Source organism: Citrobacter sp. A316 (assembly GCF_002042945.1).
In the GTDB taxonomy this organism is placed as follows: domain Bacteria; phylum Pseudomonadota; class Gammaproteobacteria; order Enterobacterales; family Enterobacteriaceae; genus Citrobacter; species Citrobacter portucalensis.
In genome coordinates, this window is sequence record NZ_MVFZ01000003.1 from 115344 (window position 1) to 171655 (window position 56312).

The following is a 56312-nucleotide window of genomic DNA, read 5'->3' on the forward strand; positions in this document are numbered from 1 at the left end:
AGTGGTGGCTGAAGGAATAGAGACCCAGGAGCAGGAAATACTCCTGACCCAGATGGGATGTGGCGTGCTGCAAGGTTTCTTGTTTGCAAAACCGTTGCCTGCACATCAGATCCATGAATTGATTCCAACGGAAAGCAATATTAAGCAACAGCGAATCGTACAGTCTTTGTCTCCTCAACAATCAATAACTTTATGAGACTGTAATATAAAAAAACAGATGCCATTAAACGGGCAACACAGCAGATAAAGATAACGGGATTATCGATGAGCACAACCGAGCTGCATTCACTGGATTTATTAACCCTGCCGGTGTGGATTGTTTCGCCGCATACCGAAGAACTGGTGTTCGCTAATACCGTTGCACGGGAACTGATGCAGGCCCCCTGCTTTTCTCTACTCCGCAAGGGCATATTTTCAACACATGCCCAGAATGATTTAACCATGTATCTCAGCGATTTGAGAAATCATCACGATATTGTGGAAATCCTTACGGTTTACCGCGAAGGTGAGGACGTCGCAATGGCCAGCCGCCTGTCCATCCGCTCTCTGCCGGAATCAGGTGACGTTATTCTTTTCGAAGGCATTGAAACACCGACTTCGCATGGTCTGAAAGCGAGCCGTTCAGCAAATTATCAGCGAAAAAAACAGGGATTTTACGCGCGTTTTTTCCAGACCAACTCGGCCCCTATGTTACTTATCGATCCGTCGCGTGATGGGCTGATCGTTGATGCAAATCTCAGTGCGCTAAATTTTTATGGCTATAGCCATGATACGATGTGTCAGAAACATACATGGGAAATCAATACGCTGGGTCGCCATATACTCCCGGTGATGCATGAAATCGCCCATCTTCCCGGTGGCCATAAACCTTTGCATTTTGTGCATAAACTGGCAGACGGCACATCACGTCACGTACAAACCTACGCCGGGCCAATCGAAATCTACGGTAATAAGCTCATGCTGTGCATTATTCATGATATTACCGAGCAAAAGCGGCTGGAACAGGAGCTTGAGCGTGCGGCCCTGCGTGACGCCTTAACCGGATTGCTTAACCGCCGACATTTTTATCAGGTAACCGAGCCGGAGCAGACCCACGCGATGTCATTGACACAGGATTACAGCCTGCTGTTGATCGACACCGATCGCTTTAAAAGCATTAATGATCTTTTTGGTCATTTAAAAGGTGATGAGGTACTTTGCGCTCTGGCACGCACACTGGAATCCTGTGCAAGAAAGGACGATCTGATTTTTCGCTGGGGAGGTGAAGAATTTGTGCTGCTACTGCCGCGAACCTCGTTGGACATTGCCCTCAATCTTGCAGAAGTGATACGGGCGACGGTGGCCAAAGTGACTCTCCCAGGCCTTCCCCGCTTTACCGTCAGCATTGGCGTAGCACGGCACGAAACAAATGAAAGCATCGATGAGTTATTCAAACGCGTTGACGACGCGTTGTACAAAGCCAAGAACGAAGGCAGGAACAGAGTGCTGGCCGCCTGATGTTTACGTCGTTCAGCGACTACGTTTAGCGTGACGCTCCCAGTTGTCCTGTTTTGCCTGTGCGGTTTTACGCAATGCCACATAACATGCCCCGCTGCCGCCGTGATGCGGCAGTGCGGCGCAGTATGCTTGCACATCGTCAAATTCCGTCAACCAGCGCGCTACGTAGCTGCGAATAATATTGGCATGGGAGTTATCGTCACGCCCCTTGCCGTGTATCACCAGCACGTTACGCAATCCTTCCTGCTGCGCCTGCAGAATAAAGCTAAAAAGCATCTGACGACATGTTTCAACAGGCTGGCGAATAAGATTAAGACTCGCCTGCTGCGGGTATTTTCCGTTTCGCAGCTTGTCAATCACGCCGTTCTGTAAACCTTCGCGACGAAACTCGAGCGGCACACTTAACGGGACAATATCGAGAAATCCCGTTGAGAGAAAATTATCCAGTTGAAGCGTATCGATACGCGCCGGAGTGCGAAGATTGCGCATGGGCTGCCAGTGTACATCGGCATGGCTTTTCAGCGGTTGAACATCCCCCATTGCGTCAAGAAACAGCGAAGCATCATCAAGGTTCATGTTTCATCCTCCAGCGTATTGCGACGGGCATTATCATAACCGCGCACTATTATACCGACAACTATACCGATACCGGTTTACAGTTATTTCCAATAATTAACCGGATCCACCGTGCTGAACCGATCTACTCACGACAAGTTGATATCCATTTTTAGAGGTATAGCTGCGATGGTCACTGGCGTGATAATGTGTAGCCTCGTCTGAATGCTGTAATGAGAGAAACGGATGCTTAACTTACTGGAAGACACTATCGACACGCCGCTGGGCCCGCTGTGGATTATTTGTGATGAGCAATTTCGCCTGCGCGCAGTGGAATGGGATCAGTACAGCGATCGCATGGAACAATTGCTGGATATTCATTACCGTACAGAAGGTTATCAGCGCATTACCGCCAAAAACCCAGGTGGATTAAGCGACAAACTCTCTGAGTATTTTGCCGGAAACCTCAGCATCATTGACACGCTGGAAACGGCAACCGCTGGGACGCCTTTCCAGCGTGAAGTCTGGCAAGCATTACGCGCTATTCCCTGCGGGCAGGTCATGCATTATGGTCAGTTGGCCGAACAGTTGGGACGCCCCGGTGCTGCAAGAGCCGTCGGCGCTGCTAATGGCTCCAATCCAGTAAGCATTGTGGTCCCCTGTCATCGCGTCATTGGACGTAACGGCACCATGACCGGATATGCCGGCGGTATACAACGAAAAGAGTGGTTATTGCGCCATGAAGGTTATTTGCTACTCTAGATTCCAGGCAATTAATGCCTTATTCATCACACTTCCGCATAATGCGACCACAAATTAAGTGTGGTTAATCAAGCAGATACAAACATTCACTCCAGTTATGCCTGAATTATTCTCTATTGGGAGTAGCTCAGGCTTACGTGCTCACCAAAAAGATGTTAAAATTGACAAATATCAATTACGGCTTGAGCAGACCTATGATCCCGGAAAAGCGAATTATACGGCGCATTCAGTCTGGCGGTTGTGCTATCCATTGCCAGGATTGCAGCATCAGCCAGCTTTGCATCCCGTTCACACTTAACGAGCATGAGCTTGACCAGCTCGATAACATCATCGAGCGCAAAAAGCCTATCCAAAAAGGGCAGACGCTCTTTAAAGCAGGTGATGAGCTTAAATCACTCTATGCTATCCGCTCCGGAACGATAAAAAGCTATACCATTACCGAACAAGGCGATGAGCAAATTACCGGTTTCCATCTGGCGGGTGACCTGGTAGGTTTTGACGCCATTGGCAGCGGCCATCACCCGAGCTTTGCTCAGGCGCTGGAAACCTCAATGGTATGCGAAATTCCTTTTGAAACACTGGATGACCTGTCCGGTAAGATGCCGAACCTGCGTCAGCAGATGATGCGTCTGATGAGTGGCGAAATCAAAGGCGACCAGGATATGATCCTGTTGTTGTCGAAGAAAAACGCTGAAGAGCGTCTGGCGGCCTTTATCTACAATCTGTCTCGTCGCTTCGCCCAGCGTGGATTTTCGCCTCGCGAATTCCGCCTGACCATGACCCGTGGCGATATCGGTAACTACCTCGGTCTGACGGTTGAAACCATCAGCCGCCTGCTGGGTCGTTTCCAGAAAAGCGGCATGCTGGCGGTGAAAGGCAAATACATCACTATTGAGAACAGCGACGCGCTGGCGGTTCTTGCCGGCCACACGCGTAACGTTGCGTAATCTTTCCGCAAACCTCTCTGTTATCCTTCTGTCAAATCACTAAATTTTCCCGATTTATTGATCTGGCAGGAGGTTATTCCCTGTTTCAATCTACATTATTGGGTTACTCTTTTAATTACAAACTGCAGTGACAGTTGTAAGGAGACCCTGTATGGCTATGTATAAAAATATGCTGGTCGTCATCGACCCAAACCAGGACGACCAACCAGCATTACGACGAGCTGTTTATTTGCATCAACGGATTGGTGGCAAAATTAAAGCCTTTTTGCCGATCTATGACTTTTCCTATGAGATGACTACCCTGCTGTCGCCAGATGAGCGTACGGCAATGCGTCAGGGGGTCATCAGCCAGCGAACTGCATGGATACGTGAACAAGCGAAATACTACATCGAAGCAGGGATCCCTTTGGATATTAAAGTGGTCTGGCATAACCGACCCTTTGAAGCCATCATCCAGGAAGTCATCAGCGCCAGGCATGATCTGGTCCTCAAGATGGCGCACCAACACGACCGCCTCGAAGCCGTGATATTTACGCCAACCGACTGGCATTTATTGCGTAAATGCCCAAGTCCGGTATGGATGGTGAAAGACCAGCCATGGCCTGAAGGGGGTAAAGCACTGGTTGCCGTAAACCTCGCCAGTGAAGAGGCTTATCACAACGCGCTCAATGAAAAACTGGTCAAAGAGACGCTACAGCTTGCAGAACAGGTTAACCATACCGAAGTGCATCTGGTAGGCGCCTACCCTGTTACGCCAATCAACATCGCGATTGAACTGCCTGAATTTGATCCCAGCGTTTATAACGACGCAATCCGTGGACAGCATCTGCTGGCCATGAAGGCGCTACGCCAGAAATTCAGTATTGATGAGAAAGTGACGCATGTTGAAAAAGGCTTACCTGAAGAGGTCATTCCTGATTTAGCCGAGCACTTGCAGGCAGGTATTGTAGTATTGGGGACCGTCGGACGTACCGGTATTTCTGCTGCGTTCCTTGGTAATACCGCGGAACAGGTTATCGATCATCTACGCTGTGACCTGCTGGTCATCAAGCCAGATGAATATCAGACGCCAGTTGAACTGGACGACGAAGAAGACGATTAACCACACAATAAAATGCCGGATGGCGATATCATCCGGCATTTTAAACGCTTAGTGTTGCTCTTCGCCGCCGAGGAAATAGATACCAAGCGGGATAGCCAACAGAATCGTAAACACCATGCTGTAGACACAAATCATTGCAGATTGAATGGCGTACATTGAAGCGGTCCAGTCGGATAGCGGAATGTCATACTGTTCAATAACGCCACCAATCGTTGCTCGCGTCACCACCGACGCTGCGATAATAAACACTCCAAGCAGGCACAACAGAAACTTCCGTCCCTTCGCTGTTTTCAGCTTAGCCATGATCATAGTACTGTCCTTTTGCAGATGAAAGCCTTGTTACTTTGCGCTAACAATACCATGACATCAACTGACTGTCTGCTACATAAACCGCATACAGGGTTGACGTCAGCGCTATTTCGCTGAAAATAGCGCTGATTGCATTATTTATCTCTCCTTTTAATTAATGATCTGACCTCCTGAACTGAGTAAAATATCCGGAGATTAGGATGTCAGATGATATTTAGCTAACACGGAGTTGCCAGGAAGAATCATGATCGCTGAACTGTTTATGAATAATGCGTTTAATTTGACGGTAATTCTCAGCTGCTGTGCCGCGCTGGTCCTGATGAGCGTCTGGTATCATCGTGGAGAGCGTCGCTGCAAAGGATTCATATTTCATGCCGCACAATTTTTTGTCTATGCCATTATCATTGGGACGTTTGGCAGCATTGCTAATAACGTTATCGAAAGTTACAGCCTGAAATTTATCTCCCCCAGCGTAGTCGACTTTATCTGCACCTCGTTGATTGCGCTGATCCTGACCATCAAACTTTTTCTGGTGATTAATCAGTTTGAAAAGACGCAGATTAATAAAGGCAGAGATATCACCAGTGCGAGGATCCTGTCGCGTATCATCAAGATTACCATCGTGGTTGCCATCATTTTATTGTATGGCGAACACTTCGGTATGAGCTTATCCGGCCTGTTAACCTTTGGCGGTATTGGCGGTATCGCTGTGGGTATGGCGGGTAAAGATATTCTGAGCAACTTTTTCTCAGGCATTATGCTCTATTTCGACAGACCGTTTAGCATAGGCGATTGGATCCGCTCCCCGGACCGCAATATTGAAGGCACGGTAGCAGAAATTGGCTGGCGAATGACTAAGATAAACACCTTCGACCATCGTCCGTTGTATGTGCCAAACTCGATTTTCTCCTCCATCAGCGTAGAAAACCCAGGACGCATGACCAACCGGCGTATTAAAACGGTGATCGGGTTACGATATGAGGATGCTGATAAAGTCGGTGCCGTTGTCGAGTCGGTCAGAGAAATGCTGCAAAACCATCCAGGAATAGACCAGAAACAAACTCTGTTGGTTTATTTTAATGAATTTGCCGATTCATCGTTGAATATCATGGTGTATTGCTTCACGAAAACCACCGTCTGGAAGGAATGGCTCGCGGTACAGCAAGACGTTTATTTAAAGATTATCACTATAGTCCAGGCAAACGGCGCCGACTTTGCATTCCCCAGCCAGACGCTGTATATGGATAATCCTGAAGCATCGCCGTCGACACACTAACAAAAGAAAAGACGCGGAAATCCGCGTCTTTTTTGTACTTATTTCAATGAGGCAATATCAATTACAAAGCGGTATTTCACATCACTTTTCAACATCCGTTGCCAGGCATGGTTTATATCCTGAATATTGATCACTTCGACATCGGCGGTGATACCATGCTGACCGCAGAAATCCATCATCTCCTGCGTTTCGGCAATGCCACCGATAACGGACCCCGCCACAGACCTACGCCCAAGGATCAGGGGAACCGTATTCAGCAACGGCTCCAACGCACCGAGATAACCAACCAGCACCAGCGTACCGCTTAGCGCCAGGGTTGGGATATACGGGTTCAGGTCATGAACGTAGGGCACAGTATCAATAATCAAATCAAACTGATTCGCTGTCGCTTTCATCTGCTCACTGTCAGTGGAAAGCACAACGTGGCTGGCACCCAAACGTCTGGCATCAGCTTCTTTGCCCGGTGAACGCGTAAACAGCGTAACTTCCGCGCCCAGCGCATTGGCCAGTTTGATTGCCATATGCCCGAGCCCACCCAGACCGACAACCGCGACTTTACTGCCCTCGCCTACCTGCCAGTGCCGCAGAGGCGACCATGTCGTGATCCCGGCGCAAAGCAGCGGCGCCGCACCGCGTAAATCGATCCCTTCAGGGACCTTCACCACAAACTTTTCGGTAACGACAATTTTGTCAGAATAGCCGCCAAAAGTGGGCAGACCGTCATGACGGTCGATATCGTTATACGTCAGCGTGTTGCCTTCTTCGCAATACTGCTCTAGCCCCTGTTCACAGGCGCTACAGTGTTGGCATGAATCAACCATGCAGCCTACCCCTGCGAGATCGCCCACTTTGAATTTTGTTACCGACTTACCAACATGCACCACGCGGCCAATGATTTCATGCCCTGGTACCATCGGATATGTAGCACCACCCCAATCGTTGTAGGCGTTGTGGATATCCGAGTGACATACACCGCTGTATAAAATATCGATAACCACATCATCTTCACGCGGATCACGACGAACAAAATTATGGGGGACTAAATCTTCTTTCACCGCCAGAGCAGCATAACCCTTCACATTCATGACCATTGAGATCTCCTCAGGGATTAGGTGTTACCAGAACCAGCATAGTTCAGGGCAGGAGGTTGTACTCAGCGTCGCTAACCGGTTCCAGCCATTCGTTCGACGCACCAGGGGCCGGAATTTCCACGGCTATGTGGGCAAACCAACTATCACGCGCAGCGCCGTGCCAATGTTTCATTCCCGCCGGAATGTGCACGACATCACCGGTTTTCAGCTCGCGTGCCGGTTGGTTCCACTCCTGATACCAGCCTCTGCCACCGGTCACCAGCAATATTTGTCCGCCTTCATGATGAACATGCCAGAAGTTACGACAACCCGGCTCAAATGCGACATTGCCAATTACCACGCCTTCCATGGAAAGCATGGTCAGATAGCTGTCGCCAGTGAAATACTTCGCATACGCTTCATTCTTCTCTCCACGCGGAAAGACGCTGTTACCATCAAATTGTTGATTCATAATCTCCGCGTCAGCGCTGGGCACGGTATTCAGTTGATTTTGCATTTCGACTCTCCAAAACGGTGGCGGCATGCGCCACCGGATGCTGAAAACTATAAAAATTATAGAGACTCGACAGGCTGGTGATTAGAGGTAGAAAGAAGGACAAACTTATGAATCATGTTCATTAATAATAAGCGTACGATTTATCTCATGGCGCTTGCGTTAAGCCCTACGCCACAATTTCAATCAGGTTACCGTCCGGATCGCGTATCACCGCTTCGTAATAGCCATCACCCGTAGTGCGTGGGCCAGAAACTAATACACCCCGTTCTTTTGCACGCATCGCCATGGCATCAACATTTTCGCTACCGCCAACGGAAATAGCGAGATGCACCCACCCTGAAGTGTCATTGTCCGGAGTATGTTTTGTCAGCCCAGGCTTAGTCATTAACTCAATCGCGATATCTTCACCCATTCTGACAAAATAGGATTCAAATCCAGGATTGGTTTTACTGCAGTATTTTTCGTTGATTCTTGCGTCAAAAAACGAGACCCAAAAGTGAGCTTGCTGCTCAAGATCTTGCGTCCATAACGCCATATGCGCAATCTTCATAGCGAACCTCTTCCCGTTGTATCCAGAATAGTACGGCCCAGTAAGGGATGTTGACATCGTTAATCATAATGCACGATCATGCACTTTATTGCTCGATGTTTATTTATCTGGAGTATCTATGCTCGATTACGCCGCATTCCCGGAACAGCGCCAGGCACTTATCTATCAGATCCTGCAAGAAAACGGCAGGGTCATTTGTTCTGAACTCGCTAACCGATTAGGCGTTTCTGAACACACAATTCGTCGTGATTTGCATGAATTGAGCAAAGATGGCGTGTGTAAAAAAGTTTATGGTGGCGCGGTCATTGCACTCCCTGAATCCGAAGACATCGCCGTGCGCAAGAGTATTAATGTAGCCAAAAAGAGCAACATCGCGCAGAGATGTGCCAGACTGGTCAAATCTGGAAGCTGTATTTTTATCGACACGGGTAGCACCAATCTGGCAATGGCGGAGGCTCTGCCCGCCGAATTGGCGTTAACCGTGGTGACAAATTCACCGGAGATTGCCGCGGTTTTGCTAAAAAAACCGCTGTTTGAGGTCATTATGCTGGGTGGCGTGGTGCAGAGATCTTCAGGTGGGTGTGTGGGAGCTTCCGCCATCGCACAAGTGCAGGACATTTTATTCGATCAGGGATTTATTGGCGGCTGCGCGATGTCGCCTGAATCCGGCTTAACGGGGTTCGATTACGCGGATTGTGAGTTCAAAAAAGCGGTGATCAAACAATGTAATGAAACTATCGTCGCGCTAACGGCTGAAAAAATCCCAGCCGTCGCCCGATATGTCGTCACCGAAAGCAGCAATATCGATGTGATTGTCGTAGAGGACAACATCAGCAAAGAGTACGCCACAGCGTTCCAGGCGCACGACATTCGGATTTATACCGTTTAACCACGGTAAGCTCGCTGAAAACTTACTGCGCTAAACGTCGCTCCTGGCGTCAGCGCGGTGATCGCTGACAGACAATCCAGACGGATTTTTTGCTGGTTTTCAGGTTGCCCCACTACCAGAAACTCTTCTTTTTCCACGGTGGTACACGTCGTCAGCGCTTTAGCATCAAAACATGTGCCATCCGTTAGTTCAATGCGCAACCAATAGTGGTACATGCAGGCGATTTCCAGATAATCATGAAGATCGCAATCTATCGGGTGATACTCTTCGGTCGTTTTCATCACGCTACCTTCCCCAACGTCTTGTATATTCGGGAAATCGCCAACGCAACTTCCCGAACTATCCTGCTATTTCAACGCTTCCATGGGAGCGCCAAAATTAATATGCAGCACATTGCCGTCAATCACCAGCGCCGGAACAGATTTCACGCCAGCCACTTCAGCCTCAGCAACCCGATCAGGTTGCTCTCCCAGATGAACCACATCGATTTCAACATCCGCAGACAAGTGCTGCAGAAGTGTCTGCTCTGCGGAAACACAAACCGGGCAACCTGCATGATAGAAACGAGCTTTAGTCATGATACATCTCCTTTAAATTATAGTATCGAATCGATACTATAATTTATGCTACGCTGCTTTTATTCTTTGTCAATATAGTTTTTAATCGATACTATATGCAGAGGAGGATTTGTTATGCCCGACATATCACTTTTCGACGTACTTGACCGGCTTTCCAGCCTGACAAGGATGTGGTTTCGCCAGCATCCTTTACTGGCGGAGCTCCAGCCAGTACAACTTAGCGCGTTAATGTATCTGGCCCGTTGTAATCGTTATTCCAATACGCCACTTGGCGTGACAGACTATCTTGGTCTCACCAAAGGTACCGTGTCGCAATCGCTGAAGCTGTTGGAAAACAAAGGGTTGATTGTTCGTAAACCGGATGACCGTGATAAACGTAGCGTCCATCTACACCTAAGTGAGTCGGCCAATACCTTACTGGACGCCCTGCTGCCCCCCACGTTTTTAGTGGAAGGTGAATCGGCAATGGGTGAACGGGCGAGCGTGCTCAGGGAACTGCTGTTAGAACTATTGCGCGGGATCCAGAGGACCAACAATGTGCCTGGCTTTGGTCTTTGCCATAGCTGTCGGTTCCACCAAAAAATTGATAGTCAGGGATTTTGTAATCTGACGAAAGAGTCATTGAATGAAGATGATTCGCTGCTGATTTGTCGGGAGCATCAGCCGCCGGAAATATAAAATGGCTGGTGTAAAATCACACCAGCCATTATTTCTGTTAGTGCTTAACGATATACATTGTGCGGCTATAGGCCACATCTTCAGGGTTAGTAATCGGATAACCTTTCAGCCACGGTTTAATTAAACGCCCGTTGGTATACTGATAAATCGGCGCAATAGGTGCCTGTTCCATCAGAATTTTCTCCGCGGCGTTATAATCGGCATTGCGCGCTTTCTCCGTATTCTCCAGAGTAGCCTGGGTCAACACTTTGTCGTACGCCGGATCATTAAAGCGGGAGATATTGCCCGTATGGGTCGATGTTAATAGCGACAAGAACGTAGAAGGCTCATTGTAGTCACCCACCCATGAGGCGCGGATCACATCAAAATTACCGGTATTACGGCTGTCGATATACGTTTTCCATTCCTGGTTCTGCAGTTTTACGTCAACACCGAGGTTCTTCTTCCACATAGAAGCCACTGCGATAGCAATCTTCTGATGATTTTCTGAGGTGTTGTACAGCAGCGTCAGTTTAAGCGGTTTCTGTGGGCCATAGCCCGCCGCGCGCAGCAGCGTTTTCGCCTGCGCGTTCAGCTCTTCCTGACTCATTTGCTCAAACGGTGAAGGTTCCGGCACAAATCCTGCCGTTACATCCGGCGTAAAATGCCATGCCGGTTTCTCACCGGTACCCAAAACTTTTTCCGCCATCAGACGACGATCGATAGTCATGCTGAGTGCCAGGCGCACGCGTGAGTCGGCAGTCGGTCCCTTCTGGGTATTGAAGGCATAATAATAAGTACCAAGCTGCGGCGGGGTGTAAACCTGACCCGGGATATCCTTCAACAGTTTCTGGTACATATTTTTCGGGAAGGACTCGGTAATATCGATATCACCAGCAAGATAGCGCTTGGTCGCAGCTGATTCCTGGTTGATCGGCAGGAAGGTGACTTTTTGCAGCACTGTTTTGGCGTTGTCCCAATAATGCGTGTTCGGCACCACTTCCAGTTTTTCGTTGACGACGCGATCTTTGAGCACATAGGCGCCGTTACCAATCAGGTTGCCTGGTTTGGTCCACTCTTTGCCGCTCTCAACGTTGGCTTTTTGTACCGGATAGAATGCAAAACTCGCCGTCAGATTGGCAAACCAGGGCAGCGGTTTATCCAGTTGAACTTTCAATGTCCGTGCATCGACAGCACTAACGCCAAGTTTATCAGGTGTGGCTTTGCCATCGATAATAGCCTGAGCATTATTAATACCCGCCAGCGCAGCAAACCAGGCAAACGGCGACAGCGTTTTTGGATCAACCAGACGCTGCCAGCTATAGACAAAATCCTGCGCCGTTACCGGCGTACCATCCGCCCATCGCGCATTGTCGCGCAACGTAAACGTCCAGATGCGGTTATCGTTACTCTTCCACTGGGTAGCGACGCCAGGCACGATCTCACCCTTCTCATTCTGGTTGACCAGCCCTTCAAATAAATCACGAATAACCTGAATTTCAGGCAGCCCGACGGCTTTTGCCGGATCAAGCGACGCCGGTTCGTCTTTTATATGACGCACCAGTTCTTGTTTCTCTGCCAGTACCGTTCCGCTGGGAACATCAGCAGCCCAGGATAAAGAAATGCTGCTAACCAACAACGCACAACAGGTTACTGAAACAGAATGCTGCATAAGATACCCTCAATTCCGGCTACTAAGTGAATGTGTAATTATTTGTATCGCCAGCAGGAAATGCAATTAACTTCCGACAAGAAAGTGATATTACACCTGAAAAGATAAGTGTGTGAAAACGATTTGATTATCCATACATTTTGCACAACACTGCGAGTAACAATCCAAGTATTCAGAGATGACTATGACCGTAACCCGTCCCCGTGCCGAGCGCGGCGCATTCCCACCTGGAACCGAACATTACGGACGTTCATTGTTAGGCGCGCCGTTAATCTGGTTTCCCGCACTGGCAGCCGATCGTGAAAGCGGTCTGATACTGGCGGGAACGCACGGCGACGAAAACTCCTCGGTCGTTACCCTTTCCTGCGCATTGCGTACGCTTAACCCTTCCCTGCGTCGCCACCATGTGGTGCTGGCCGTAAACCCTGACGGTTGCCAGCTTGGGCTGCGCGCAAATGCGAACGGCGTCGATCTGAACCGTAATTTTCCCGCCGCAAACTGGAAAGCGGGCGAAACGGTGTATCGCTGGAACAGTAGCGCAGAAGAGCGTGATGTGGTGTTGTTGACTGGCGATAGTCCTGGCTCGGAACCAGAAACCCAGGCGTTGTGTCAGCTTATTCACCGAATTCATCCCGCCTGGGTAGTCTCTTTCCACGATCCACTGGCCTGTATTGAAGATCCCAGAAGCAGCGAACTGGGCGCGTGGCTGGCACAGTCGTTTGAATTGCCTCTGGTCACCAGCGTAGGTTATGAAACGCCCGGCTCTTTTGGTAGCTGGTGCGCAGACCTAGATTTACACTGCATAACCGCCGAATTTCCGCCCATTTCATCGGATGAAGCGAGCGAAAAATACCTGCTGGCCATGTCCAATCTCCTGCGCTGGCACCCTAAAGATGGAGCTGCCCGGTCGTAAAATGCAGGGCTGGCTCCGCATCGCTGGCAAGCCAGGTAGGGCCATCAAGATCGGCAAAGTTAACCTGCGGCGTAAGCGGTAACGCCGCACCGATCGCCCGGGAGGTACACAGCATGCAACCCAGCATCAGCGCAAATCCCTGCTCGCGGGCTTCCGTTGCGAGCGCCAGTGCTTCCGTCAGACCGCCTGTTTTATCCAGTTTGATATTGACCATTTCATAGCGTCCGTGCAGCGCTTTCAGGCTACTGCGAGTATGGCAACTTTCATCTGCGCAGATGGGTAGCGGGTGCACAAAATTCTCCAGCGCGGCATCGTCCTGAGCCGGCAGCGGCTGCTCCAGCATCGCCACCCCTAAATCAGCCAGCAGCTGACAGCGTGCCGCAAGGCCTTCTGCCCGCCAGGATTCGTTGGCGTCGACAATAATCGTGGCGTCAGGAACAGCCGCACGAATGGCAACCATCCGCTCACTAATCAAGCGAGCATCCAGTTTAACTTTCAGCAGTTTCGCGCCATTTTCCCACAGCGCAGCCGCGCTCGCGGCCATTTGTTCCGGTGAGCCAATCACCACGGTTTGCGCCGTCGTCACCACTTCTGCCAGCTCACTTCCCACCAATTCCGCCAACGGCTGCTGCTGTTGACGCGCACTTAGATCCCACAACGCGCAGTCCACGGCATTACGCGCAGCTCCCGCTGGCAGCAGCTTTTGCAGCTCTTCACGGGTCAGTCCGTTTTCCAGTTGTGGCGCAATGCTCATAATTTGCGCCAGGACAGAGGCATCGCTTTCACCGTAGCGCGGGTACGGTGTGCACTCGCCGATACCGGTGACGCCGTTTTCTGTCAATTCGACGACAACCACATGCGCTTCGGTCCTGCTCCCGCGGGCTATGACAAAGGGAGTGTGCAGCGGCCAGGCTTCCTCATATACCTTAACTGTTCTCATTTGTTTTCCTTAATGCAGTCCCTGAAACGGATATCCGCAAATAGCGTTTGCCGTGTTAACTGTTGATGGCATAAACTAGCCTCGACGTTAACTATATGTAAACAGGAAGATAACCATGTCACAAACCGTTCATTTCCAGGGCAACCCGGTTGCAGTTGCCGGCTCCATTCCTCAGGCTGGAAGCAAAGCTCAGGCTTTTACCCTTGTGGCTAAAGACCTGTCTGACGTTACGCTGGGCCAGTTCGCAGGCAAGCGCAAAGTGCTGAATATTTTCCCAAGCATCGATACTGGCGTTTGCGCGGCATCGGTACGTAAGTTTAACCAACTGGCGACAGAAATCGACAATACCGTCGTACTGTGTATTTCGGCCGACCTGCCATTCGCCCACTCTCGTTTTTGTGGCGCGGAAGGTCTGAGCAACGTTATCACGCTGTCCACCCTGCGCAACGCAGAATTCCTGAAAAACTACGGTGTTGAAATCGCTGAAGGCCCGCTGAAAGGTCTGGCCGCACGTGCCGTGGTTGTTATCGATGAAAATGACAACGTCGTCTTCAGCCAACTGGTCAATGAAATCACCAACGAACCAGACTACACTGCTGCGCTGGACGTACTGAAAGCTTAAGCTGCGTCTGCATACAAAAATGCCTCCGGATGGAGGCATTTTCATTTTCGGCATTACTCTTCGCTTTTTTTCTGTTGGCTCAGACCGTACTCGCGTAATTTATTGGCAATCGCAGTATGCGAAACACCCAGGCGCTTGGCCAGCTTGCGCGTGCTGGGATAATTCATATACAGCTGCGTCAGCACGGAGCGTTCAAAGCGGCTGGTAATTTCATCCAGCGACCCTTCCATCACCTCTTCTCCGACCGCAACCGTTGCCGCATCGTAATCCGGCAGCAAAATATCCTGTGGCCGCAGCTCATAGCCTTCTAGCTGGGTCAGCGCCCGGTAGATAGCATTTTTAAGCTGACGCACGTTGCCTGGCCAACCGTAACGAGTTAGTACCGTGCTGAGATCGGCGGACAGTTTCGGACGCGGCACGCCCTGCTCGTCGGCAAAACGCGCCACAAACAGTTCGGTAAGCGGCATAATATCTTGTGGGCAATCGCGCAGCGGCGGCAGGTTTAGCGTTAGTACATTCAGACGATAATAGAGGTCTTCACGGAAAAGTCCTTTCTGCACCAGCTCCACAAGGTTCTTTTGCGTGGCGCAAATCACGCGCACATCAACATGAACTTCGTGATCTTCCCCCACACGACGGAACGTGCCGTCATTGAGAAAACGCAGTAATTTGGTCTGCATGCTCGGCGACATTTCGCCAATCTCATCCAACAGTACCGAGCCGCCGTTCGCCTGCTCAAAGAACCCTTTTTTACCTTCGCCTGCGTGACCAAACAGCTCGCTTTCAACCGCATCTTCAGGAATTGACGCACAGTTCAGCGCCAGATACGGTTTCGACGCGCGCGGACTTGCCAGGTGGCAGGCATGAGCAAAGAGATCTTTGCCGGTGCCGGTATTACCAGTAATCAGCAGCGGCGCGCTCAGCGTCGCCAGCTTGCGCGCCTGTTCTACCACGTGTTTCATTTTGGCGCTGACGGCAATAATCTGGCTAAACGCGCTGAGATCCTGCGTAGTCATATTTTGCAGCTGACGCCCCATTCGGATGGTGGAGCGCAACATCACCACCGCGCCGGTCAGCATCTGCTCCTGATTTTCACCCTGCAAATGGACAGGCGTAATTTCCATCAGGAAATTCTGTCCGTTAATCACGACATGTTCGCTATGGGAATCCTGCGGATTGCTTTCCAGCCAGCGCTGGAAGTTAAACCCATTGATTAACTGGGCTGCGGTATGGTTGCGCATCCGATCCAAAGTATGCGCAAAAAGCTGACAGCTCGCAGGGTTCGCCATCTCGACTTTGCTTTTCATATCCAGAGAAAGGACCGGTTCTGGCAACGCTTCAAGCAGCGCACTCAGCGCCAGATGTTCACGTTCGGAAGGCATCCAGGGTACGGTACGCACATCCGTAACCCCTGCAATACGGCGGATTTCAGCCATCAGACTGCTGAAGTTGGTGAACTCCAGCTCCGCAAAATTAAGGTAAATTCGCCCGATGGGGTCAATCTCGATACCGCGTAAATCAATGCTTCTCAGCACCAGTAAATCGAGCAGTTCGCGGGTCAGACCAAGACGGTCTTCACAAAAGACTTCCAAACGCATAGGAACCTTCACCTGGACAAGGGATTATGTGTTAAATGATAAGACAGTATTTGGTTTGCAGGAAGGACTCTGTCAACAAATATTGACAGCGCGCTGGAAAATTGGGCGCCGGGGCGTAAAGTTATACGATCGGCGCCTGTTTTATAGCTAACTTTCGCGCGGAGATTTGTTCTTTTGTAAGGTCTCTTTCACCTGACCAATCAGTTGGCGGCGGAAATCGCCCAGTCGTGGCTTATCATCATCGATCCACGGCAGCGGTCGGCAAAGTTCCATAGCTTTAATGCCCAGGCGCGCCGTTAATAACCCCGCGCCAATACCCTGTGCGGCACGCGTTGATAAGCGGGCGGCTAAATCCTGCGACATCCAGTCCATCCCTACTTCCCGCACCAGCTCACTGGCCCCGGCAAAAGCGATATTCAACAGCACCAGACGGAACAGGCGCAGGCGGCTGTAATAACCCAGCTCGATACCATACAGCGACGCAATGCGATTAATCAGGCGTAGATTGCGCCAGGCGATAAACGCCATATCCACCAGCGCCAGCGGGCTGACGGCAATCATCAGCGTGGACTCTGCCGCTGAACGGCTAATCTCACGCCGGGCTTGCGCATCCAGCACTGGCTGCACCAGATGGGCGTACAGGCTGACCACTTCGCGATCGTTCTGTGTTTCATGAATTGAGGCATACCAGCGCTGCAATGCCGGATGCGACTGATCGATACCCGCCTGCTGTGCCAGCTTTTCACAAAATGCACGACCTTTTCCGGTGCCATGGCTATGGAGTAGATCTCGCGCTTCATCACGTTCGTGCGCCCGCTGACGCAATCGCCACAATCTGCGCCACTCGGTCGCCACCGATCCAACACCTGCGCCGATAATCAATGCGCCTGCGGCACATCCTCCCAGCGCGACCCAGTCCTGAGTCTGCCAGGCATTCATGGTCCACTGCACGCCCTGAGCGACAACGCTCACGCCAAATAGCGCCAGCCCCCCCATCACCATCTTACGCCACAGACTGCGTTTGGGGCGTAAGGCCGCATCGATGACGGCCTCCGCCTGACCTTCGTCTTCCAGTGGTTCATCCACTTTCGCCGGAGAAAAAGTCTGCGCCTCGGTCTCATTGAACATCTGTTGCGCTTTAAACGCCGTGTTTTGTTCCACATCCAGCGGACCTGAGAAATCGATACGCGGTTTTAACGGCTCGCTCATCGCAATTTATCTCCTATTAAAAACTCCAGCGCAGCATCAAGGCGGATATGCGGTAAGGGTTTATCGACATCCATAACCTGCGGGCGAAACGCCTCAAACTGAAAGCCCTGGCTGTCCCAAAATGCCTGCCCAGGTAAACGCGCGGGCACTTCCCCCGGATAAACGGTTAGCGGTTCGCCATCGCTCAAGCGATTGCCACGCAGCGCCGGGATCTTTTCACCTTTCACATCGATCAAGCCGCTGGTGGTTGCCTGCACCGATGCCAGCCCCAGACAATCCATGCTGATACCTTCGAACGCAGCGTTTTGCCAGGCATCCTGGATCAACTGCTGTAAAAGCGACACCATATTGGCGTGCTGATCGACCGTGACGTGGTCGGCTTTGGTAGCGGCAAACAGCAGTTTGTCGATTACCGGAGAAAATAGCCGACGAAACAGCGTACGCTGCCCGTAATGGAAGCTTTGCATTAACTGGGTAAGCGCCAGGCGCATGTCGTTGAACGCCTGTGGCCCGCTGTTAAGCGGCTGCAGGCAATCGACCAGCACAATCTGGCGGTCAAAACGCAGGAAGTGATTCTTATAAAATCCCTTCACCACCTTTTCGCAGTAATAATTGAATCTATCCCGCAACATGCCCGCGTTGGTGTGTTTGTCAGCCTGCGCCAGCTTCGATTCACCATAAGCATCAACGTCCGGCCACGGGAAGAATTGCAGTGCAGGCGCGCCCGCCATATCCCCTGGCAGGACAAAACGGCCCGGTTGAATAAAATGCAACCCCTGCTGTTTACACAGATGTAGATACTCCGTCCAGGCGGCAGCAATTTCCGCCAGACGGTTTTCATCAGCAGGCGCCAACGGATCCAACCCCTGGCATAACTGCCGCCATTTTGCCGACCATTCGCCCCGCTGCCCCTGCAATAATCCGGTCATTTGCCGCGACCAGCTCAGATAGTCCTGTGCAAGCATCGGTAAGTCGAGAAGCCACTCCCCCGGATAATCGACGATTTCCAGATACAGCGTGGAGGTGTCTTTAAAGTGGCGCAGTAACGAGTCATTGGATTTGTAGCGCAGCGCCAGGCGTATTTCACTCACGCCGCGCGTAGGGGTCGGCCAGGTCGGCGGAGAACCGTACAACTGTGACAGTCCCTCATCATAGGTAAAGCGCGGAATGCCAAAATCGCGTTGAGGAACCCGTTTCACGCCAAGCAGACGCTCTTCGCGCACGCAACTGAGCAACGGCAAGCGTGCACCGGCATGAATATTGAGTAACTGGTTTACCATCGCGGTGATAAACGCCGTCTTACCGCTGCGGCTAAGTCCGGTGACAGCCAGGCGTAAATGCCGATCTACGCCGCGATTAACCAGCGAATTGAGTTCATTTTTAAGTCGCTTCATCGCCATCCCGTTTTGCTGAAGGAACCGAAGAAATTATAACAAACAGGAAGTAAAGATAGGGGCCAATTCTTACTTATCAACTACCTGAGCGGTATCAGGCGGCATTATTCTTACCGCCTGTAGCAGAATGAATGCGGGCGGTTTATTTATTCTCTACTTTAGGAAGCGCTATCTGATTGATGCCACCTTCGTTGGTCACCTGCGTGTAGCCCATTTCAGTCAACATATCCTTCGCCTGCCCCGATTGACGCCCGGAGTTGCAGTACAGCTTCACGGTGTCATTCTTATCAGGAACTTCAGCTGCGATACGCGTTTTCATCTCTTTCAACGGAATGTTGACGGCCCCCTGAATGTGCTGTTGTTGGTACTGTTCCGGAATGCGAACATCAATCCAGTGTTCGGCTGCATAAACCGGCATGCCGATGACCAGTGCCAACGCTAATACGCCTTTTTTCAACATGATATCTTCCCGACTGATTGTTGGATTTAACCACCACACTATACGCCTGTTCTTAAGAAAATATTGCGACCGCATTATCACCGTCTGCAGGCGCGGACGATTGTCCCTCAGGTTACCCATGCTGCAGTTAGCCTTTTGATTTTTCTAACCGCATTCCGAGATTGTTGTCATTCGTCAATTAACTCCATAATATGTCCGCCATTGACTCTCGGACGGAGCTTGGGATCTATGTCTCCTACCATTTATGATATTGCACGAGCCGCTGGCGTATCAAAATCCACGGTATCGCGCGTGCTTAATAAGCAAACCAACATCTCGCCGGAAGCGCTTGAAAAGGTGCTGCGCGCAATTGATGAGTTACAGTATCAACCTAATAAACTTGCTCGCGCGCTAACCTCCTCCGGGTTTGATGCAATAATGGTGATATCTACTCGTTCTGCAAACACAACTGCCGGTAATCCATTTTTCTCTGAAGTGTTACATGCAATTACAGCCAAGGCTGAAGAAGTCGGTTTTGATGTCATATTGCAGACATCGCGAAGCACCGAAGATGATTTACAAAAATGTGAGAGCAAAATTAAGCAGAAGTTGATCAAAGGGATCATTATGCTGAGCTCTCCTGCCGATGAATCATTTTTTGCAAGTCTGGATAAATACAACGTCCCGGTTGTGGTTATTGGGAAGGTTGAAGGTGACTACGCCAATGTCTATTCTGTAGACACCGATAATTATCGCGACAGTATTACGCTGACAAATGCGCTGATTGAGAGTGGCCACCGTAATATAGCCTGTTTGCATGCACCGCTTGACGTCCATGTTTCTATCGACCGCGTTAACGGTTATAAAGCCAGCCTTCAGGCGCATAACATTAAAATGCGCGATGAGTGGGTTATTGACGGCGGGTATACTCATGAAACCGCCCTACTTGCTTCTCGAAAATTACTGAGCCAGCAGCCGCTACCCGATGCCGTATTTGCGACAGACAGCTTAAAGTTAATGAGCTTATATCGCGTGGCGGCCGAGAAAAATATTGCCATCCCACAACAGCTTGCCGTTGTAGGCTATAGTAATGAGCTACTTTCTTTTATGCTCACACCAGTTCCTGGTGGAATTGATGTACCTACTCAGCAGTTGGGTGAACAAAGTTGTAATTTATTATTTAATCTGATTGCAGGTGAGAAAGGATTGCAGAATATAACTGTAAGTACGCAAATATCGTTGACCGACTCACTGGTGTAAAAACAGGAGTATTAACGCCCTGTTAAATGGATATTTTAGTTCACCTTCAATACCCGTAGTAACAACCCAAAAGAATTTTGGCAGCCAAAAAATCGTATTAGTGAGCTGCCGCAAATTATCTGAGGGAATGTTGATTAATTGTTGCTTGCTTTTGTTGATTCAAATATCAGGGTTGATTACCTGAATAGCGTTTCGATAATTTTGCCGCAGCCCGACTCAACACTGGTTCCAGAACCAACGCCAGCAGCATTTTTAGCGGGCGTCGGGCTACGGATTTCACCGCCCACCCTGCTACCCCCGCCGGGCCGTAGCGAAGCGCGGTCAAAAGCACCAGCTTACCTGCTATTTTAAAGCCCGGCTTAACCTTTTGCCCGGCACGTTGCCAGCGATTGTTCATTTCTAACCTCACAATTGGCGGAAGCGACTACGTAATGAAAAAGTATCGGACGTCACATAACGTTCCATTTCACGCAAACGCTTTTCACTAGCCGCCAGCCCACGATCGACTGAATCCAACAGCTCACCGCTTGATGGCTGCTGCTCACCGTAAACCACATTATCCGGCATCGGATCCAACACAAAGGTCAGCACGATGTAAGCGACGAAGGTGAAAAAGGCCAGGCCAAAAAAGACTGACAACACCACCAGGATCCGTACCAGCTTCACTGGCACATCGAGATAATGCGCAATACCTGCGCAAACGCCCTTCACCATGCCCTGCTGCGGAATACGCCACAGTTTTTTGTTCAGGTTAATGCCTCCCATTAGCGGTCCCTCCAGTTTGGATGTTCAGCATCAAGGATGTCTTCCAGCGCCTGAATACGCTCACGCATCCGCTGTGCGTCATTGTTGAGTTCGACCAGACGTTGCTGTTCACTTTGCGACAGTTCGCCGCGACTGGAACGGTTGCTGTAATGCAGCCAGAGCCAAATCGGTAAAACAAACAGCACAAAGATGGTTAACGGGATAGCCAGAAATAGCGCGCTCATGAGTACTCCTTACAGGTGATGAGCGGCGGCGCGTTCAGGCGCCGCCAGATGTTATTATTGCTTGTCTTGCTGCATTTTGGCTTTAAGTTGCGCCAGCTGCTCGCTGATTTCATCATCTGCTTTCAGGTCAGCAAATTGCTGATCCAGGGACTTCTGTTTACCGAAGTTATGGCTTTCAGCCTCGGCTTCCATCTGATCGATTCGACGCTCGAAAGATTCAAAGCGCGCCATCGCTTCATCAAGTTTACCGCTGTCCAGTTGACGACGAACATCACGCGAAGAACTCGCTGCCTGATGACGCAGCATCAGCGCCTGCTGACGAGCACGGGTTTCACTGAGTTTATTTTCCAGCTCACCAATCTCTTTTTTCATACGCGCCAGCGTATCGTCAACCAGTGTCACCTCATGTTCCAGAGAGGCAATTAAATCGGTCAGTTTTTGCTTTTCAATTAACGCAGAACGCGCCAGATCTTCTTTCTCTTTGCGCAGCGCCAGTTCAGCTTTTTCTTGCCACTCTGCCTGTTGCGCGCTGGCCTGTTCAATACGGCGAGATAATTGTTTCTTTTCTGCTAGCGCACGCGCTGAGTTGGAACGTACCTCAACCAGCGTGTCTTCCATTTCCTGGATCATCAACCGCACCAGCTTCTGCGGATCTTCAGCCTTTTCCAGCAACGCGTTAATGTTGGCGTTCACGATGTCGGCAAAACGAGAAAAAATACCCATAATGTAATCCTCACTTACTGTTCTGATATCGGGCAATGCCCTGCTGCTGTTGCAATGCACTTCGCATGCCAACTTTTTAATTATTTGATTTCATTGTAATTATATAATTTTACCTGTCAGACTAATTAGCGTAAATTGGTGAATAACACTAACAAATGGTGAATTTCATCATGGCAGGATACAAAGATAATCTTCTGGGTGAAGCAAACAGCTTTATTGAAGTACTGGAGCAGGTTTCTCAACTGGCGCCACTGGATAAACCCGTACTGGTTATCGGTGAGCGCGGGACCGGGAAAGAGCTTATTGCCAACCGCCTGCACTACCTCTCCACACGCTGGCAAGGCCCGTTTATTTCGCTTAACTGCGCAGCGCTCAACGAGAACTTACTTGATTCCGAACTGTTTGGTCACGAAGCAGGTGCCTTTACCGGCGCGCAAAAACGCCATCCAGGACGTTTCGAACGCGCCGACGGCGGTACGCTGTTTCTCGATGAACTGGCAACCGCCCCGATGTTGGTGCAGGAAAAATTGCTGCGGGTTATTGAATATGGCGAGCTGGAGCGTGTTGGCGGCAGCCAGCCGTTGCAGGTTAACGTACGACTTGTTTGTGCAACCAATGCCGACTTACCTCGCATGGTCAGCGAAGGCACTTTTCGCGCGGACCTGCTGGATCGTCTGGCCTTTGACGTAGTGCAACTCCCACCGTTACGCGAACGCCAAAGCGATATCATGTTAATGGCCGAACATTTTGCCATTCAGATGTGCCGCGAGATCGGGCTACCACTGTTTCCGGGTTTTAGTGCCGAAGCCAGAGAGACGCTCCTCCACTACCGTTGGCCGGGTAATATTCGTGAACTGAAAAACGTTGTGGAGCGATCCGTTTATCGACATGGGACCAGTGATTACCCGCTGGATGAGATAATCATTGACCCGTTCCGCCGCCACACTACACCGCAACAGACAGTGGAAACTAAACCGATGTCTGTCGCATTACCGCTGGATCTGCGTGAATTCCAGCAGCAGCAAGAGAAAGACTTTCTACAAACCAGCTTACAGCAGGCTAAATTTAACCAGAAAAAAGCCGCTGAATTACTGGGTCTGACTTATCATCAGCTACGTGCCTTGCTGAAGAAACACCAGATCTAATACGCATTTGCAGGTGTCATACTGGCGGGTTTGACGCATAACGTCATAAGGTTTACCATGGCGTCATTACTGTATAAAAACACAGGCATAGATATGACTCTGGCATTAGTTGGCGAAAAAATTGACAGAAACCGCTTCACCGGTGAGAAAGTTGAAAATAGTACATTTTTTAACTGCGATTTTTCAGGTGCCGACCTGAGCGGCACTGAATTTATCGGCTGCCAGTTCTATGATCGCGAAAGTCAGAAAGGGTGCAATTTTAGTCGCGCAATGCTGAAAGATGCCATTTTCAAAAGCTGTGATTTATCAATGGCAGATTTCCGCAACGTCAGCGCATTGGGCATTGAAATTCGCCACTGCCGCGCACAAGGCGCAGATTTTCGCGGTGCAAGCTTTATGAATATGATCACCACGCGTACCTGGTTTTGCAGCGCATATATCACTAATACCAATCTAAGCTACGCCAATTTTTCGAAAGTCGTGTTGGAAAAGTGTGAGCTATGGGAAAACCGCTGGATGGGGACTCAGGTACTGGGTGCGACGTTCAGTGGTTCAGATCTCTCCGGCGGCGAGTTTTCGACTTTCGACTGGCGAGCAGGAAACTTCACACATTGCGATCTGACCAATTCGGAGTTAGGTGACTTAGATATTCGGGGTGTTGATTTACAAGGCGTTAAGTTAGACAGCTACCAGGCATCGTTGCTCATGGAGCGGCTTGGCATCGCTGTAATTGGTTAGCTCAGCGTTTACACCGGGAGATGCGTTTGACGATTTACTTTTAACCAGTACGACTCCTGGCAAGCATTGTGAAACGTTTTCTCCAGTGGACGAATATCCTGACCTGCCGCATCAACGACATGCCATCTAATGCTGCATTCTGGACAGGAATCTGATGAATATCTAACCAATTCATTTTCGCGAGAACAACGAATAACCACTCCCGAATCATGAAGCCATGTCTTATTTATAATCTCAACTTCAGCCATGTCATCCCGTTTACTGACATCCTCAATACAAATAACATTTTTGCCTATTTTTATAGCATTGACATAATCCGCTAAGTTGCTCATTTATTAAATATTCCCGTTGATTCGTACACTAACGCATTGTAATCGCTTACGCATTTTGTCACAGCGAGGAAACCGTAACAAATTACGCCAACTGTCCACATCCTGCGCCGCGTTTATAGCAAGTCAGATGGGCCATGAAAATGCTAAGATAGTTAACAGAGTAGATTCAAAGTGGATAGCAGGTATGAATTTTGACCATGTCGCGGTGTTGAACTCGCGCTTATCGAGCCTGTTACTCCCAAAAACAAACGGTAATGGCAAATGTCATTAAGTATTAGTAAGATAGCCTCTTTATATAATCCATTAAAATTATGCGCCTGGTTTTATCATCTCTGATCGTGATGGCTGGATTTCTGAGTGGTCAGGCTGCTGCTGCGCCTGAGCAAGCTTTGCACGCTGATATCCGTGACAGTGGGTTCGTCTATTGCGTCAGCGGGCAGGTCAATACGTTCAACCCGCAAAAAACGAGCAGCGGTCTCATCGTCGACACGTTAGCGGCCCAATTGTATGACCGACTGCTTGATGTGGACCCCTACACTTATCGACTGGTGCCTGAGCTGGCCGAAAGCTGGGAGGTGCTGGATAACGGCGCAACCTACCGCTTCCATCTGCGTCGTGACGTACAGTTTCAGAAGACTGCCTGGTTCACCCCCTCCCGCAAACTGAATGCAGACGATGTGGTGTTTACCTTCGAGCGCATCTTTGATCGCAACCATCCATGGCACAATGTGAACGGCAGCAATTTCCCCTATTTCGACAGCCTGCAGTTCGCCGATAACGTTCAAAGTGTGCGCAAACTGGACAACAACACCGTTGAATTCCGCTTAACTCAACCTGACGCCTCCTTTATGTGGCATCTTGCCACACACTATGCCTCCGTAATGTCGGCGGAATATGCGGCTAACCTGGCAAAACAGGATCGCCAGGAACTGCTCGACAGACAACCTGTCGGCACAGGACCGTACCAGCTTTCAGAGAATCGTGCCGGCCAATATATTCGGTTGCAGCGGCATGAAAAATTCTGGCGTGGCACTCCTCTGATGCCGCAGGTCGTCGTTGATCTCGGCTCTGGTGGAACCGGACGATTATCTAAATTACTCACTGGCGAGTGCGACGTTCTGGCCTGGCCTGCCGCCAGCCAGCTCAGTATATTGCGTGATGACCCTCGCCTGCGTCTGACGCTGCGCCCGGGGATGAACATTGCCTATCTGGCGTTCAACACCAATAAACCGCCGTTGAATAACCCTGCCGTGCGGCATGCGCTGGCGCTGGCGATCAACAACCAGCGGTTAATGCAGTCTATCTACTACGGAACGGCAGAAACCGCGGCATCTATTTTGCCTCGCGCCTCGTGGGCTTATGATAACGAAGCTAAAATTACAGAGTACAACCCGGCAAAATCGCGTGAGCAGCTAAAAGCGCTGGGGCTGGAGAATCTGACGTTACAACTTTGGGTCCCTACCAGCTCTCAGGCCTGGAACCCCAGTCCGCTGAAAACCGCAGAGCTGATTCAGGCAGATATGGCTCAGGTGGGTGTGAAAGTGAAGATCATCCCGGTAGAAGGTCGTTTTCAGGAGGCGAGATTAATGGATATGAACCATGATCTGACGTTATCCGGCTGGGCGACGGACAGTAACGATCCTGACAGTTTTTTCCGGCCATTACTCAGCTGTGCCGCCATCAACTCGCAGACCAACTTTGCACACTGGTGTAATCCGCAGTTTGACAGCATTCTGCGCAAGGCCCTCTCTTCGCAGCAGCTTTCATCGCGAATTGATGCCTATGACGAAGCGCAAAATATTCTTGCGCAAGAGTTACCGATCCTGCCGCTGGCCTCTTCACTGCGTCTACAGGCTTACCGCTACGACATCAAAGGGTTGGTGCTCAGTCCGTTCGGCAATGCCTCTTTTGCCGGGGTGTCCAGGGAAAAGAAAGATGAGGTGAAAAAACCATGATTATCTTCACCCTGCGCCGATTTTTGCTGCTACTGGTCACTCTGTTTTTCCTGACCTTTATTGGATTCAGCCTGAGCTACTTCACGCCTCATGCACCATTACAGGGAGCATCGTTGTGGAACGCCTGGGTATTCTGGTTCAATGGTCTCATTCACTGGGATTTCGGCGTATCCAGTATCAACGGTCAGTTGATCTCAGAGCAACTGAAAGAGGTGTTCCCGGCCACAATGGAACTGTGCATTCTTGCCTTTGGTTTTGCACTAATGGTTGGGATCCCCGTTGGTATGCTGGCCGGTATCACGCGGAACAAATGGCAGGACCGCTGCATCAGTGCATTGGCTCTGATGGGGTTTTCGATCCCCGTTTTTTGGCTGGCGCTGCTGCTGACATTGCTCTTCTCACTGACCCTCGGCTGGTTACCCGTTTCAGGGCGTTTTGATCTTCTCTACGAGGTGAAACCCGTTACCGGTTTTGCCATTATTGATGCCTGGATCTCAGACTCGCCATGGCGCGATGAAATGCTGGTCAGCGCTATCCGTCATATGGTGCTCCCGGTGCTGACGCTCTCCGTTGCGCCCACCACCGAAGTCATCCGCCTGATGCGTATCAGCACCATTGAGGTCTTTGATCAGAACTATGTCAAAGCGGCGGCCACACGCGGCCTGTCACGATTAACGATTCTGCGTCGTCACGTTCTGCACAACGCCCTTCCGCCGGTGATCCCGCGTCTGGGCTTACAGTTTTCCACCATGCTGACGCTGGCGATGATCACCGAGATGGTCTTTAGCTGGCCAGGTCTTGGCCGTTGGCTGATTAACGCGATTCGCCAGCAGGATTACGCGGCGATTTCAGCGGGCGTAATGGTGATTGGTTCACTGGTTATCATCGTTAACGTCATCTCTGATATTCTGGGTGCTATGGCTAACCCTCTGAAACATAAGGAATGGTATGCCTTACGATAGCGTCTACAGCGAAAAACGCCCGCCGGGTACGTTGCGCACCGCATGGCGCAATTTCTATGGCGATGCGACTGCGATGATCGGCCTGTACGGCTGCGCGGGACTGGCTGTTCTGTGTATTTTTGGTGGTTGGTTTGCCCCTTACGGCATCGATCAGCAATTTCTCGGCTATCAGCTATTACCACCGTCATGGTCACGCTATGGCGAAGTCTCTTTCTTCCTCGGAACTGACGATCTGGGACGTGACGTTTTAAGTCGTCTTCTCAGCGGCGCGGCCCCGACCGTTGGCGGCGCGTTTGTCGTCACTCTTGCCGCCACGCTGTGTGGCCTTGTATTGGGCGTAGTTGCCGGTGCGACGCACGGCTTGCGCTCAGCGGTACTGAATCACATTCTGGACACTCTGCTGTCGATCCCTTCTCTGCTGCTGGCGATTATTGTGGTGGCGTTTGCCGGGCCGCATCTGACACACGCCATGTTTGCCGTCTGGCTGGCGCTGCTGCCGCGCATGGTACGCTCCGTCTACAGCATGGTGCATGACGAGCTGGAGAAAGAGTACGTCATTGCCGCTCGCCTGGACGGCGCAACCACACTGAATATTCTGTGGTTCGCTGTTCTGCCCAATATCACCGCTGGTCTTATTACTGAAATCACCCGCGCACTGTCGATGGCGATTCTGGATATCGCCGCGCTGGGTTTTCTCGACCTTGGCGCACAACTGCCGTCCCCGGAATGGGGGGCCATGCTCGGCGACGCGCTGGAGCTGATTTATGTCGCACCGTGGACGGTCATGCTGCCAGGCGCAGCGATTATGATAAGCGTGCTGCTGGTTAACCTACTGGGTGACGGCGTGCGCCGAGCAATTATTGCGGGGGTGGAATAATGCCATTACTGGATATCCGCAACCTGACCATTGAATTCAGAACCGGCGACGACTGGGTAAAAGCAGTTGACCGCGTCAGCATGACCCTTAACGAGGGTGAAATCCGCGGGCTGGTCGGCGAATCGGGCTCCGGCAAAAGTCTGATCGCGAAGGCTATTTGCGGTGTCGCTAAAGATAACTGGCGCGTAACCGCAGACCGTATGCGTTTTGATGATATCGATCTGCTGCGCCTTTCCGCACGTGAACGACGCAAACTGGTCGGTCATAACGTCTCCATGATCTTTCAGGAGCCGCAGTCATGTCTCGATCCATCCGAGCGGATCGGGCAGCAGCTAATGCAAAATATTCCAGCCTGGACTTACAAGGGCCGCTGGTGGCAGCGCATCGGCTGGCGCAAACGCCGCGCGATTGAACTCTTGCACCGCGTCGGGATAAAAGACCATAAAGATGCCATGCGCAGCTTCCCATATGAACTGACCGATGGCGAATGCCAGAAGGTCATGATCGCTATCGCATTGGCGAATCAGCCGCGTTTGCTGATTGCCGATGAACCGACGAACGCGATGGAGCCAACCACTCAGGCGCAAATTTTCCGGCTGCTAACCCGTCTGAATCAAAACAGCAATACCACCATTTTGTTGATAAGCCATGACCTGCAAATGCTCAGCCAGTGGGCTGACAAAATCAACGTGATGTACTGCGGACAAACGGTCGAAACCGCGCCCAGTAAAGATTTGGTGACCATTCCGCATCATCCTTATACTCAAGCGTTGATTCGCGCTATTCCGGATTTTGGTAGCGCAATGCCGCACAAAAGCCGCCTGAATACCATGCCAGGAGCTATTCCATTGCTGGAACAATTACCCATCGGCTGTCGTCTGGGGCCACGCTGCCCTTATGCACAACGCGAATGTATTGAAACCCCAAGACTGACCGGAGCAAAAAATCATCTCTACGCCTGTCATTTCCCGCTGAACATGGAGAGAGAGTGAGATGGTAGAAACCCTGCTCGAAGTTCGTAATCTGAGCAAAACCTTTCGCTACCGGACAGGTTTATTTCGCCGCCAGACCGTTGAGGCCGTTAAGCCCCTGAGTTTCACCCTGCGCGAACGTCAGACGCTCGCTGTCATTGGTGAAAATGGTTCAGGGAAATCTACGCTGGCAAAAATGTTGGCGGGTATGATTGAACCCACCAGCGGTGAACTACTGATTGACGATCATCCGTTAAAATATGGTGATTATTCATTTCGTAGCCAGCGGATCCGTATGATTTTCCAGGATCCGTCAACTTCGCTTAATCCGCGGCAACGTATCTCGCAGATCCTCGATTTTCCGCTACGTCTGAATACCGACCTCGAGCCTGAGCAACGTCGTAAACAGATCGTGGAGACCATGCGCATGGTAGGACTGCTGCCCGATCACGTAAGCTATTACCCGCATATGTTGGCCCCGGGGCAAAAACAGCGCCTGGGCCTTGCCCGTGCGCTCATTTTACGCCCCAAAGTCATTATCGCTGACGAAGCCCTGGCCTCTCTGGATATGTCGATGCGTTCCCAGCTCATCAATCTGATGCTGGAATTGCAGGAAAAACAGGGGATTTCGTATATCTATGTGACCCAACATATTGGCATGATGAAGCACATCAGCGATCAGGTATTAGTTATGCACCAGGGCGAAGTGGTAGAACGCGGCAGTACAGCGGATGTCCTGGCGTCCCCTCTTCATGAGCTTACCCGTCGCCTGATCGCAGGTCATTTCGGCGAAGCGCTTACCGCCGATGCCTGGCGGAAAGATCGTTAGCAAACGGCTGCCCTCCTCAACCGGAGGGCAATCTGCCATCAGTGACACAACGTGGGTAAGAGCAGCGTATCAACTTCGGTAAACGCGACTGACGGGTAAAGGGCACCCTGCATTGCCCAGACACCTGCGGTACTGGCCTCGTCGATAAGTCGCGCTGTTTTTATACCCTTCACCACAACACGGTCGCAATATTCCCTGATATTTTTGATCAGCACCGGGAACGTCGGTTTTTCTACCTGTTCCAGGAAGAAATCGCGATCCAGTTTCACAACGTCAAAACGACCGCAAACCAGCGGACTGGCCCCTACGCTGCCGGAGCCAAGATCGCCCAACCACAATGCGTTTGGGCCGTCGCGAAGTGAATTAATCAGCAGATTATTCAGGCACACGGTATTCGACAGAAAACGTTCTGAAAGTTCCAGTGCAATAAATGGTAGTGCATGTAAGGCCGACTTGATGGCAGGATCACCAATCGCCAGCAGCGCCATTTCGTCAATGAGGTTCAGGGTACAAATAAGGCTGTTGCGCTCAAACCAGTCACGCTTTTCGGCAATTAATCGAATTTGCTCGAGCATGAAATTACGCTTTTGTTCGCTATCCCACGCTGAAATGATGAAATCTGGATGCAACGGGTGAACCGTATTTGATGTAAACCGGGCGTTAATCTCCACACCCAGTAATTTATCTGTTGTGTCTCTCATCGGTTCCGCGATGAAATGATAGTGCATAAGACCACTCCAATTGATCATAACATCCTGATAATGCACTTTTAACTACAATCAATCAATAATATCGATCAATGCATCAATATCGATCGATAAAAACAATATATCATAACGGTCTGAATACTGTCATATTTTTTGTTTTAAGAAAGTTCCTACCTTGCCATGTTTATAAACATAAGCTAGCAGTTAATAATACCATTATGGTGCCTTTAAAGCCTTGTATTTTCTCTTAATCACCTACGTTAGGTGCTTGACCGAACTATAACCAGAGGGGAACGATATACTCCTCACATGCAATAAATAGTGACAGGTTACGTGGGGTCGATAACCATTCTACAAAGCAAAAGCGTGGGATATAATTTAAGACCGATTTCGAGTGAGCTTAACGTGTCAGTCATAACCACTTGATTGATAAAAGATAAGTATTAACCAAAAGGATTAAAGCCATGGGTTTTTTATCAGGTAAGCGCATTCTGGTGACAGGCCTTGCCAGTAAATTGTCTATCGCATGGGGAATCGCTCAGGCGATGCATCGCGAAGGCGCCGAACTGGCGTTCACCTACCAGAACGACAAGCTGAAAGGTCGTGTGGAAGAATTTGCAGCGCAATTAGACTCCAACATTGTTTTGCAGTGTGATGTGGCTGAAGATGCCAGCATTGACGCCATGTTTGCTGACCTGTGCAAGGCTTGGCCGAAATTCGACGGTTTCGTGCACTCCATCGGCTTCGCACCTGCTGACCAACTGGATGGCGATTATGTGAACGCAGTTACCCGCGAAGGATTTAAAATTGCGCATGACATTAGCGCTTATAGCTTTGTTGCGATGGCAAAAGCATGTCGTTCCATGCTAAACCCTGGTTCTGCGCTACTAACGTTGTCCTATCTGGGCGCAGAGCGTGCAATCCCTAACTATAACGTGATGGGCCTGGCGAAAGCTTCATTGGAAGCGAACGTCCGTTATATGGCTAACGCTATGGGGCCTGAAGGCGTACGCGTTAACGCAATTTCCGCAGGTCCAATCCGCACCCTCGCCGCTTCCGGTATCAAGGATTTCCGTAAAATGTTGGCCCATTGCGAAGCCGTTACGCCGATTCGCCGCACTGTTACCATTGAAGATGTGGGCAACTCTGCGGCATTCCTGTGTTCCGATCTTTCTGCCGGTATCTCTGGTGAAGTCGTACACGTTGACGGTGGTTTCAGCATCGCTGCAATGAACGAACTGGAGCTGAAATAATCTTCCAGTCTTCTGTGGGCGGCCCACTGTCGCCCATGATGCTCATTTCTAATTCCCCTCTAGTCTGTCCCATATATGCTTTTCTGATATTTATTATCACTTAACAATCTTTCATCCCCTCTTCTGCTTACGTCAGGATATTGCAGCGCAAACGATCCGGCGTATTAGTATGACGACGTATCCGGGTCGCCACTTTTTAGACCAAGGAACGCCCATGGAACAACGCCGAATTGAAGGCAAAAGCCACTGGTATCATGAGACGCAATCCAGCACACATCCGCAAGATGTTATGCCCCTGGTGCCAGAAGCCGCTCATGTCGATGACAACTTTTTGCTGGATCTGGCGATACCTGATGACGCCCTTATACCTTTTCAATTGTGGTTAACCCCTGCCCGTAAACTTGCCCAGATTATCTTCCCGACTCACGTAAACCTGAGTCAGATGCATACGTTCAGCGCCTATGAACGGATGAGTACGGCCTTAACTGTCGCTCAGGTATATGGTGTCCAGCGATTGTGTAATCACTATGCCGCGCGTTTAACACCGCTGCCTGGCCCGGACTCCTCGCGGGAAAGTAACCATCGACTGGCGCAAATCACCCAATATGCTCGTCAACTTGCCAGCTCTCCAGCCGTGATAGGCGCGCGCGATCGCCAGCATCTGGATGATGTCGGGCTGACCACCAGCGATAGCATTCTGATGAATCAAATTATCGGTTTCGTCGGTTTTCAGGCGCGGGCCGTGGCCCTGTTTCAGGCCTGGTGTGGACATCCGGTGCGCCGAATTCCGGGTCTCGATATACAACAATTCGCTCACGCTTCGCCATTTAGTGCAGCTAACACAACCTGGCACGCGTCGCCATTCCCGATTGAAAAACATCTTAATCATGATGAGTCGATAGACAAACGTTATCCAGATGAACTGCAAGCGTTACTGCCATTACTGATACATTCCCCCGTCATTTTGGATTTACTCGGGTCACTCATTTCCAGCACGCATCGTAGCGGGATACCGATGCAGGCATTTTCATTGGCGGCGCTGATGACGTCACGAATTAATGGCAGCGTGGCCTGTTTTAATGAACATGCGTATTCAGCTCATGAATTAACCGAGGCCATTACCGTTCTTCGTCAGGATGAACGTGAATTACAACGCTGGGAACAACGACATCCGGTTGAGCGCGCCACCCTACAGGCGGTACAATGGCTGACCCGGGCGCCCGACCGCTTTAGCACCGCACTGTTAACGCCTTTGTTCGATCATGGAATCTCTTCAGAGCAGGCCATTAACCTGCTAGCCTGGAGTGGATTGTGCGGATGGTTGAATCGCTTGAAAATCGCGCTGGGCGACACTGATTAACCGATCCACTTACTGAAAGAGCGCTTGCTGCCACTGGCAGAATCGCGTAAAACTGTCAGCCGCTCTTTTAGCCACGAAAATAGACAATTATGCTTCAGGACAACCCGCTGCTAGCGCAGCTTAAACAGCAACTACATTCCCAAACGCCACGTGCTGAAGGGGTGGTAAAAGCCACGGAAAAAGGCTTTGGCTTCCTGGAAGTCGATGCACAAAAAAGCTATTTCATTCCACCGCCGCAGATGAAAAAAGTGATGCATGGCGACCGTATTGTTGCGGTTATCCATACAGAAAAAGATCGTGAGTCTGCAGAGCCGGAAGAACTGATCGAACCCTTCCTGACGCGCTTCGTGGGTAAAGTTCAGGGCAAAAATGATCGTCTGTCCATCGTGCCGGATCATCCGTTACTGAAAGATGCTATTCCTTGTCGTGCAGCCCGCGGCGTTGAACATGAATTTAAAGAAGGCGACTGGGCTGTTGCAGAAATGCGCCGTCATCCGCTGAAAGGCGACCGTACCTTCTACGCCGAGTTAACCCAATTTATCACTTTTGCTGATGACCACTTTGTCCCGTGGTGGGTCACACTGGCACGCCATAATCTGGAAAAAGAAGCACCAGACGGTGTAGCAACCGAAATGCTGGACGAAGGCCTGGTTCGCGAAGATTTAACCGCCCTCAATTTCGTCACCATCGACAGCGCCAGCACCGAAGATATGGACGATGCGCTATATGCTGAAGAACAAGCTGACGGCACACTACAATTAACCGTCGCCATTGCCGACCCAACAGCCTGGATTGCAGAAGGCAGCAAGCTGGATAAAACAGCAAAAATTCGCGCATTCACCAATTATTTACCGGGGTTCAATATCCCGATGCTACCACGTGAATTGTCTGACGATCTCTGCTCTCTTCGCGCGAACGAAGTGCGCCCGGTTTTAGCGTGTCGTATGAGCATTACCGCCGATGGCACGATTGAAGACAACATCACCTTCTTCGCCGCAACCATCGAGTCTAAAGCGAAGCTGGCCTATGACAATGTTTCCGACTGGCTGGAAGGCACTGGTGACTGGCAGCCTGAAAACGACGCGATTGCCGAACAAATTCGTCTGCTGCATCGTATTTGCCTGAGCCGAGGAGAGTGGCGTCATAACCACGCGCTGGTCTTTAAAGATCGCCCGGATTACCGTTTCGTGCTCGGTGAAAAAGGTGAAGTACTGGACATCGTCGCTGAGCCTCGCCGCATCGCAAACCGTATCGTGGAAGAGTCCATGATTGCGGCAAATATTTGCGCCGCCCGTGTGCTTCGCGACAAGCTGGGCTTCGGTATTTATAACGTCCATATGGGATTCGACCCGGCCAACGCCGACGCTCTGGCCGCACTGTTGAAAACCCACGGTATGCACGTCGATGCCGAAGAAGTACTGACACTGGAAGGTTTCTGCAAACTGCGCCGCGAACTGGATGCACAGCCTTCCGGTTTCCTCGACAGCCGAATTCGCCGCTTCCAGTCTTACGCTGAAATCAGTATTGAGCCAGGTCCACACTTTGGGCTGGGTCTGGAGGCATATGCCACCTGGACTTCCCCAATCCGTAAGTATGGCGATATGATCAACCACCGTCTGCTTAAGGCCGTCATCAAAGGCGAAACCATCGCCCGACCTCAGGATGATACCACCGTGCAAATGGCTGAGCGTCGTCGCCTGAACCGGATGGCTGAGCGTGATGTGGGTGACTGGCTATACGCCCGTTTCCTCAGTGATAAAGCCGGTACCGACACCCGCTTTGCGGCAGAGATCATCGACGTCAGCCGCGGCGGCATGCGCGTGCGTTTAGTTGATAATGGCGCTGTTGCCTTTATTCCTGCCCCCTTCCTGCACGCCGTGCGTGACGAACTGGTCTGCAGCCAGGAAAGTGGTACCGTACAAATCAAAGGTGAAGTGGTTTACAAAGTCACGGATGTGATTGACGTAACTATTGCCGAAGTTCGAATGGAAACCCGTAGCGTTATCGCGCGTCCAGCCGCGTAACACGCATAAATCAAGCGACCTTTCTCTTTTTTTGAAAGGTCGTTTTCTTTTTACCTCCCAAATTTCAACCGCGCACTACACTTCTTTCATCCAGTCAAAAAATTTATTTACTATTTTTCAGTTCCGTTGGCTTTGCTTTTTACGGAATCTGGATTACATATAAATATATAAATAAAACAATACGTTCAGCCATAATCACCCTGAATGAATCATGGCTACCCTTACTTTTGAGGCTTTATGCGCTTTAAACGGGATAGTACACATCATGAAAGACGTCCGGGAGCTGGTTACGTTGTATAGCTATGTGGGCACTCATAACCCCTACTGGCGTTTGTCAGAGGATTGCAACATCCTGTATTTCTCTATTGATGAGACATCAGAAGCTGAGCAGACCATCGAATTATCACCCGAACAGGCCGACCGCATCCGCGAGATGACGGTAATTACGTCAAGCCTGTTGATGACGTTACCCATTGAAGATGACGATATTCCGGTACATTTGGTCGGGCGGAAAATCAATAAGCGCGAATGGGCCGGCAGCGCATCAGCCTGGGATGACACCCCTTCCGTCGCACGCGACCTGGCTCAAGGTCTCTCTTTTGCCGAACAGGTGGTTTCAGAAGCCAATTCCGTAATTGTCATTCTCGACCGCATGGGCAACATTCAGCGTTTTAACCGTCTGTGTGAAGAGTATACCGGACTCAGAGAACGTGAAGTCATTGGCCAAAGCGTATTCACACTGTTTATGAGTCGACGTGAAGCCGCAGCCTCCAGACGCAATATCGAGGTCTTTTTTCGCGAAGGCAACTCATATGAGGTCGAACGTTGGGTGAAGACCTGCAAAGGTCAGCGCCTGTTTCTTTTTCGCAATAAGTTTGTCCATAACGGTAGCGGCAAGAACGAAATATTTCTGATCTGTTCCGGCACCGATATCACTGAAGAACGCCGTGCGCAGGAACGTCTGCGGATGTTGGCTAATACCGACTCCATCACCGGATTACCGAACCGCAACGCCATTCATGAGCTGATCAGCGATGCGATTGAGAACGCAGGAGATACTCAGGTTGGGATTGTATATCTCGATCTGGATAACTTCAAAAAGGTGAACGATGCCTACGGGCATATGTTTGGCGATCAGCTATTACAGAGCGTGTCTCTGGCAATCCTAAGTTGTCTTGACGACAACCAGCTATTGGCTCGGTTTGGCGGTGATGAATTTATCGTCCTTGCCACCGAAACGTCCCAGAGCACACTGGAGGCTACCGCATCGCGCATTCTGACACGCCTGCGTCAACCCTTTCGCATTGGCCTGATTGAAGTCTATACAGGCTGCTCTATTGGTATTTCCCTTGCCCCACAGCATGGTCAGGACTGCGAGAGCGTCATTCGTAATGCGGATACGGCCATGTACACCGCGAAAGAAGGCGGCCGCGGACAGTTTTGTGTTTTCTCTCCGGAAATGAATCAGCGGGTATTTGAATACCTGTGGCTGGATACTAACCTGCGCAAGGCGCTGGAAAACGATCAACTGGTTATCCATTATCAGCCAAAGATAACCTGGCGAGGCGAAGTGCGCAGCCTTGAGGCGCTGGTGCGCTGGCAGTCTCCGGAACGAGGCCTCATTCCACCACTGGAATTTATCTCATACGCCGAAGAATCAGGGCTTATCGTTCCGCTGGGTCGCTGGGTTATTCTGGACGTTGTGCGTCAGGTCGCAAAATGGCGCGCCAAGGGAATCAATCTGCGCGTGGCGGTAAACGTTTCTGCCCGCCAGCTCGCCGATCAGACGCTATTTACCGATCTCAAACAGGTGCTTCATGAACTCGACTTTGAATATTGCCCCATCGATGTCGAGTTAACGGAAAGCAGTTTAATTGAAAATGAGCAGTTGGCACTGTCCGTCATTCAGCAGTTTAGCCAGATGGGGGCGCAAATCCATTTGGATGATTTTGGTACCGGATATTCGTCACTGTCTCAACTGGCCCGCTTCCCGCTTGATGCAATTAAACTGGATCAAACCTTTGTGAGGGATGTACACAAACAACCTGTTTCGCAGTCGCTGGTACGTGCCATTGTTGCGGTCGCACAGGCACTCAATCTGCAGGTCATCGCCGAAGGTGTTGAAAGCGCGAAAGAGGATGCGTTTTTAACCAAAAATGGCGTCAACGAACGTCAGGGTTTTTTGTTTGCCAAACCAATGCCAGCAGTTGCATTTGAACGTTGGTATCGACGGCACCTGAATAAAAAAACACGCTAATGCAGTGGGATCAAACGTTGAAAATAGCCATAAATGGACATTACGTAACGATCCTATCTGCATGTAATCACAGAATATATAATATTCTTCTATCGTTGAAGTTAATACTATTTTTCCCTTCTCTTTTGTCATGAAATTCTGCATCATGAAATTTAAACTCTATTGCCATTAGGATGATAACCATGTCTGATATCGACGCTCAGCGTCTGGCCGAACGCATTGATACCGTGCTGGATATCCTCGTTGCAGGTGATTACCACTCAGCTATCCACAATCTCGAAATTCTGAAGGCTGAGCTGCTAAACACGACCAAAGAAGATGCCGAATCTTTGCCCAAAAAGCACAAGGCTCCCTGGGAGATCTGATGACATTAACCCTTTAATATCGCTGCTATAAGTAAACTGCACGTGAGGCAGTTTCCGTTTAATTTCCGATACGATATCGCAATAAAATTAATATTATGAATTCCCGACAACAATCTATTTTGCAGATGGTGACTGATAAAGGTCAGATGAGCGTTGCTGAACTGGCAAAAATCACCGGTGTCTCAGAAGTGACGATTCGACAGGATCTGAACACACTGGAAAAACAGAGTTATTTACGCCGAGCGCACGGCTTTGCTGTTTCATTGAACAGCGATGATGTTGAAACGCGCATGATGACCAATTTCACCCTGAAGCGTGAGCTGGCCGAATTCGCCGCATCGCTGGTAAGCCCAGGCGAGTCCGTATTCATTGAAAACGGCAGCAGCAATGCGCTCTTAGCCAGAACGCTGGCGGAGCAAAAAGATGTCACCATCATTACCGTCAGCAGCTATATAGCCCATCTGCTGAAAGAAACCCCCTGCGAAGTGATTCTTCTTGGCGGCATCTATCAGAAAAAAAGCGAAAGCATGGTGGGGCCCTTAACTCGGCAGTTTATCCAGCAGGTACACTTCAGCAAGGCCTTTATCGGCATTGATGGCTGGCAGCCTGACACCGGCTTCACCGGACGCGACATGATGCGTTCGGATGTGGTTAACGCGGTGCTGGAAAAAGGTGCAGAAGTTATTGTGCTTACTGACAGCTCAAAATTCGAAGCCATTCACCCTTACACGCTGGGTCCATTAGAGCGATTCAGCCGCGTAGTGACGGACTCCAGACTCAGCGCCAGCGTACAAATGCAGCTCGAGCATTCAGGATTAACCGTCAATATCATCGATGCCCACGCGTAAAATCTTCAGCAGATGATTTGTCAGCGGGCAAATCATCTCCTCTCTGAGAGTTATCTGACAGTCCAATTAAGACTTTTTACCTGTCGTTAACAGGATAAAGTCGTAAAATTAATGTTAGCGATATAACAGGAACGAACATCCAACTTCAGGATAGTGTTTGTAATGCCTTCGCTAAACGGTTTCACGGAAATATCTTCTATAGTCTTAATTTAGCGCTATTCTTAAAGAACACTGGATTCCGTGAATCAATAATTCAGGAGAAAGTATTATGTTAGTAACGAGCAAAAAAATGACCGCTGCCATTCTGGCGATTACTCTGGCAATGTCTCTGAGTGCCTGCTCTAACTGGTCCAAACGTGACCGTAACACCGCTATCGGTGCTGGTGCGGGTGCAGTAGGTGGTGCAGTCCTGACTGATGGCAGCGCGCTGGGTACGCTGGGTGGTGCTGCAGTAGGTGGTATAATTGGCCACCAGGTGGGTAAATAATTTACGGTTAAACGGCTCGATATAATAATACGTTTACTTTTTCAGGTCTGTATTATTAAAAAGCCACGGGATTTATCCGTGGCTTTTTTTATTAACCACCAGCCAGTTTAACTTTCATTCCTTTGGCTTCCAGCAGTGATTTAATCAGGTCGCGTTTGTCACCCTGTATCTCAATCACGCCATCCTTCACTGCCCCGCCGCAACCACATTTTTTCTTCAGTTCCGCAGCTAGTTTGGTCAGTTCGGCATCGTCTTGATCAATACCGGTAATTAAACACACGCCCTTGCCTTTGCGACCACTGGTCTGGCGCTGAATGCGGACAATACCATCGCCTTGTGGACGCGCAGGAGCAGCTTTCGGTTCATCAATACGCCCGGTGTCGGTTGAGTAGACCAGGCGAGAGTTTGAGTCGTTCATTTACGCACCTCGTTTCAGAGAGGCATTGATCATCTTCAGCGTCTGAGCCGGATCTGCCGACTGCGTGACCGGACGACCAATAACCATATAATCCACACCAGCTGACTGGGCCTGTTCCGGTGTCATAATGCGACGTTGGTCGCCCGCCTCGCTACCTTCAGGACGAATACCCGGCGTTACCAGTTTAAATGACTGGCCAAACGCCTGCTTGAATCGCACCGCTTCCTGCGCAGAGCATACGACACCATCTAAACCACAATGTTGGGTTAAGCGCGCCAGCCTTTCAGCATGTTCCGCAGGTGACAACGTCACGCCGAGCTCGGCGAGGTCACTGGCCTCCATACTGGTCAGAACCGTTACCGCAATCAGCAGCGGCGCATCCTTGCCAAAAGGCACCAGGGCTTCACGTGCGGCGGTCATCATACGCGCCCCACCAGAAGCATGAACGTTAACCATCCACACGCCAAGCTCAGCCGCCGCCGCAACGGCATGCGCGGTAGTGTTAGGAATATCATGAAATTTCAAATCAAGAAAAACGTCAAAGCCACGCTGTTGTAAATCGCGAACCAACTGAGGTCCAAAAAGCGTGAACATCTCTTTGCCCACTTTCAAACGGCAATCACGAGGATCAATTCTGTCGACAAAAGCTAATGCTTTATCACGATTGGAATAATCGAGAGCGACAACGACAGGAGAATCAGTAACAGCACGAGAAGAAGATGAAGCAGTAAACGTCATGACCAGACCTTCTTGAGGATGGGCGCCGACAGTAGCGCGAAATGGGTAAACGGCGTGCATTCTACCTGCGGTAATAGAAAATTAACAGGCGCGATTACATTTCTGCCAGGCGAATTTGGCAACGGAGGTTGAGGATGGATCTATTACTGATCATTAGTATGTTGTAACTAAAGTGTGTTTTTTTTAAAAATTACAGCCCATCAAGTCCGCGAATAGGCTTAATGGTTGACCATGAGCGACAAGATGGGCAATGCCAGTACAGTGTATATGCGGTAAACCCGCACTTCTGGCAACGATAGCGAGGCTTGCTGCGCACCTGCTCCCCGACCATATCGCGCAGAACCATCAAGCTCTCTTTCGCGCGCCCTTCTTCTGCTTCGTTAAGATGGTAATCCATCAACTTGTGGAACACGCGCATCGTAGGATGGCGCTGTAGCTGACGAGTGATATAAACCTGAGCGGTATCAGTCCCCTCACGCGCTTCAAGAATATCGGCCAGCATCAGCTCGGCGGCGGCACCAGTATTCTCCTCGACGGCCCGACGTAAAAACTCAGCCCATTCATCGTTTTTCCCCAGATGCTGGTAGCAGCTTTGCAGCATTTCCAGCGTTTCGCTGACCAGTTCTTTATCCTGAGAAATCACGCGTTGCAGGCTTTCAACGGCCTTTGCGTAATCGCCTTTCACCATGTACACGCGGCCCATCATGATGGAAACCCGGGCGCTGTTTTTGTCTGCCGCGGCCCCTTTTTTCAACAGCGTCATGGCGCGATCCATATCGTCGCTGCCCATCTGCTGTAAGGCCAGTTCGCAGTAGAAGTGAGCTATCTCAATACGCTGTTTATCTTTGCCGAGCTTCACCAGACGTTCTGCGACATCAATAGCTTTCTGCCATTCGCTGGTCGCCTGATAAATTTGCAGCAGTTGCTGTAATGCACCGACGCGAAAATCTGTTTCATCGGTAAGCTGATTAAACATGTCTTCCGCGCGGTCGTACAGACCTGCGGCCATGTAGTCTCGCCCCAGCTGTTGTACGGCCAACAAACGCTGTTCGTAGGTCAGCGAAGCACTTTCCATTAACGTTTGATGAATGCGGATTGCGCGGTCGACTTCACCGCGCGAGCGAAACAGGTTTCCGAGGGTGAGATGAGCCTCAACGGTGCCCGTATCCTCTTTTAGCATATCGAGGAACAGATCCACCGCTTTGTCTTGTTGGTTGCTCAGGAGGAAGTTAACCCCGGCGACATAGTCACGGGAAAGACGGTTAGCTTCATCCTGCTTGGTTTGTTGCGCACTTCTGCGACCCATATACCACCCATAGGCAGCGGCTACAGGTAAAAGCAGAAACAACAACTCCAACATAAATAATTATTCCTTCACAACCGACGAATCGGCAGAAACCGCAACGTCGGTCGCAGGCGTAAGCTGGTTTTCCAGTCGTTTGATTTTACGTTCGGCGCGCGCAAGCGACACACGGACCTTCAGCCAGAAAAGGCCGCAAATTAACCAACCAATCGCAAAACCTGCGGCAAACAATACAGCAAGCAGCGTAGAGATACGATACTCACCCTGAGCCAGCAGGTAATTAAACGTAACCTGTTGATCGTTTTGCGCACCTAATGTCACCGAAATAACAAAAATCGCCAACACCAGTAAGAAAATGAGTAAATATTTCACATTACTTCCCGTTATGTGGTTTAAGCGAATAAATCGTGTACAACTTACCGCGTTGAGCCCTTTAAATTACCATTTTCACAACGAGTGCGAAACGGAAAAGCGCTTTCCCCTTTCTGATTTAAGGGCAAAATTCGAAAAATCAATCATGGCTAACTTTCTTGTTCGCGCTGAGCGATTTCTTTTTCCTCCTGCACAGGCGGCGTTAATGGTCCGCATACCCGCTGCGCAAGCCATGTCGCCAGCGTTACCAGCAACCATGAAATCAGCGTTGCAACGACCAAATCACGGGGCCAGTGCATGCCTAATAGTAAGCGACTGCCCATAACACCCGTAGCCCAGATAAGTAAAAATACGATCGTCAGCGTACGTCGGCGTGGCCATAACAGCCCTACTGCCAGTAAAGCCCAGCTGGCAGCAAACATCGTATGCCCTGACGGAAAGGCAAAACCCGTTTCTTTTTGCCAGTGCTTACGTAGAAACGTCGGGATATCCTGTTGTTCGGCCAATTGCTCTTTAACTAAGTGCCCACGATCTTTACGTTTTAAAGTGTAGAACTCATCAACCGGGATATGGTGCGTTTTTTCCAGCCACACGACAAAGGGCCGAGGTTCCTGCACCCTGTCTTTTACCCATGACTTCACGCCCTGACCGACTAAAATTGCCGCCGCCAGGATCGCAAACAGCATTACCGCAGCTTTCAGACGAAAACGCAGACACCACAAAAACCATACACAGAGCACAACGTGAGTGATAATACCCCACGGTTGCGTTACCGTTTCCGTTACCCAGTACAGAGATTTTAACCACCAGACGTTGTGTCCCGGCTGCCAGTTCCAGCCTGATACCCATACGGCAACCGGCATAATAAGTAGCAGCCCGGCCCCGACCGCAGTGCGCTTTGCAATTGAAAGCATTGCCTCTCCTTTCGTCGATAAGTCTCACAATCATAACTGAAAAAAGCGCATGCCGGGGAAATTGACAATTTTGTGCCATTCCAAAAGCGAATCCGTTGTCGCGATTAGGTGAACATCGTTGCCTTATGGCAAAATAGTGCAATACAGAACAGAAGCCAACAGGCGACGGCACGACAGTGCCAGCATAATCTGGAGAATTACATGCAGCTTAAACGTGTGGCAGAAGCCAAACTGCCAACCCCCTGGGGTGATTTCCTGATGGTGGGATTTGAAGAACTGGCAACCGGACACGATCACGTCGCACTGGTTTTTGGCGATATCACAGGCCAAACGCCTGTCCTGGCGCGTGTCCACTCCGAATGTTTGACCGGCGATGCATTGTTTAGCCTGCGTTGCGATTGCGGCTTCCAGCTAGAAGCGGCTCTCACCCATATTGCTGAAGAAGGGCGCGGTATCCTGCTTTATCACCGTCAGGAAGGACGCAATATCGGCCTGCTCAATAAAATCCGCGCCTACGCGTTGCAGGACCAGGGTTATGATACCGTTGAGGCTAACCATCAGTTAGGCTTTGCGGCAGATGAGCGTGATTTCACGCTGTGTGCAGATATGTTCAAGCTGCTGGGCGTGGACGAAGTTCGTTTGCTGACCAATAACCCGAAGAAAGTGGAAATCCTGACCGAAGCGGGAATCAATATTATTGAACGCGTGCCGCTGATTGTGGGTCGTAACCCGAACAATGAACATTACCTGGACACCAAAGCCGCCAAGATGGGACATCTGCTGGGCAAGTAATGGCTGTCGCCACCGATAAAAAAGCCTGCTTTCGCAGGCTTTTTACATTTTAGTTCAACATATTACGAATCACGTAATGCAGAATGCCATCGTTTTGGTAGTAAGTTAGCTCCGTCGCAGTATCGATACGGCAGCGGCATAAAACCACCTCTTTACGTCCATCCGAACGAACCATACTCACCGGCACTGTTGCGCCCGGCTTGATGTTTTGCAGGTCAGTAATATCGATCGCTTCCTCACCGGTTAGTCCCAGCGTTTTGCGCGTGACGCCCTGTGGGAATTCCAGCGGCAAAATCCCCATACCAATCAGGTTAGAACGGTGAATTCGCTCAAAGGACTCAGCGATAACCACGCGAACCCCCAGCAAGCGCGGGCCTTTTGCCGCCCAGTCACGACTGGATCCGGAACCATACTCTTTACCGGCAATGACCGCCAGAGGGATGTTCTCCTGCTGATATTGCATAGCCGCATCATAGATAGCCACTACCTCAGTTCCTGGCAAATGACGCGTCATCCCACCTTCCACGCCGGGAACCATCTCATTACGAATACGAATATTGGCAAAGGTACCGCGCATCATCACTTCATGATTCCCGCGTCGTGAACCGTAAGAGTTAAAATCTTTACGCTCAACGCCGTGGCTTTGCAGATAGCGGCCTGCCGGGCTATCCGGCTTGATACTGCCAGCAGGAGAAATATGGTCGGTGGTGACCGAATCCCCAAGCATTGCGAGGATACGCGCACCATGAATGTCCTGGACCGGATCCGGCGTAGCCTGCATACCATCGAAGAACGGCGACAAGCGGATATAAGTTGAGTCAGACTGCCAGCCATAGGTATCAGCCCGATCAACCTGGATAGCTTTCCATTCCGGCGTGCCCTCAAAGACTTCAGCGTACTCTTTATGGAACATGGCGGTAGAAACCTGCTCCACGGCACGGGCAATTTCCTGAGCGGTCGGCCAGATATCTTTCAGATATACGGGATCGCCTTTTCTGTCATGACCTAACGGATCTTTCGTCAGGTTGATATTCATATTTCCCGCCAGCGCGTAGGCCACCACCAGCGGCGGAGACGCCAACCAGTTGGTCTTCACGAGCGGATGGATACGCCCCTCAAAGTTTCGGTTGCCGGAAAGCACCGCACCAACGGTGAGGTCGCCTTTTTTGATGGCTGTCTCGATAGGATCGGGTAACGGACCCGAGTTACCAATACAGGTGGTACAGCCATAGCCTACAAGGTTAAATCCCAGCTCATCAAGATACGGCGTGAACCCAGCCTGCGCCAGATAATCAGACACCACCTTCGATCCTGGCGCCAGGGAGGCTTTCACCCACGGCTGACGCTTCAGACCAAGCGTTACTGCTTTATTCGCTAGCAGTCCCGCCGCCATCAATACGCTTGGGTTAGAGGTATTGGTACAGGAAGTGATCGCCGCAATGACCACCGCACCATCCGGAAGCTGGTACTGGTGACCGTTCATTGTATAGTCCACTGGCTGGCGATCTTTCAGCGAGCTATTCACTTCGAGTTCATTACTCGCCGAAAACGCTTTCGGGACATCAGCCAGTGCTACCCGATCCTGCGGACGCTTCGGTCCGGCAAGGCTTGCCTCCACGCTTCCCATATCCAGCTCCAGAGAACTGGTAAACACAGGTTCATCACCAGGGTTACGCCACATGCCCTGCGCTTTGGCATAGGCGCTCACCAACTCAACCTGCTCCTCACTGCGCCCACTCAGACGCATATATTCAAGAGTGATGCTATCGATCGGGAAGAAACCGCAGGTTGCGCCGTATTCCGGTGACATATTCGCAATGGTTGCCCGGTCGGCCAGCGGTAAGGTGTCCAGGCCATCACCGTAGAATTCAACAAATTTACCGACCACGCCGTGCTTACGCAGCATCTGGGTGACGGTCAGAACCAGGTCAGTCGCGGTGATACCTTCCCGAAGCTTGCCCACCAGTTTAAAGCCCACAACATCCGGGATAAGCATTGAGACGGGTTGACCCAGCATTGCCGCTTCGGCTTCAATACCTCCAACGCCCCAGCCCAGTACACCGAGACCATTAATCATCGTCGTATGGGAATCGGTACCGACCAACGTGTCAGGGTAAGCCACCCACTCACCGTCCTGTAACTCGCTCCAGACGGCTTTGCCGAGGTATTCAAGGTTAACCTGATGGCAAATCCCCGTCCCCGGCGGCACAACGCTGAAGCGACTAAATGCCTGCTGTCCCCATTTCAGGAACACATAACGCTCATGGTTACGTTCCATTTCCAGGCGAACGTTTTCTTCGAAAGCATCATCATCACCAAAACGGTCCACCGTTACCGAGTGGTCAATGACAAGGTCCACTGGTGAAAGCGGATTCACTTTTGCTGTATCTCCGCCCAAACGTTTCACCGCTTCGCGCATGGCGGCCAGATCGACCACCGCCGGCACGCCGGTAAAATCTTGCATCAAAACGCGAGCGGGTCGATAGGCAATTTCACGATCGGCATGGGCAGTCTTCAGCCAATGCGCGAGCGCATGAATGTCTTCTTCAGTAACAGAATTTCCGTCCTGCCAACGAAGCAGGTTTTCCAGCAAAACTTTTAGCGACTTAGGTAGGCGGGTGATATCACCCAGTGATTTCGCGGCCAGCGGCAGACTGTAGTAACGGTAGGTTTTATCTTTAACCTGCAATGTGTCCTTACTGGCTTCTCGTAGGGTCGACGACATAGCTCCTCCTTAAATGACAGGGTTGGATCCCCTGATTTTCTTCAGGGTTAGTATTAAAGATAACACAAACAAAATGTAACGCTTTGATAACAACTCAAATTGATAAAAGTGGCGCGCGATACAAAATCGCGAAGTGAGGTCAATGGTGAGTAGAAAGATGTAAGCGGCGCAGATTAATGGGATGAATATTCAGCAGGCAATAGCGCAATCGATAATACGTTGATTAGTTGGTTGATGGCGATTACATGGATAAATGATTCGATATTCAAGGCCACAAGGTAATCGTTATTATTATAAAATACGTACGAATTATTGTTTCTGTTCATCATCATCCGTTAACAGATCAATAAACGCCCGTTGTTCAGGAGAAAGGTCCCAGGATTCGGGTATCTTCGGCCCCTTCTCGGCGACAGTTTTGCTCTCGTGTTCATGTTCATGTGACGCTGGCGTCACAGTAGAGTGCTGCTCCGGTGCGGACATACTTACCCCCACACGTTCCAGGCTACGAGTGCGACAATAATCCAGAATATCGCAGAACCAAGAAACACGGCGAACCAGGCTTTACGTTTCATCGCGGGATCCCGGCGTGCAGGCTGGTTTCCTGAAGGCATCGCTAACCTCATACTATCGAAATCACTTATCATTTAGGCACCAAACAATTGGTACAACTAATCATCAGATAGGAGGAATCCTAATAAAAAAGGCGAAAAAAAGCCAGTTAATTTTCGGACTCGATCTGATAAATAAATCAATTGTTTGATCAATTATGAATATTTGAGAGTGATTTTTGGCAAGCTGACTAATTTGAAACTACTTTAGAGAACTTTTTCCATAAATAATATATGGTTAATATATGTGGGGAGAAATAATGAATAAATTCAAACTCTGCGTCGGTATCGCTTTATGCTTATGGATACCGACGAGGTTACAGCCGTTATTATTTCTCAGGCAATTTTATATCTTTAAACATGGCTTCAATATCATCGTTGGAACGCAGCGCCACCGCCGTGTCCACCACATCACGCGTCAGATGCGGCGCGAAACGTTGAATGAAATCATACATGTAACTGCGTAAGAAGGTGCTACGACGAAAACCAATTTTGGTGGTGCTATGGCTGAAAATATCATGCGCATCCACACGTACCAGGTCAGGATCGGAAACAGGATCAACCGCCATACTGGCAATCACACCCACGCCGAGGCCCAGACGAACATAGGTTTTAATGACATCAGCATCGGTCGCGGTAAAGACAATACGCGGCTCCAGACCCGCACGGTTAAACGCGGTGTCCAGCTCCGAACGTCCGGTAAATCCAAAGGTGTAGGTGACCAGCGGATACTGCGCCAGTTCCTCAATAGAAACCGAGGATTTTCCCGCCAACGGATGATCCGGCGTGACGACGATCGAACGGTTCCAGTGGTAGCAAGGTAACATCACCAGGTCGTCATACAGGTGCAAGGCTTCTGTCGCGATAGCAAAATCCGCGTTCCCTTTCGATACTGCTTCGGCGATTTGCGTCGGCGATCCCTGGTGCATATGCAATGAAACACGAGGATATCGCTCAATAAAACCTTTAATCACGTTCGGTAATGCGTAACGTGCCTGAGTATGCGTGGTGGCAATATATAGCGAACCTTTGTCCGGCCAGGTATGTTCACCAGCAACAGACTTAATGGCGTCCACCTTAGACAGAACTTCGCGCGCAATACGGATGACTTCCTGCCCCGCTGGCGTGACCTGGGTCAGATGCTTACCGCTACGGGCAAAAATCTGGATGCCAAGTTCATCTTCCAGCATACGAACTTGCTTACTGATACCAGGCTGGGAGGTATAGAGTCCTTCCGCCGTTGAGGAGACATTAAGGTTGTGGTTCACCACCTCAACGATGTAGCGAAGCTGCTGTAATTTCATGTTAAGACATCCCGATTTGCGCCATCAAATCATCGTTTCTGAGCAGGCTTGCGGGCGCTGCTAATACGATTTAATAATAAAAAGCCTGTTAACTATAACCACTATATCATTTATATGTACGCTGTATAGGTATGACAAAAAATAATACGCCAGAAACAAAAAGGGCCGCTTACGCGACCCTTTGAGGAGGAATTCAGCCTGGGTGCTGTTATTTCTTCCCTTCTACCCATTTACCGTCAACGAAGAACGCGGACCAGCCAGTCGCCTTACCGTCTTTCTCAGCAGCAACGTATTGCTGCTTGGTTTTACGGCTGAAACGAACCATGGACTTGTTACCATCCGGGTCAGTTTGCGGTGCGTCTGCCAGATAACGCAGTTTTTCCGGCAGGCGATCGCGGAAGCGGTACAACTCTTCTACCAACGGCGCACGAGTCTCACGTGATTTCGGGAACGTATTGGCCGCCAGGAAGATACCTGCAGCACCATCACGTAACACGAAATACGCGTCAGATTTTTCACACGGCAGTTCCGGCAGCGGAACCGGATCTTCTTTCGGCGGAGCGATTTCACCGTTACGCAGGATCTTACGGGTGTTTTTACACTCGTCGTTAGTACAAGCCATGTACTTGCCGAAACGTCCCATTTTCAGGTGCATTTCAGAACCACATTTTTCGCACTCTACGATAGGACCGTCATAACCCTTGATACGGAATTCACCCTCTTCGATCTCGTAGCCATCGCAGGTTGGGTTATTACCACACACATGCAATTTACGCTTAGGATCGATGAGATAACTGTCCATTGCCGTACCGCACTTCTGGCAGCGGCGTTTGGCGCGCAATGCGTTCGTTTCCGCGTCGTCGCCTTCCAGGACGTTCAACACTTCGTTTTCCGGCACCAGGTTAATGGTGGTTTTGCAACGCTCTTTCGGGGAAAGTGCGTAGCCAGAGCAACCAAGGAAAACGCCGGTACTGGCGGTACGAATACCCATCTTGCGTCCGCAGGTCGGGCAATCAATGCTAGTCAGTACCATCTGGTTCGGACGCATACCGCCTTCTTCAGGATCTTTCTCGGCTTTATCCAGTTGCTGAGTAAAATCAGTGAAGAAGTTGTCGAGCACCCCCTTCCATTCGGCTTCGTGATTCGCCACCTGGTCGAGGCTGTCTTCCATCTGTGCGGTAAAATCGTAGTTCATCAATTCACGGAAATTTTCTTCCAGACGATCGGTGACGATTTCACCCATTTTTTCAGCGTAGAAGCGACGGTTTTCAACGCGAACATAACCACGATCCTGAATCGTAGAAATGATCGACGCATAGGTGGATGGACGACCAATGCCACGCTTTTCAAGCTCTTTAACCAGCGAAGCTTCACTGAAGCGTGCAGGCGGCTTGGTAAAGTGCTGCGCAGGCGTCAGTTCAACAAGCGTCAAGGCATCGCCTTTGTCCACCGCCGGTAAGATGCGATCTTCATCGCCCTTACGCAGTGCTGGCATCACTTTCGTCCAGCCATCGAAGCGCAGAATACGACCACGCGCCTTCAGACGGAAATCACCCGCCCCTACGGTCAGAGTGGTAGAGTCATATTTTGCTGGTGTCATCTGACAGGCAACAAACTGGCGCCAGATTAGCTGGTACAGTTTTTGCGCATCAGCTTCCATATCTTTCAGCGATTCCGCCAGTACGGCGACATCGGAAGGACGGATAGCTTCGTGCGCTTCCTGCGAGTTCTCTTTGCTGGCGTACTGATTCGCGCTTTCCGGCAGATATTTCTTACCAAAATTATCGCTGATGTAATCGCGAACCATGGTCACTGCATCCTGGCTCAGATTAGTTGAGTCAGTACGCATATAAGTGATGTAGCCCGCTTCATACAAACGCTGCGCCATCATCATGGTTTTCTTCACACCGAAGCCCAGACGCGTGCTCGCAGCCTGCTGTAGTGTGGAGGTAATGAACGGTGCGCCCGGCTTGCTGCTGGTCGGCTTATCTTCACGTTCCAGGACGCTATAGCGCGCTTTTTCCAACAAACTAACGGCGGCAAGCGTTTGTTCCCGATTTACCGGGCGGAACGGTTTATCATTTTGATGCGTCACCTCAAGCGGCAACGCGTCGCCGCCCGGCGTGGTCGTGTTAGCATCAATTTCCCAGAATTCTTCTGGAACGAATGCTTTGATTTCGCGTTCACGCTCAACCACCAGACGCACAGCCACAGACTGTACGCGACCGGCAGACAGACCACGCGCAATTTTTTTCCACAGCAGCGGCGACACCATATAGCCCACAACACGGTCCATAAAGCGGCGCGCCTGTTGCGCATTAACACGATCGATATTCAACTCGCCCGGTTTTTCAAACGCCTGGCGAATAGCATTTTTGGTAATTTCGTTAAACACCACACGGCTGTAGCGGGTGTCGTCGCCACCGATGACTTCCCGCAGGTGCCATGCAATGGCTTCCCCTTCGCGGTCAAGGTCGGTTGCGAGATAGATGTGGTCGGCTTTTTCAGCCAGTTGCTTCAGTTCAGAAACAACTTTCTCTTTACCAGGCAGCACTTCATAGCGCGCATCCCAGTTGTGCCACGGGTCAACACCCATACGGTTGACGAGAGCGCCACGTTCATCCTTTTTGGGCTTTTTAGCCGTTTTGGTGGAGGTTGAGTCGGCGCTCTTTTTAGTTGCTGAGCCACTGGTCGGCAAATCACGGATATGACCGACGCTGGATTTCACCACGTAGTCATTACCCAGATACTTGTTGATCGTTTTGGCTTTTGCCGGGGACTCAACGATGACAAGAGCTTTACCCATATTCACCTTTACCTAATTTGATTCTTCCAGAATGCGTCGCACGTTGATTCACCTTCCACTGGCGACGAGACATCGATATGGTCTCTGCGTCGGCGGATATCAACCCCTTAAACTGATTTGCGCTTGTAATGTAACTCTCATGTAACTGAGTTAACAGGCTTTTTTTCTCACAAACGCTCTAGCGCGACGAAGTATTGGTCGAATGTCAAGCAAATCTGTTGCCAGATTGACGAAAGCGTCACACTGTACCTGATAAAATGCGTTACGCAACTTTATTAGCATGCAAAAACAAATCTCGCCAGTTGTAACACTGTCGTAAAACCTTCATTTATGTCAGGGAATATTTGCCCATAAGGCGGGCTCAGCGTAGACTAATGTCCTTGTTTAAGGAGTAAATCATGCATAAAGACACTCAACCCATCGATCGCGAAACACTGCTGATTGAAGCCAACAAAATCATTCGTGAGCATGAGGACACGCTGGCGGGGATTGTCGCCACCGGCGTTACGCAGCGAAACGGCGTGCTGGTTTTCAGCGGAGATTACTTTTTAGACGAGCAAGGGCTACCAACGCCCAAAAGTACGGCTGTGTTTAATATGTTTAAACACCTGGCGCACGTACTTTCTGAAAAGTATCACTTGATCGATTAACACGAGAAATAATTTGCCGGATGGCGGCAACGCCTTATCCAGCCTACATTGATGCATATTTGTAGGCCGGATAGGATATGTGAGCATCGCTATCCGGCAATGAAAATTTTACATCAGTGGCTTCTGCCCTCGCTGCCACCAGCGCATCAGCAAACGATCGGCGCTCTCCGCCGCACTACCGGTAAAACGATCCATCAGCTTTTTACGCTGCAGATAGCGAACGTTCAACACTTCACGACCTTCCATCAGCCCGAGGATCACCTCATCGCTGGTATTGATCTCATCCACCAGCCCATTTGCCAGCGCCTGTTGACCAAACCAGTGTTCACCCGTGGCAACCTGCTCAATGTCCAGAGTCGGACGCATGCGATGCACAAAATCTTTAAACAGATGATGCGTTTCGTTCAGATCCTCGCGGAATTTCTGCCGTCCTTCTTCCGTGTTTTCACCGAGTAAGGTCAGCGTACGCTTGTACTGTCCGGCGGTGTGCAGTTCGATATCAATATCTTTCCCTTTCAGGAAGCGATTAAAGTTCGGGATCTGCGCCACCACGCCAATTGAGCCGATGATAGCAAACGGCGCCGAGACAATTTTATCTGCCACGCAGGCCATCATATATCCGCCGCTCGCAGCGACTTTATCCACCGTGACGGTCAACGGTATCTGCTTATCGCGCAGACGTTGCAATTGCGAAGCAGCCAGGCCATAGCCATGTACCACACCACCCGGGCTTTCCAGACGAACCACCACCTGATCCTGAGGTTTAACAACCGCCAGCACAGCCGTCACCTCTTCGCGTAATGAGCTAACCTCATGGGCATCCATACTGCCTTTAAAATCAAGCACCCATACACGAGGTTTATCTGATGACGTGCTGTCACCCAGTTTCGCTTTTGCCTTGGCGGCCTTCGCCTCCAGCTTCTGTTTCTTTTTCTGCGCCTTATGCCAGAATTTTTGCTGATGCCCATCCAATAAGGCCAGCGACAGATCTTCCTTCATCTCTTTATATTGATCGCTGAGGTTAATAACCCGCAATTCCCCACGCTGACGTTTGCGTTGTGTCGCGTTTACGATCAGCATCACCACCACTGCAATAGCCACCACGACAGTGACAATTTTTGCCAAAAACAGCCCATATTCAGACAACAATTCCACGAGACCCACCTTGGTTAAACAACGCGACTTCCGCTCAGTGTACAACAGGCGTGTCACCTCGTCTTGCTTCATACATCCAGTGCTGAATCAGTAAAAAGCATGACAAAGTGTTCATTTTGCGGTGTTATTGCCTTTAGCTGATTGAAAAAGTACAGGGTTTAAGGCATAAAGCCCAAAAGTTATCGCGAACGAGATGGCCAGGACGTCGCCGAGGAGTAGCCGTGCATTACCAACCTAAACAAGACCTTTTACAAGGCCGCATTATTCTTGTCACCGGTGCCAGCGATGGTATCGGACGCGAAGCTGCGCAGACCTATGCACGCTACGGCGCGACCGTTATCCTGCTTGGGCGTAACGAAGAAAAACTGCGTCAGGTTGCCCGCACTATCGCCGATGAAAACGGAACACAACCACAGTGGTTTACACTGGATTTACTGACCTGTACCTCTGAAGAATGTCACCAGCTTGCGCAGCGCATTGCCGCACATTTCCCGCGTCTGGATGGTGTACTGCATAACGCCGGATTACTCGGCGATATTTGTCCAATGAGCGAGCAAAACCCGCAGGTCTGGCAGGATGTGATGCAGGTAAATGTGAATGCCACTTTTATGCTAACTCAGGCATTGCTGCCGTTGTTACTCAAATCCGATGCCGGATCGCTGGTCTTTACCTCTTCCAGCGTCGGTCGCCAGGGACGCGCCAATTGGGGAGCATATGCCACCTCAAAGTTTGCTACCGAAGGGATGATGCAGGTTCTGGCTGATGAGTATCAAAACCGTCATCTGCGCGTTAACTGTATCAATCCTGGTGGAACGCGAACTGGCATGCGAGCCAGCGCATTCCCCACGGAAGATCCACAAAAATTGAAAACTCCCGCCGATATTATGCCGCTCTACCTGTGGCTGATGGGCGATGACAGCCGCCGTAAAACCGGTATGACTTTTGATGCCCAGCCGGGCCGTAAACCAGGAATTGCCCAATGAGTGAAGAACGCTATCAGCAACGTCAACAGCGCGTAAAAGATCGGGTTGACGCACGCGTTGCCGCCGCTACGGACGAGCGCGGGATCATCATCGTATTCACCGGAAATGGTAAGGGTAAAACCACCGCCGCATTCGGTACCGCCACGCGCGCGGTGGGCCACAGTAAAAAAGTCGGCGTCGTACAATTTATTAAAGGTACGTGGCCAAACGGAGAACGTAACTTACTTGAACCCCACGGCGTAGAGTTTCAGGTTATGGCGACAGGATTTACCTGGGAAACGCAAAACCGTGAGTCCGACACCGCGGCCTGTATGGCCGTGTGGGAACACGGCAAGCGGATGCTGGCCGACGATGAACTGGATATGGTGGTGCTGGACGAGCTGACCTATATGGTGGCATACGACTATCTGCCGCTTGAAGAGGTTATCAATGCCCTAAACGCGCGCCCTGCCCATCAAACGGTGATTATCACCGGCCGTGGATGTCATCGCGATATTCTGGAGTTAGCGGATACGGTCAGCGAGCTGCGCCCAATCAAGCATGCGTTTGAAGCGGGCGTGAAGGCACAGATAGGGATCGATTACTGACACCAGGCCGGATAAGGCGCTTGCGCCGCATCCGGCTCCACGCTAACGCCTGATGGCGTTTTGCTTATCAGGCCTGGTCATGATTAACCGTTGTTGCTACGGCCACCTGGGCGACGGCTGCTGCCGACCTGTGAGTGGCGCTTCACCGCACGACGGATCTGATTTGCCTTCATGCGACGACGATCTTTCTCGACGGCAACTTTAGAAGTCGTTTCCGGCTTCAGCTCCACCAGTTCACGCAGATAGTTGGTCTGCGCGAGGTCAAGCTCCGTCCAGCCACCACGCGGCAGACCTTTCGGCAGCGGGATATCACCGTAACGAACACGAATAAGACGGCTTACCTGTACACCTACAGCTTCCCACAGGCGACGGACTTCACGGTTACGCCCTTCGGTCAACGTAACGTTATACCACTGGTTAATCCCTTCACCACCGCTGAACTTGATCGTTTTAAATGCCGCCGGACCATCTTCCAGCTGCACGCCACGACTCAGGTCGCGCAGTTTTGCATCATCAACCTGACCAAACACACGTACCGCATATTCACGTTCAACTTCGCGGCTTGGATGCATCAGACGGTTAGCCAGTTCACCATCGGTGGTAAACAGCAGTAAACCGCAGGTATTCACGTCCAGGCGCCCTACGGCAATCCAGCGCGCATCACGCAGTTTTGGTAAACGATCGAACACGGTCGGGCGACCTTCCGGGTCGTTACGGGTACACAGTTCGCCTTCTGGCTTGTAATAGGCCAGAACGCGGCAGATTTGCTCCGCAGACTCTTTAACCGAAATCAGATGGCCGTCGATACGGATTTTCAGACCCGGAGTGACTTCAACGCGATCGCCGAGCGTGGCAATTTTGCCATCAACGCTCACGCGACCCGCGGCAATAATAGATTCGATTTCACGGCGAGAACCGTGGCCAGCGCGCGCCAGCACTTTTTGTAACTTTTCGCTCATAGAGCTTCCTTTAGATGTCGCCTTCACAGGCGTCGAACAGGAGAATCAACGGCGCCAGTCAGCGCCATTTTAAGGCCGCGTAGTATAGCGGTTCGCGCCCTTATAAGAAAGGTTTAACGTCACCTACGCCTTCACGCAACACCACCGGAGAATCGTCGGTTAAATCGATGACCGTGGTCGGTTGCTGGCCGAGATAGCCACCATGGATAATCAAATCCACCAGTTTTTCCAGACGGTCTTTAATTTCTTCCGGATCTGACTCGGTAAATTCACTGCCCGGCAGCATCAGTGATGTAGAGAGCATCGGCTCGCCCAGCGCTTCCAGCAACGCCAGCGCAATCGGATTCGACGGCACACGCAGGCCGATGGTCTTACGTTTTTCCTGCAACAAACGGCGTGGAACTTCTTTCGTCCCTTTCA

At 50.5% G+C, this 56312-nt stretch carries 61 protein-coding genes (2 of these 61 cut by a window edge); 29 read left to right on the forward strand and 32 right to left on the reverse strand.

All coding sequences use genetic code 11. The features are described 5' to 3' along the window. Positions 1-196, forward strand: partial view of an EAL domain-containing protein gene (locus tag BZK41_RS04590; protein WP_079937521.1) — the 3' end only. The gene continues 1919 nt to the left of window position 1, outside the view; the window shows 196 of its 2115 coding nt (coding positions 1920-2115); its start codon lies beyond the left edge, outside the window; the stop codon is at positions 194-196. Between the two features lie 68 nt (positions 197-264). Further along, a complete protein-coding gene (locus BZK41_RS04595; protein WP_079937346.1) occupies positions 265-1497 on the forward strand; it encodes a sensor domain-containing diguanylate cyclase in 1233 nt (410 codons plus the stop codon). Positions 1498-1509: 12 nt separating this feature from the next. Here BZK41_RS04595 and smrA read toward each other — a convergent pair whose 3' ends face one another. Next, complete coding sequence (gene smrA / locus BZK41_RS04600) at positions 1510-2073, reverse strand: DNA endonuclease SmrA (protein ID WP_079937347.1); 564 nt, start codon at positions 2071-2073, stop codon at positions 1510-1512. A 225-nt stretch (positions 2074-2298) separates the two neighbouring features. On the opposite strand from smrA, the gene ogt reads away from it, so the two are divergent. The 3 genes from ogt to uspE all read left to right on the forward strand — a co-directional run bounded on the left by ogt (position 2299) and on the right by uspE (position 4863). Continuing rightward, on the forward strand, positions 2299-2814 hold the full coding sequence (gene ogt / locus BZK41_RS04605) for a methylated-DNA--[protein]-cysteine S-methyltransferase (RefSeq protein WP_079937348.1): 516 nt from the start codon (positions 2299-2301) through the stop codon (positions 2812-2814). Between the two features lie 194 nt (positions 2815-3008). Then, positions 3009-3761 carry a fumarate/nitrate reduction transcriptional regulator Fnr gene (fnr, locus tag BZK41_RS04610; protein ID WP_003020397.1) on the forward strand — a complete coding sequence of 251 codons (753 nt, stop codon included), beginning with the start codon at positions 3009-3011 and terminating at the stop codon, positions 3759-3761. Positions 3762-3912: 151 nt separating this feature from the next. Beyond that, positions 3913-4863: a universal stress protein UspE gene (uspE, locus tag BZK41_RS04615; RefSeq protein WP_008784897.1), complete on the forward strand. Its 951-nt coding sequence runs from the start codon at positions 3913-3915 to the stop codon at positions 4861-4863. A gap of 48 nt (positions 4864-4911) precedes the next feature. Here uspE and BZK41_RS04620 read toward each other — a convergent pair whose 3' ends face one another. Beyond that, positions 4912-5172, reverse strand: a complete 261-nt coding sequence (locus BZK41_RS04620; protein WP_003020403.1) for a DUF2534 family protein — start codon at positions 5170-5172, stop codon at positions 4912-4914. Positions 5173-5416: 244 nt separating this feature from the next. On the opposite strand from BZK41_RS04620, the gene BZK41_RS04625 reads away from it, so the two are divergent. Beyond that, positions 5417-6448 (forward strand): mechanosensitive ion channel family protein, encoded by a 1032-nt coding sequence (locus BZK41_RS04625; RefSeq protein WP_003843943.1) that lies wholly within the window; start codon positions 5417-5419, stop codon positions 6446-6448. 38 nt (positions 6449-6486) lie between these two features. Here the strand turns inward: BZK41_RS04625 and BZK41_RS04630 are convergent, their stop codons facing one another. The 3 genes from BZK41_RS04630 to BZK41_RS04640 form a co-directional block, all read right to left on the reverse strand. Further along, positions 6487-7539, reverse strand: a complete 1053-nt coding sequence (locus BZK41_RS04630; RefSeq protein WP_079937349.1) for an NAD(P)-dependent alcohol dehydrogenase — start codon at positions 7537-7539, stop codon at positions 6487-6489. A 43-nt stretch (positions 7540-7582) separates the two neighbouring features. Next, positions 7583-7990, reverse strand: a complete 408-nt coding sequence (locus tag BZK41_RS04635) for a cupin domain-containing protein (RefSeq protein WP_172313104.1) — start codon at positions 7988-7990, stop codon at positions 7583-7585. 211 nt (positions 7991-8201) lie between these two features. After that, the gene (locus BZK41_RS04640; RefSeq protein ID WP_079937351.1) at positions 8202-8585 is read right to left on the reverse strand and encodes a VOC family protein; all 384 of its coding nucleotides are present in this window, start codon (positions 8583-8585) and stop codon (positions 8202-8204) included. Between the two features lie 118 nt (positions 8586-8703). Here BZK41_RS04640 and BZK41_RS04645 point away from each other — a divergent pair, with 118 nt between their 5' ends. Beyond that, complete coding sequence (locus BZK41_RS04645) at positions 8704-9474, forward strand: DeoR/GlpR family DNA-binding transcription regulator (protein ID WP_079937352.1); 771 nt, start codon at positions 8704-8706, stop codon at positions 9472-9474. On the opposite strand, the gene BZK41_RS04650 is transcribed toward BZK41_RS04645, so the two are convergent. After that, positions 9471-9755 (reverse strand): Rho-binding antiterminator, encoded by a 285-nt coding sequence (locus BZK41_RS04650; protein WP_079937353.1) that lies wholly within the window; start codon positions 9753-9755, stop codon positions 9471-9473. The two genes, BZK41_RS04645 and BZK41_RS04650, sit on opposite strands and share 4 nt — an antisense overlap. Positions 9756-9821: 66 nt before the next feature. After that, positions 9822-10052 (reverse strand): glutaredoxin domain-containing protein, encoded by a 231-nt coding sequence (locus tag BZK41_RS04655; RefSeq protein ID WP_079937354.1) that lies wholly within the window; start codon positions 10050-10052, stop codon positions 9822-9824. Between the two features lie 114 nt (positions 10053-10166). Between BZK41_RS04655 and BZK41_RS04660 the strand changes: the two genes are divergently transcribed. Further along, positions 10167-10730, forward strand: a complete 564-nt coding sequence (locus BZK41_RS04660; RefSeq protein WP_079937355.1) for a MarR family transcriptional regulator — start codon at positions 10167-10169, stop codon at positions 10728-10730. 37 nt (positions 10731-10767) lie between these two features. Here BZK41_RS04660 and mppA read toward each other — a convergent pair whose 3' ends face one another. After that, entirely contained in the window at positions 10768-12381 is a 1614-nt protein-coding gene (gene mppA / locus BZK41_RS04665) for a murein tripeptide ABC transporter substrate-binding protein MppA (RefSeq protein WP_003833254.1), read from the reverse strand. Between the two features lie 184 nt (positions 12382-12565). On the opposite strand from mppA, the gene mpaA reads away from it, so the two are divergent. After that, positions 12566-13294, forward strand: a complete 729-nt coding sequence (gene mpaA, locus BZK41_RS04670) for a murein tripeptide amidase MpaA (protein ID WP_079937356.1) — start codon at positions 12566-12568, stop codon at positions 13292-13294. Here the strand turns inward: mpaA and ycjG are convergent. Continuing rightward, a complete protein-coding gene (gene ycjG / locus BZK41_RS04675; RefSeq protein WP_079937357.1) occupies positions 13269-14234 on the reverse strand; it encodes an L-Ala-D/L-Glu epimerase in 966 nt (321 codons plus the stop codon). The genes mpaA and ycjG overlap by 26 nt on opposite strands. 115 nt (positions 14235-14349) lie before the next feature. Here ycjG and tpx point away from each other — a divergent pair, with 115 nt between their 5' ends. Next, entirely contained in the window at positions 14350-14856 is a 507-nt protein-coding gene (gene tpx / locus BZK41_RS04680) for a thiol peroxidase (RefSeq protein WP_003020437.1), read from the forward strand. A 53-nt stretch (positions 14857-14909) separates the two neighbouring features. On the opposite strand, the gene tyrR is transcribed toward tpx, so the two are convergent. The 4 genes from tyrR to pspE all read right to left on the reverse strand — a co-directional run bounded on the left by tyrR (position 14910) and on the right by pspE (position 19517). Then, positions 14910-16454 (reverse strand): transcriptional regulator TyrR, encoded by a 1545-nt coding sequence (gene tyrR / locus BZK41_RS04685; protein WP_079937358.1) that lies wholly within the window; start codon positions 16452-16454, stop codon positions 14910-14912. A gap of 147 nt (positions 16455-16601) precedes the next feature. Continuing rightward, positions 16602-17663 (reverse strand): YcjF family protein, encoded by a 1062-nt coding sequence (locus BZK41_RS04690; protein WP_032943592.1) that lies wholly within the window; start codon positions 17661-17663, stop codon positions 16602-16604. Then, positions 17660-19057, reverse strand: coding sequence for a YcjX family protein (locus BZK41_RS04695; RefSeq protein ID WP_079937522.1), 1398 nt, complete (start codon positions 19055-19057; stop codon positions 17660-17662). The genes BZK41_RS04690 and BZK41_RS04695 overlap by 4 nt, the downstream gene beginning before the upstream one ends. 142 nt (positions 19058-19199) lie before the next feature. Then, positions 19200-19517, reverse strand: coding sequence for a thiosulfate sulfurtransferase PspE (gene pspE, locus BZK41_RS04700; protein WP_079937359.1), 318 nt, complete (start codon positions 19515-19517; stop codon positions 19200-19202). Positions 19518-19745: 228 nt separating this feature from the next. Here pspE and BZK41_RS04705 point away from each other — a divergent pair, with 228 nt between their 5' ends. Continuing rightward, entirely contained in the window at positions 19746-20756 is a 1011-nt protein-coding gene (locus BZK41_RS04705; protein WP_079937360.1) for a LacI family DNA-binding transcriptional regulator, read from the forward strand. Positions 20757-20922: 166 nt separating this feature from the next. Here the strand turns inward: BZK41_RS04705 and pspD are convergent, their stop codons facing one another. Genes pspD through pspA form a run of 4 tightly spaced genes read right to left on the reverse strand, consistent with a single transcriptional unit; the run spans position 20923 to position 22468 of the window. After that, the gene (pspD, locus tag BZK41_RS04710) at positions 20923-21153 is read right to left on the reverse strand and encodes a phage shock protein PspD (RefSeq protein WP_079937361.1); all 231 of its coding nucleotides are present in this window, start codon (positions 21151-21153) and stop codon (positions 20923-20925) included. Positions 21154-21161: 8 nt separating this feature from the next. Next, on the reverse strand, positions 21162-21521 hold the full coding sequence (gene pspC / locus BZK41_RS04715) for an envelope stress response membrane protein PspC (RefSeq protein WP_079937362.1): 360 nt from the start codon (positions 21519-21521) through the stop codon (positions 21162-21164). Continuing rightward, positions 21521-21745 (reverse strand): envelope stress response membrane protein PspB, encoded by a 225-nt coding sequence (pspB, locus tag BZK41_RS04720; RefSeq protein WP_079937363.1) that lies wholly within the window; start codon positions 21743-21745, stop codon positions 21521-21523. The genes pspC and pspB overlap by 1 nt, the downstream gene beginning before the upstream one ends. A 54-nt stretch (positions 21746-21799) precedes the next feature. Continuing rightward, entirely contained in the window at positions 21800-22468 is a 669-nt protein-coding gene (gene pspA / locus BZK41_RS04725; protein ID WP_003020532.1) for a phage shock protein PspA, read from the reverse strand. Between the two features lie 155 nt (positions 22469-22623). Here pspA and pspF point away from each other — a divergent pair, with 155 nt between their 5' ends. Continuing rightward, a complete protein-coding gene (pspF, locus tag BZK41_RS04730) occupies positions 22624-23613 on the forward strand; it encodes a phage shock protein operon transcriptional activator (RefSeq protein WP_172313080.1) in 990 nt (329 codons plus the stop codon). A gap of 93 nt (positions 23614-23706) precedes the next feature. Next, complete coding sequence (locus BZK41_RS04735) at positions 23707-24351, forward strand: QnrB family quinolone resistance pentapeptide repeat protein (protein ID WP_079937365.1); 645 nt, start codon at positions 23707-23709, stop codon at positions 24349-24351. Between the two features lie 8 nt (positions 24352-24359). On the opposite strand, the gene BZK41_RS04740 is transcribed toward BZK41_RS04735, so the two are convergent. Further along, positions 24360-24683: a hypothetical protein gene (locus tag BZK41_RS04740; protein ID WP_079937366.1), complete on the reverse strand. Its 324-nt coding sequence runs from the start codon at positions 24681-24683 to the stop codon at positions 24360-24362. Positions 24684-24994: 311 nt separating this feature from the next. Here BZK41_RS04740 and sapA point away from each other — a divergent pair, with 311 nt between their 5' ends. The 5 genes from sapA to sapF are packed head-to-tail and all read left to right on the forward strand — an operon-like array spanning position 24995 to position 30277. Further along, a complete protein-coding gene (sapA, locus tag BZK41_RS04745; RefSeq protein ID WP_079937367.1) occupies positions 24995-26638 on the forward strand; it encodes an ABC transporter substrate-binding protein SapA in 1644 nt (547 codons plus the stop codon). Next, entirely contained in the window at positions 26635-27600 is a 966-nt protein-coding gene (sapB, locus tag BZK41_RS04750) for a peptide ABC transporter permease SapB (RefSeq protein ID WP_003020545.1), read from the forward strand. Before sapA ends, sapB begins: the two co-directional genes overlap by 4 nt. Further along, entirely contained in the window at positions 27587-28477 is an 891-nt protein-coding gene (gene sapC / locus BZK41_RS04755) for a peptide ABC transporter permease SapC (RefSeq protein WP_003020550.1), read from the forward strand. Before sapB ends, sapC begins: the two co-directional genes overlap by 14 nt. After that, on the forward strand, positions 28477-29469 hold the full coding sequence (gene sapD / locus BZK41_RS04760; protein ID WP_079937368.1) for a peptide ABC transporter ATP-binding protein SapD: 993 nt from the start codon (positions 28477-28479) through the stop codon (positions 29467-29469). The genes sapC and sapD overlap by 1 nt, the downstream gene beginning before the upstream one ends. Before the next feature lies 1 nt (position 29470). Beyond that, complete coding sequence (sapF, locus tag BZK41_RS04765; RefSeq protein WP_003020558.1) at positions 29471-30277, forward strand: peptide ABC transporter ATP-binding protein SapF; 807 nt, start codon at positions 29471-29473, stop codon at positions 30275-30277. 38 nt (positions 30278-30315) lie between these two features. Here sapF and BZK41_RS04770 read toward each other — a convergent pair whose 3' ends face one another. After that, the gene (locus tag BZK41_RS04770; protein ID WP_079937369.1) at positions 30316-31005 is read right to left on the reverse strand and encodes an EAL domain-containing protein; all 690 of its coding nucleotides are present in this window, start codon (positions 31003-31005) and stop codon (positions 30316-30318) included. A gap of 443 nt (positions 31006-31448) precedes the next feature. Here BZK41_RS04770 and fabI point away from each other — a divergent pair, with 443 nt between their 5' ends. The 7 genes from fabI to osmB all read left to right on the forward strand — a co-directional run bounded on the left by fabI (position 31449) and on the right by osmB (position 39578). Next, complete coding sequence (gene fabI / locus BZK41_RS04775) at positions 31449-32237, forward strand: enoyl-ACP reductase FabI (protein WP_079937370.1); 789 nt, start codon at positions 31449-31451, stop codon at positions 32235-32237. 214 nt (positions 32238-32451) lie between these two features. Further along, positions 32452-33597 (forward strand): CMD domain-containing protein, encoded by a 1146-nt coding sequence (locus BZK41_RS04780; RefSeq protein WP_079937371.1) that lies wholly within the window; start codon positions 32452-32454, stop codon positions 33595-33597. Positions 33598-33686: 89 nt separating this feature from the next. Continuing rightward, complete coding sequence (locus BZK41_RS04785) at positions 33687-35621, forward strand: exoribonuclease II (protein ID WP_079937372.1); 1935 nt, start codon at positions 33687-33689, stop codon at positions 35619-35621. Between the two features lie 265 nt (positions 35622-35886). Next, positions 35887-37878, forward strand: coding sequence for a cyclic di-GMP phosphodiesterase (gene pdeR, locus BZK41_RS04790; RefSeq protein ID WP_079937373.1), 1992 nt, complete (start codon positions 35887-35889; stop codon positions 37876-37878). Between the two features lie 182 nt (positions 37879-38060). Beyond that, positions 38061-38243, forward strand: coding sequence for a hypothetical protein (locus tag BZK41_RS04800; RefSeq protein ID WP_079937375.1), 183 nt, complete (start codon positions 38061-38063; stop codon positions 38241-38243). 95 nt (positions 38244-38338) lie between these two features. After that, on the forward strand, positions 38339-39091 hold the full coding sequence (locus BZK41_RS04805; protein ID WP_079937376.1) for a DNA-binding transcriptional regulator YciT: 753 nt from the start codon (positions 38339-38341) through the stop codon (positions 39089-39091). 268 nt (positions 39092-39359) lie between these two features. After that, positions 39360-39578, forward strand: a complete 219-nt coding sequence (gene osmB, locus BZK41_RS04810) for an osmotically-inducible lipoprotein OsmB (protein WP_043016156.1) — start codon at positions 39360-39362, stop codon at positions 39576-39578. 91 nt (positions 39579-39669) lie between these two features. Here osmB and yciH read toward each other — a convergent pair whose 3' ends face one another. From yciH to pgpB, 5 genes are all read right to left on the reverse strand, one after another. Further along, the gene (gene yciH, locus BZK41_RS04815) at positions 39670-39996 is read right to left on the reverse strand and encodes a stress response translation initiation inhibitor YciH (protein WP_079937377.1); all 327 of its coding nucleotides are present in this window, start codon (positions 39994-39996) and stop codon (positions 39670-39672) included. After that, positions 39997-40734 (reverse strand): orotidine-5'-phosphate decarboxylase, encoded by a 738-nt coding sequence (gene pyrF, locus BZK41_RS04820; RefSeq protein WP_123267775.1) that lies wholly within the window; start codon positions 40732-40734, stop codon positions 39997-39999. It lies immediately after the preceding gene. Between the two features lie 190 nt (positions 40735-40924). Next, the gene (gene lapB, locus BZK41_RS04825) at positions 40925-42094 is read right to left on the reverse strand and encodes a lipopolysaccharide assembly protein LapB (protein ID WP_008784929.1); all 1170 of its coding nucleotides are present in this window, start codon (positions 42092-42094) and stop codon (positions 40925-40927) included. A 6-nt stretch (positions 42095-42100) separates the two neighbouring features. Continuing rightward, positions 42101-42409, reverse strand: a complete 309-nt coding sequence (locus BZK41_RS04830; RefSeq protein WP_003020595.1) for a LapA family protein — start codon at positions 42407-42409, stop codon at positions 42101-42103. 149 nt (positions 42410-42558) lie between these two features. Next, a complete protein-coding gene (gene pgpB, locus BZK41_RS04835; RefSeq protein ID WP_079937379.1) occupies positions 42559-43323 on the reverse strand; it encodes a phosphatidylglycerophosphatase B in 765 nt (254 codons plus the stop codon). Positions 43324-43524: 201 nt separating this feature from the next. Between pgpB and ribA the strand changes: the two genes are divergently transcribed. Beyond that, positions 43525-44115, forward strand: coding sequence for a GTP cyclohydrolase II (ribA, locus tag BZK41_RS04840; protein ID WP_079937380.1), 591 nt, complete (start codon positions 43525-43527; stop codon positions 44113-44115). Positions 44116-44164: 49 nt separating this feature from the next. Here ribA and acnA read toward each other — a convergent pair whose 3' ends face one another. From acnA to topA, 5 genes are all read right to left on the reverse strand, one after another. Continuing rightward, a complete protein-coding gene (acnA, locus tag BZK41_RS04845) occupies positions 44165-46840 on the reverse strand; it encodes an aconitate hydratase AcnA (RefSeq protein ID WP_079937381.1) in 2676 nt (891 codons plus the stop codon). 309 nt (positions 46841-47149) lie between these two features. Beyond that, a complete protein-coding gene (locus BZK41_RS27225) occupies positions 47150-47320 on the reverse strand; it encodes a hypothetical protein (RefSeq protein WP_172313083.1) in 171 nt (56 codons plus the stop codon). Positions 47321-47322: 2 nt separating this feature from the next. Then, the gene (locus tag BZK41_RS04850; protein WP_213732144.1) at positions 47323-47463 is read right to left on the reverse strand and encodes a YmiA family putative membrane protein; all 141 of its coding nucleotides are present in this window, start codon (positions 47461-47463) and stop codon (positions 47323-47325) included. Between the two features lie 314 nt (positions 47464-47777). Next, positions 47778-48752: an HTH-type transcriptional regulator CysB gene (gene cysB, locus BZK41_RS04855; protein ID WP_003020610.1), complete on the reverse strand. Its 975-nt coding sequence runs from the start codon at positions 48750-48752 to the stop codon at positions 47778-47780. A gap of 208 nt (positions 48753-48960) precedes the next feature. Further along, positions 48961-51558 carry a type I DNA topoisomerase gene (gene topA, locus BZK41_RS04860; RefSeq protein WP_079937382.1) on the reverse strand — a complete coding sequence of 866 codons (2598 nt, stop codon included), beginning with the start codon at positions 51556-51558 and terminating at the stop codon, positions 48961-48963. 398 nt (positions 51559-51956) lie between these two features. Here topA and BZK41_RS04865 point away from each other — a divergent pair, with 398 nt between their 5' ends. Continuing rightward, on the forward strand, positions 51957-52208 hold the full coding sequence (locus BZK41_RS04865; protein ID WP_003020616.1) for a YciN family protein: 252 nt from the start codon (positions 51957-51959) through the stop codon (positions 52206-52208). A 108-nt stretch (positions 52209-52316) separates the two neighbouring features. On the opposite strand, the gene sohB is transcribed toward BZK41_RS04865, so the two are convergent. Further along, positions 52317-53363 (reverse strand): protease SohB, encoded by a 1047-nt coding sequence (gene sohB / locus BZK41_RS04870; RefSeq protein ID WP_079937383.1) that lies wholly within the window; start codon positions 53361-53363, stop codon positions 52317-52319. 221 nt (positions 53364-53584) lie between these two features. Here sohB and BZK41_RS04875 point away from each other — a divergent pair, with 221 nt between their 5' ends. Together BZK41_RS04875 and cobO are read left to right on the forward strand one after the other, a co-directional pair. Then, positions 53585-54346, forward strand: coding sequence for a YciK family oxidoreductase (locus BZK41_RS04875; protein ID WP_008784935.1), 762 nt, complete (start codon positions 53585-53587; stop codon positions 54344-54346). Continuing rightward, positions 54343-54933: a cob(I)yrinic acid a,c-diamide adenosyltransferase gene (gene cobO, locus BZK41_RS04880; protein WP_079937384.1), complete on the forward strand. Its 591-nt coding sequence runs from the start codon at positions 54343-54345 to the stop codon at positions 54931-54933. The genes BZK41_RS04875 and cobO overlap by 4 nt, the downstream gene beginning before the upstream one ends. A gap of 83 nt (positions 54934-55016) precedes the next feature. Here the strand turns inward: cobO and rluB are convergent, their stop codons facing one another. Then, positions 55017-55892, reverse strand: coding sequence for a 23S rRNA pseudouridine(2605) synthase RluB (gene rluB / locus BZK41_RS04885; protein WP_003020625.1), 876 nt, complete (start codon positions 55890-55892; stop codon positions 55017-55019). Between the two features lie 100 nt (positions 55893-55992). After that, positions 55993-56312, reverse strand: the 3' portion of a protein-coding gene (locus BZK41_RS04890) for an L-threonylcarbamoyladenylate synthase (protein ID WP_003833336.1). 301 nt of this gene lie beyond the right edge of the window; 320 of the gene's 621 nt are visible here — the last part of the coding sequence; its start codon lies off the right edge, out of view — the gene reads right to left on this strand; it ends in the stop codon at positions 55993-55995.

Bases quoted from the DNA above. Each gene is read 5' to 3' on its own strand.
- pspD (WP_079937361.1), bottom strand. From the start codon at position 21,153: ATGAACAATCGCTGGCAACGTGCCGGGCAAAAGGTTAAGCCGGGCTTT.
- tyrR (WP_079937358.1), bottom strand. From the start codon at position 16,454: ATGCGTTTGGAAGTCTTTTGTGAAGACCGTCTTGGTCTGACCCGCGAA.
- BZK41_RS04705 (WP_079937360.1), top strand. From the start codon at position 19,746: ATGTCTCCTACCATTTATGATATTGCACGAGCCGCTGGCGTATCAAAA.
- ycjG (WP_079937357.1), bottom strand. From the start codon at position 14,234: ATGAGAACAGTTAAGGTATATGAGGAAGCCTGGCCGCTGCACACTCCC.
- BZK41_RS04735 (WP_079937365.1), top strand. From the start codon at position 23,707: ATGACTCTGGCATTAGTTGGCGAAAAAATTGACAGAAACCGCTTCACC.
- BZK41_RS04640 (WP_079937351.1), bottom strand. From the start codon at position 8,585: ATGAAGATTGCGCATATGGCGTTATGGACGCAAGATCTTGAGCAGCAA.
- BZK41_RS04655 (WP_079937354.1), bottom strand. From the start codon at position 10,052: ATGACTAAAGCTCGTTTCTATCATGCAGGTTGCCCGGTTTGTGTTTCC.
- fnr (WP_003020397.1), top strand. From the start codon at position 3,009: ATGATCCCGGAAAAGCGAATTATACGGCGCATTCAGTCTGGCGGTTGT.
- BZK41_RS04595 (WP_079937346.1), top strand. From the start codon at position 265: ATGAGCACAACCGAGCTGCATTCACTGGATTTATTAACCCTGCCGGTG.
- pspB (WP_079937363.1), bottom strand. From the start codon at position 21,745: ATGAGCGCGCTATTTCTGGCTATCCCGTTAACCATCTTTGTGCTGTTT.
- pyrF (WP_123267775.1), bottom strand. From the start codon at position 40,734: ATGACGTTTACTGCTTCATCTTCTTCTCGTGCTGTTACTGATTCTCCT.
- BZK41_RS04635 (WP_172313104.1), bottom strand. From the start codon at position 7,990: ATGAATCAACAATTTGATGGTAACAGCGTCTTTCCGCGTGGAGAGAAG.
- BZK41_RS04785 (WP_079937372.1), top strand. From the start codon at position 33,687: ATGCTTCAGGACAACCCGCTGCTAGCGCAGCTTAAACAGCAACTACAT.
- BZK41_RS04770 (WP_079937369.1), bottom strand. From the start codon at position 31,005: ATGCACTATCATTTCATCGCGGAACCGATGAGAGACACAACAGATAAA.
- acnA (WP_079937381.1), bottom strand. From the start codon at position 46,840: ATGTCGTCGACCCTACGAGAAGCCAGTAAGGACACATTGCAGGTTAAA.
- BZK41_RS04740 (WP_079937366.1), bottom strand. From the start codon at position 24,683: ATGAGCAACTTAGCGGATTATGTCAATGCTATAAAAATAGGCAAAAAT.
- sapB (WP_003020545.1), top strand. From the start codon at position 26,635: ATGATTATCTTCACCCTGCGCCGATTTTTGCTGCTACTGGTCACTCTG.
- rluB (WP_003020625.1), bottom strand. From the start codon at position 55,892: ATGAGCGAAAAGTTACAAAAAGTGCTGGCGCGCGCTGGCCACGGTTCT.
- BZK41_RS04630 (WP_079937349.1), bottom strand. From the start codon at position 7,539: ATGGTCATGAATGTGAAGGGTTATGCTGCTCTGGCGGTGAAAGAAGAT.
- yciH (WP_079937377.1), bottom strand. From the start codon at position 39,996: ATGAACGACTCAAACTCTCGCCTGGTCTACTCAACCGACACCGGGCGT.
- lapB (WP_008784929.1), bottom strand. From the start codon at position 42,094: ATGTTGGAGTTGTTGTTTCTGCTTTTACCTGTAGCCGCTGCCTATGGG.
- cysB (WP_003020610.1), bottom strand. From the start codon at position 48,752: ATGAAATTACAGCAGCTTCGCTACATCGTTGAGGTGGTGAACCACAAC.
- ribA (WP_079937380.1), top strand. From the start codon at position 43,525: ATGCAGCTTAAACGTGTGGCAGAAGCCAAACTGCCAACCCCCTGGGGT.
- smrA (WP_079937347.1), bottom strand. From the start codon at position 2,073: ATGAACCTTGATGATGCTTCGCTGTTTCTTGACGCAATGGGGGATGTT.
- BZK41_RS04850 (WP_213732144.1), bottom strand. From the start codon at position 47,463: ATGAGGTTAGCGATGCCTTCAGGAAACCAGCCTGCACGCCGGGATCCC.
- BZK41_RS04650 (WP_079937353.1), bottom strand. From the start codon at position 9,755: ATGAAAACGACCGAAGAGTATCACCCGATAGATTGCGATCTTCATGAT.
- cobO (WP_079937384.1), top strand. From the start codon at position 54,343: ATGAGTGAAGAACGCTATCAGCAACGTCAACAGCGCGTAAAAGATCGG.
- pgpB (WP_079937379.1), bottom strand. From the start codon at position 43,323: ATGCTTTCAATTGCAAAGCGCACTGCGGTCGGGGCCGGGCTGCTACTT.
- BZK41_RS04660 (WP_079937355.1), top strand. From the start codon at position 10,167: ATGCCCGACATATCACTTTTCGACGTACTTGACCGGCTTTCCAGCCTG.
- BZK41_RS04780 (WP_079937371.1), top strand. From the start codon at position 32,452: ATGGAACAACGCCGAATTGAAGGCAAAAGCCACTGGTATCATGAGACG.
- pspF (WP_172313080.1), top strand. From the start codon at position 22,624: ATGGTGAATTTCATCATGGCAGGATACAAAGATAATCTTCTGGGTGAA.
- sapF (WP_003020558.1), top strand. From the start codon at position 29,471: ATGGTAGAAACCCTGCTCGAAGTTCGTAATCTGAGCAAAACCTTTCGC.
- mppA (WP_003833254.1), bottom strand. From the start codon at position 12,381: ATGCAGCATTCTGTTTCAGTAACCTGTTGTGCGTTGTTGGTTAGCAGC.
- BZK41_RS27225 (WP_172313083.1), bottom strand. From the start codon at position 47,320: ATGTCCGCACCGGAGCAGCACTCTACTGTGACGCCAGCGTCACATGAA.
- pspE (WP_079937359.1), bottom strand. From the start codon at position 19,517: ATGTTGAAAAAAGGCGTATTAGCGTTGGCACTGGTCATCGGCATGCCG.
- BZK41_RS04690 (WP_032943592.1), bottom strand. From the start codon at position 17,663: ATGAGCGAGCCGTTAAAACCGCGTATCGATTTCTCAGGTCCGCTGGAT.
- uspE (WP_008784897.1), top strand. From the start codon at position 3,913: ATGGCTATGTATAAAAATATGCTGGTCGTCATCGACCCAAACCAGGAC.
- sapC (WP_003020550.1), top strand. From the start codon at position 27,587: ATGCCTTACGATAGCGTCTACAGCGAAAAACGCCCGCCGGGTACGTTG.
- sapD (WP_079937368.1), top strand. From the start codon at position 28,477: ATGCCATTACTGGATATCCGCAACCTGACCATTGAATTCAGAACCGGC.
- BZK41_RS04645 (WP_079937352.1), top strand. From the start codon at position 8,704: ATGCTCGATTACGCCGCATTCCCGGAACAGCGCCAGGCACTTATCTAT.
- BZK41_RS04620 (WP_003020403.1), bottom strand. From the start codon at position 5,172: ATGATCATGGCTAAGCTGAAAACAGCGAAGGGACGGAAGTTTCTGTTG.
- BZK41_RS04695 (WP_079937522.1), bottom strand. From the start codon at position 19,057: ATGAAGCGACTTAAAAATGAACTCAATTCGCTGGTTAATCGCGGCGTA.
- tpx (WP_003020437.1), top strand. From the start codon at position 14,350: ATGTCACAAACCGTTCATTTCCAGGGCAACCCGGTTGCAGTTGCCGGC.
- mpaA (WP_079937356.1), top strand. From the start codon at position 12,566: ATGACCGTAACCCGTCCCCGTGCCGAGCGCGGCGCATTCCCACCTGGA.
- sapA (WP_079937367.1), top strand. From the start codon at position 24,995: ATGCGCCTGGTTTTATCATCTCTGATCGTGATGGCTGGATTTCTGAGT.
- BZK41_RS04865 (WP_003020616.1), top strand. From the start codon at position 51,957: ATGCATAAAGACACTCAACCCATCGATCGCGAAACACTGCTGATTGAA.
- fabI (WP_079937370.1), top strand. From the start codon at position 31,449: ATGGGTTTTTTATCAGGTAAGCGCATTCTGGTGACAGGCCTTGCCAGT.
- pdeR (WP_079937373.1), top strand. From the start codon at position 35,887: ATGAAAGACGTCCGGGAGCTGGTTACGTTGTATAGCTATGTGGGCACT.
- topA (WP_079937382.1), bottom strand. From the start codon at position 51,558: ATGGGTAAAGCTCTTGTCATCGTTGAGTCCCCGGCAAAAGCCAAAACG.
- BZK41_RS04625 (WP_003843943.1), top strand. From the start codon at position 5,417: ATGATCGCTGAACTGTTTATGAATAATGCGTTTAATTTGACGGTAATT.
- BZK41_RS04800 (WP_079937375.1), top strand. From the start codon at position 38,061: ATGTCTGATATCGACGCTCAGCGTCTGGCCGAACGCATTGATACCGTG.
- ogt (WP_079937348.1), top strand. From the start codon at position 2,299: ATGCTTAACTTACTGGAAGACACTATCGACACGCCGCTGGGCCCGCTG.
- pspC (WP_079937362.1), bottom strand. From the start codon at position 21,521: ATGGGAGGCATTAACCTGAACAAAAAACTGTGGCGTATTCCGCAGCAG.
- BZK41_RS04805 (WP_079937376.1), top strand. From the start codon at position 38,339: ATGAATTCCCGACAACAATCTATTTTGCAGATGGTGACTGATAAAGGT.
- pspA (WP_003020532.1), bottom strand. From the start codon at position 22,468: ATGGGTATTTTTTCTCGTTTTGCCGACATCGTGAACGCCAACATTAAC.
- osmB (WP_043016156.1), top strand. From the start codon at position 39,360: ATGTTAGTAACGAGCAAAAAAATGACCGCTGCCATTCTGGCGATTACT.